Here is a 48579-nt window from a genome sequence, read left to right on the forward strand (position 1 = left end):
AAGACTGACTTAGCCAATTATTCTGGGACAGATTGGGAATATGAAGGCAAGACTTACTCAGGCTCTTACGGACAGGGGCCTAAAGGTGAATATCGGAAAGAAACAACTGATGTGGGTCGCTTTCCGGCTAATGCCTTTGGCCTCTATGACATGCATGGCAATGTGTGGGAATGGTGTTTAGACCATTGGCATAAGAATTATGTTGGAGCACCGGCTGATGGAAAAGCCTGGTTATCCTCTGATGACAATGATTTAAGACTGCTGCGGGGCGGTGCCTGGAACGCCGACCCTGGTTTCTGCCGTTCGGCTCTTCGTAACTGGCTCGCGCGCGGCAATAGGAACAGCTATATTGGTTTTCGAGTTGTCTGCGCTTCCTCGTGGACTTTGTAGCTCTTTTACCCTGAAGAAATAAAAACTGTTTTTTCTTGCACTTAGGGTAAGTGTAGGGTAGCTACGCTCAGGTGCAATTAGGATTTTGAAAGAAGTAGGGTGGGCTGCCCACCCTACCTATCTGCTTAAGGAGCCCCACCCATGTCTGACCAACCACAGCTTTATGTCATTGCTGAATTTGAAGAAACAGAAAAAATCACCTCTATTGAGGGTGAACGCAATGGCGATGATACCGGTGGTGGCTGGGGAGATGAGCCGACTCAAGGGCCGATGGAAGTGATCAGGCAACGCCTAAACCGTAAACGAGTGCCCCTGGATGCTCAGGCTTTGAAAACACAAATGCAGGGAATGCTGGCGGTAGTTAATGATTTATTTGACCAGGCGACGACGGAAACAGGATTGCAGTTAAATGAAGTGGAACTGTCGGTGGAAATCAATGCGGAAGGTCAGCTTAGTTTGGTTGGTAATGGTGGCAAGCTAGGGAACTCAGGCGGTATTACCCTGAAGTTTACACGTCCAGATGGAAAAAGCAATTAGGCTTGCAGCTCAAAGCTGTTTGAGTAATTTGAAATTCAGATATCGTATCTTTAACTGCCTTCTGACTGCTGGTTATGGCCAGAAACTGGGCAATTACTATCGGTATTAATGGTTATCGCTACCTGCAACGGCTGAACTATGCGAAGCGGGATGCGGACTCAGTGCGTCAGTTTTTTATCGATGAGCTTAAGTTTGAGCAGGTCTATCACTTCTCTAATGATGCAGCCCCGATTCCCCAGGACTATGGTCCGGATCTAGATGCGGTGCCCACCTGTGCTACACTGCGGCGATTTTTTCGGACACGTTTTGAAAAGCCATTTTTACGGGAGGGTGATAATCTGTGGTGCTTTTTTGCTGACCTGCAAAATTGACTTTCAATCCTTGTCAGGTCGATTAACGCGGATAAGTTTTCCTGCCAACGTATCTTCCTTCGAGATCGCTGCATCAACGCGATTAGCAAATCTCTCTCGGTTCAAATCTTCCGTACAAACAACAATACCAGCATGCTCTGAACTCTGCCGATGCAGGCGAATAAAGTCAGCCCGATTTATAGTTAACACAGCCCGGTTTTGATCTGTCGCATAGGCCAGCACCTGATCATCTGGAATACCCTGGTTAGCCTGACCAGCTTCCTGAACAGTTAAAACATCATGGTCCAACTGCTTTAGTTTTTCGCTTACCTTTTTAGGAAATCCTTCATCTGAATAAAGTCGAGCCATGGTTATGCTGCCGCTTGTCGCTGAATAGCAGCAGTAATCTCATCTATGTGAGCTGTGGCATAGAGCCAGGCATTAGCCAGATCAGTCGCTGTTAAGCCTGGATAATCTTCAAGCAAATAGGCTTCCGTCGCTCCCTGGTTACGTAAGCTCACCAGCAACCAAACCGGAATTCGTGTTTGACGAATACAGGCATCGCCCCCCATCACCCCTGTTGTTTTTTTAATGCCAGGCCAACTGTTAGTAAGACTGGCAACCAATAAATTGATCGCCTGGGCTTTTTCGTCTGGCGATAGGGCTAATAATTGAGGTTGAAGTTGCTGGAGCGTCATAAAGGTACTTTCTGGGCCAGGCTCAGGGGGCTTAACCCTATTCTAGTCAGTTAATTTTCAAAACCTGATTAGGTGGAGACGAGCGTCAGGAACTCAATGAGTATGAACGTATTGAACATCTACCAGGAGGGGATGAGGTATCGGATCATACATTGAATACTGCATTTAACCTGTCTGACTAGTTGCGTACATCGCAGCCAATCAAAAACTCAAAACCATCTAAATTCAATAACTTTAGAGGTACCTAAAGGAATATGGACTAAAAATGGACTAAATTTCGAGAGCTATTTTTAGGTCAAAACATCCTTTAAAGTCTGCCGCACCCCTAGGATACCCCTATCCAATCTATAGCTGGGAATTGCAGTATTTGCGATCGCAATCGACACAAATAACCTGTAGTTTATGGCAACACTCCCAAAAAAGTGACCTAAGTTTACTGCGTCTCTATCACCTTCAAGAGATAGATTCACAATCATAGGCATCTTTCGTGTCTTAAAATAAGACTCACTGACTTAATGTGAGTCTTGAGATTGCGATCTTGATCTTGCCTTGAGACAAAGCGTTTCTTGCAAATATGACCGCTGCAACAGCATTAAGCTATCCAACGTAAAAATAGGCTGCCTCAATGCAAGTACAGTCGAGTCAGGCACCTATGACTATTTCACTGAGGCTATTGTTGGTGAGTCAGAGGTGGTGGGGTATGTGCCATTGCCCAACGAGGTTTGCAACCTGGCTTTTGATCACTTTACTGATAAGCGCATCGGCACAGCTTTTGGTGGAGAAGCACCCACTAGTCTGACAATTGAGGCGTTAGTCAAAGTAGAACGAGAGCTTTAGGCAGCCTGAGTCGGCAGTTAAATCACACACTCTGTTGACATCCTGACACAACTCCAATGGGGTAGCTGGGAGCAGGAGAGGTGCGATCGCAAATTAAATCTCAAAACAAGACTATATAACTTCAAAACAAGACCAATGTAAAGACTCTGAATCTCAAATTAAGACTTTCATGTAGCCCCACCATCACATGTTGCAAAAAGCTAGGCAGTCAAGCCCATGAACACTAAGAACCACTCATTGTCTTAAAAATAGACCCTAAGTATTGACATGAGGCTCAATATGCGTAGAGTGTGTCTAGCCATAAAACAAAGATTGGTTTCCCCATGTCCGACATAACCAATGCATTAGACAGTGTCACTACAGCCATTAATACCCTCGAGCCCCACGTTTCCGTCGAAGCTGACACCCATAACCTCATGAGTGTGGAATCAGTGCAAAAGGTGCTAAACCGTTCCCGAGCATCGGTTTATCGCTATGCCAACACCGATGCTCTAATTCTTAATCCCCCATTTGACCATAAGCGTCTTAACCCTGAATCAAGACATCATAAAGAAGAGCCGCTGATGTTCCATCCCAACGAAGTAGCCCGCTTTGCTCAAGATGTTTTAGGGATTAAACAGGTCACCATTGAAATTAGCCAACCAGCAGAAACCATTACCCATCAACTTCTACGCCAGGTACTGGCTGAACTGAAGGTGATTCGAGAGCTGATAGAACAAAGCCATTAGACTGCCCCATAGTGTTGGACAAGCCATGAACTTGGATACGGCTTATACTTTATATTTTAAGCTGCGTCTAGATCCACAAACCAGTGCTAACCTTGGATCAAGTGAGCATTGTCAAGATTTGCATTTTGACATATACCGGCAGGAATTTAGCATGGCCCCGTTGATGTTTACCCTAGTGGATGTCGGCAGTTAGCACCCATCACAAACTACTCCTTTATGAACAGACCACCATAGGGTCACTTAACATCTTTAAATTCATACCCTCCAAGGCCTATACGTCAATGAGAGCAACGTATACCTTAGTTTTTTATCATTTTTTGCATATCCTCCAGCATGGAATCTGCCAGTCAGTTAGAGTCTAATTCTGAACCCCCTCATAGTCCACTTGTAGAACTACTAGGTACTTTTATTGCCTTAGCAACCCTGACATTGCCCCTATTTACGGTAACTTATTTTTCATCAATACCCATCGATACCCTGAATGGTTTACCTTACTCGGCAATACAAACAAACGAATAAGATCTAACCACTCCGTGGGTGCTGTCTCCCTTTTCTCCTAAAATGCTATCGGGATAGACGGTTTACGTTTATCCCGACTGCTCATTAATAGTTGGAGAAGTATCGTGGATTTATCTCGTATTCCTGCTCAGCCTAAGCCAGGTCTGATCAACGTATTGATCGAGATTACAGGCGGCAGCAAGAATAAGTATGAGTTTGATAAGGATATCAATGCATTTGCCCTAGATCGCGTCCTTTTCTCGTCTGTTCAGTATCCCTATGACTACGGTTTTGTACCCAACACATTAGCTGATGATGGCGATCCCCTAGATGGCATGGTCATCATGGATGAACCCACATTCCCTGGATGTGTGATCGCAGCTAGACCTATCGGTATGCTCGAAATGATCGACGGTGGCGATCGTGACGAGAAAATTTTATGTGTTCCTGACAAAGATCCTCGTTATGCAGGTGTTAAAACTCTAGATGACATTGCATCTCATCGTTTAGATGAAATTGCAGAATTCTTTAAAACCTACAAAAACTTGGAGAAGAAAGTAACCGAAATCTTGGGTTGGAAAGGCCTGGATGAGGTGCAACCTCTTGTAGAAAAGTGTATTGCTGCTGCTAAGTAGTCCGGTATGGAGCTAGTAATCTCCGAATAGTGGATTAAGCATTATAGGGATACATCACCGTATAAAATGTGTCCCTATAATGCCTACTAGTATCCTTGAGGTTACAGGGGACAACCAACCTTACATGAGCATGCGTACAGTTTGGGGATACACGCCGTGAGTGTATCTGCCTATATGTCAGGCACAGAAAGCACACTACAATTTCAATCGGGCCTCTTGATTAAATTTTGGGGGGTGCGTGGCAGCGTACCAACACCAGGTGCAGCCACAGCCTTCTACGGAGGCAATACATCCTGTATTGAGGTTTTGGCCGATCAACAGCGTTTTATTTTTGATGGTGGCACCGGTCTTAGGGTGCTAGGTGAAACCTTATATCAAACGTCAGTGCCTGTGGAAGGCCATCTGTTTTTTACCCACACCCAATGGGATCGCATTCAAGGATTTCCATTTTTTTTACCAGCCTTTGAAGCGGGCAATCACTTTCATATCTATGGTGGAATAGCTGCTAATGGGGCTTCCATCAAACAGTGTTTAACAACACAGATGCTTAAACCAGGGTTTTCGCTTCCCCTACACACCATGCGGGCTAATCTCACATTCCATGACATTACCCCTGGTGAAACCCTGCAAATTGGCAATGTTCAAATTGAGCCCATCGGCTTAAATGTTGACAATAATGCCCTTGGATACCGACTGAATTATCAGGACAAGTCGGTGGTATATGCCACAGATACTGATTATGAGCATCTTGACGAAAATCTACTATTTCTAGCCCATCACGCAGATTTACTCATCTACGATGGCCTATATATAGATATGTGCGATCAGATCCAAATTCCGTCTTCCCAGAAACCATGGCAAGCGGCCATTAACCTGGCCCAGGCAGCCCAGGTCAAACGACTTGCCATGGTTCATTATGGTCCTCGCCAAACTGATGCCATGTTAAAGGCCTTCGCACATCAGCTTAAAGATGTTGAGCCTCAAGTTTTGCTGGCCCATGAAGGGATGGTGATCAGTTTGGCGAAAAACTAAACATTAAAGAGGGTTACGGGAAAAGTTACTGTTGCGGCTGGGGCGGCGGCTGTCATCACCTTTGGGTTTAGCCTTATTCACCCGTAGCTCACGTCCAAGCCACTCGGCACCATCTAATTCGGCAATGGCCAAATCTTCTTCCTCATCTTTGACCATGTTGATAAAGGCAAAGCCACGACGTTTACCAGTTTCACGGTCAACAGGCAGTGTAATGCGGGCCACTTCACCGTACTCGACAAATACATCCCTAATATCATCTTCTGTGGCTTGGAATGACAGATTTCCAACGTAAATAGTCACGATTACTCTCCGATGCTTACGTGCTCAGCTGCTCTCAAATGCTTGGTAGTAAACAGCCTACTCGGGTGATATCATACCGCACAGCTTTTCGTTCAGAGTGCGCAAACGGTGTTTTTTCATCTTCAAATTATTAATTTCTCACGTTCTCATAGCTGGGCTCAGGCTTCATGTTTCTAAAACTAGTTGTGTCGAACTACCAAGATTCATCAATTATTTTCGGCTAACTCATCAGTGATCCTAGATTGACACAACATACTTGGGTATTCGCCGATATTGCTACCCGGCGGATAAGGAGAGCCCATCATGCACACATTTGAAGTGTTCGTCGATATTAAAGAATGTGCTGGGAAAAATCATGCCAGCAATCGTATTATGGCGACTCGCTATGAAATAGATGCCAGTGGTCGCACAGATGCCCACGACACTGCACTATTTAAAGCAGGGCAAGAATATCCTAAAGCAACTGAATATGACATTCGGATCACTCGTCTTCTTAAGTAAACGGTAAAACTCAAGGTTTCAGCCGGTGCTTAGGTCGATCATGCCCCAAGCATCTTTATCCATATATGGTCTATAGTCTGCTGTGTCCCAGTCTGGTCGTAGAACTAGACTGGGATTATTTGTTTTGGGGCTTGCCGAGCTATAGTGAACACCCTGACTTCCCCGACGATAACTGTCCTGGACATCACTATTACATCTAGAAGAAAGGGATATCTACCACGGCCAAGAGCCCCAACGGCATGCCAGAAAGTCTAGTTATTAATCTAGTTGCGGAATCAACTATCCCGTTCCAATATCTTCGAGGGTATCATCTACACCGATTGTTTTTAGCCCTCATTAGTGCCGTTGATGTAGACCTGAGTCAAACGCTACAAGCATATAGTTATCGAGCGTTTGCTTTGAGTCCGTTACAGATGGCGTCTCAACCTCAAACCACGTCAGCCCGCAACCTTAAATTTTTACTCCCGCGTCAGCAGTTAGAAACCACTACATTTCAATATGCGAATAGTTCAATGCCCGCCGGATCTCACTGCTGGTGGCGGATTGCTCTACTAGATGATGGGCTGTTTAAGCACATCAGCTCACGATTGGAACAGGTAGCTGCCCGTAAACCTTGGTATCTGGGACCTGCGCGATTACACATCACAAATTTTGCACCGGCCAATATTCCAGAATGGACCAGCCATATTAGTTATCAACAACTGTATAAGCAAGCGTCTGACAGTAACCGTCACTTGACGTTTCAGCTCATTACACCTGCGGTTTTTCGCCAGGGAGAACAAGAGTCTCCACTACCCACACGCGATGCTGTTTTTCACGGTTTGCGCAAGTGCTGGAATCGCTACAGTGGACTGGTATTCGCCCCTGACACCATTACCCCCATTGTTGCAAAAACCTTTGATTTGCGTACGGTCACAGTGTCCATTGGTGGTAATAAAACAATTATTGGCTGCCTCGGTGATTTAACATTTCAAATTTCAGGTACAGCGGATCCGTTGATTATTAAGCGTATCAACGCGCTGACGAACTTTAGCCGTTACTGTGGTATTGGCAATAAAACATTTCTCGGTCTGGGTATGGTACGAGCGATCACGGCGACCAAATAAACTGCTCAATGGTGTGGGCTAACCGTCGCAGGTCAAACTTATCCAACCGTTCCATAGAGTTACGAGAAACAATCCTGCGACCAATTTCAGCAATGGGTAATCCGTGGGGAACATCAATGAAAGACCAATCAACGGCAGTGCGTCGACCCAGATGATAGCGAACGGTCTTAGATAGCAGCTGAATGGGGCGGGCACCCGTTTGAATCAGCACCTGATCTGACCAGCCATTGACATGGATAATTGTATTGGCTGGGGACGACACTCGGATGATCATCACGTAGTTCAAACGCCATAACCCCACTCGCTGACGATACACTTGCACTTGCTCAATGTGGCTGAGGTGATAGTGATTAACCTGTCGCTGACGTTTTCGACCCCGAGGAATTTCGTGGACAATGGTGAACCGATTAAACGCTTTGTTGAATATACAGGTGGCTACCTCAGGATAGAGTGTTGGCACAAAGGGCTCTACCAAGATCAATAAAATGCCTGCTGCCATCAACACCACCCACAGCAATGGCGCTTGACAATAACCTAGCCAGACCACACTAACTAAGCTAAGTGACCCCAGTCGTGCCAGATTCGTAACGCTTCCGGCAATGTGATGACGCCCTAAATTTGAGAAGCGCAATACTAACTCACGCTTATTGTGTCGAAGCTGTCTCACGTGATTTGGTTGACATCCTTAGAATGCCAAATTACACCAATACATTCAGCCGAGCTCTATGCGACACTTTGTTATACCCGTCATAATAATTCATTTGTACTGAAAGACAACATCCGTTATACTGCCCCTGGTCCATATTTGAATAAGGTATCAAACTCTTAGTCCAACACTTACGCTGATCTGCGCTGAATTTAAAGTCTTTATATTTTGCATGGGGCCAAGCCAAGCGTTTTATCACAGTTACTAATGGCATCTCTTACGTTGTCTGACTCAGATCTTTTAGACCTTGAACTTGGTCGTAAAGCCCGTAACCAACTGAGCTCTAAGGATAGAGCTATACATAACTGGTATCGGTTTGTCTTGTCTTTTCCGCCTCACTTAGTGAGACATTATTTACATCGACTGCAAGCGACTGAACAAACTGTTGTTTTAGATCCGTTCTCTGGAACAGGAACCACTGTCGTTGAAGCGAAAAAACTGGGTCTACCTGCCGTTGGGCTAGAAGCAAATCCAATGGCGCATTTTGCATCCTCTGTAAAACTAGATTGGTCACCGCTACCGGAGCATTTGTCCCAAACCGCTGAGGTGATTGCGGCAGCCGTGCGGGACGAGTTAGATCTATTACCAAATCTTGCCCCAAGCTTATCTCCAGAAGCAGCTGGCTTATTGTTTAAAGATGCCATTAGTCCCCGTCCGCTCCAAAAAGTTCTGACGTTGTTAGGGCATATTGATCGAGACCGTTCTAGCGTCGCTTGGCGACATTACCGCCTTGCCTTAGCGAACTCAGCGGTATTTGCGAGCAATCTACGATTTGCTCCGGAGGTGAGTGTTTCCCGCAAACACAAGTCCGATGCTCAGGTGGTTGCTCATTGGTTACAACAGGTCAACATAATGGTCCAGGATTTGAGTGCTTTAGGGAATGCATTTTCACCAACCCAGTCTGCTGTTGTGCATTTGGGGGATGCTCGTCAGCCCCATCGTCATATTGCGCCCAACTCGGTTGATGTGGTGATTACATCACCTCCCTATCCCAATGAAAAAGACTATACCCGGACTACCCGTCTAGAGTCAGTACTCCTGGGATTTTTGGAAAATAAGGCTGGTTTGCAAGCAATTAAGCATGAACTGGTGCGGTCTAATAGCCGTTGTGTCTATCGTGATGACGATGATGATCGATGGATTCAAAACTATCCTCAGATTTTAGAGATTGCCGATACCATCAATCGACGACGGAAAGAACTGGGTAAAACGAGTGGGTTTTCTCGACTGTATGCACGGGCAACAACGCTTTATTTTGGTGGGATGGCCTGTCATCTGGCTAATTTGCGATCGCGACTCCGTCCCAATGCCCGATTAGCCTACGTTGTTGGGGACCAGGCATCCTACCTACAGGTGCATATCCCCACGGGCTCCCTGCTCGCCCACATTGCTCAAGATCTCGGTTATGAACTGATGGGTATCGACCTTTTCCGCACAAGACGTGCGTCTAAGACCGAAGTAGATCTTAGAGAAGAAGTTGTTTTGCTCCGTTGGCCCGGTTAAAACATCTCTTTGGGCGCATGTTATACGTAGCTGTTGCACAACATATTACCTGCCCAAAAGCTTGCTTTAATGGTGTTGTACAGCCTGATATAAACATTGTTGTTGGTCGCCGAAATCTTTTTAATTCAAGAGTTTAGTTGGATCTCTCTAAATTCAGACTTTACCCTGGTAGATTGTGCGCAACAGTCAAGCGATCCAGTAAAGTACAAACCTGTTCATCCGTGACCTGCTCAAAATTGTCATACCATAGCCCAATGGCAAACAGACGGTTGGGAATACACAAACACACCAGCCGATCTACCTGCTTTTTAAGTTGTTGGTATGCATTTTGAGAGGCAATGGGTACAGCTACAATCAATTGCCTTGGATATTGAGATCTCACCCCCATCACCGCCGCCCGCATAGTTGCCCCAGTGGCTAACCCATCGTCAACCAAAACAACAATGCGATCATAGACATTGACTTTAGGGCGATTACCGCGATACACCTGTTCTCGGCGTTGTAACTCTTGCTGCTCCTGGGCCGTAATCTCTTCAAGCTGCTGTTTAGTAATTCCCAACCAGCGGACAACGTCATAGTTAATCACCCGTGCACCATTTGCGGCAATGGCTCCGATGGCATGTTCCTTATTATCGGGATCTCCTAACTTGCGTACCAAACAAAGATCCAGGGTTAGGTTGAGGGTGCGGGCAATCTCGTAGGCCACGGGCACCCCACCCCGTGGCAGGGCTAACACTAAAACATCCGCACGATTGGCGTAGGCTTGGAGCTGTAGCGCTAGTTTCTGGCCTGCCTCGGTGCGATCGCGAAATCGAGTGTTCATGCTTTTTCCCATAGCCATTACCCCTACTCCACGATAGGTACACCCCCATTAAACCGAAGTAACCGTCTGGGGTTTCATGGTTTCAAGTACTTGCCAGGCGATGTCACATTCTTGTTGAATCTGAGCATCTTCATCATCAATGATTCGAGCATGCTGTAACGCTGATTGTACTCGTTGGGAGAGTTCATCCCGAGACAGGGCACCTGGGTGTCCTTTCATCAGCATGTCCGTCAATGAAATAATGCCCAGTAGCTGGTCATCCTCAATTACCGGAGCTCGATGCACACCTGTGGCTGAGAAAATTTGGGCCGCTTCCTGTAACGTGGCATTCATGGGCATGCGGATACAAGGACGTCGCATTACATTGCTAACCCGAGTAAAGTGTGGAGAGCTGCCCTTAGCGATCACCTTATAGATAATATCTCTCTCAGTTACAATCCCATAGGGACCCTGACCTTCAGCCTCTTCTACAATTAGCGATCGCACGCGCTTAGTCCGCATCAGCCAAATTGCATTTTCTACCGTTGCCGAACTGCGAATGACAATCACAGGCTTGGTCATAATGTCTTTCACAAATAGCATGTCGTCCTCCCTGAACAATGACTCCGCCGTCCATAGTTCCTCCCATACCTTTTGTAGGTAAAGAATCTGAGGAATTTATGAAGGGGGATCGTAGTGCATCACGTTCAAGATTTACAGACTACTAGATGTGCATCCGTTTTCAGGGTTGAGTTTTGAAGATTGAATGGCGACACTGACGTATACCCCACATTATTCCAAGGCATAGCTCAAGACTAGGGGCTCTAAATTGAGGGCTTCAGGGGGACAAAAATTAACTTCTAAAAAGGCCACAACATCTTTTTCCTGGGGATTTCCCCGATTTCGTCCCGTCACCCCTGCCGCAATCATAACGCCGCAGCAACCATGACTTTTGATTTGCTGTTGATGCCATTTATCTAGGGCAGTGCGATGTTGACCATCGCTCACGTCATATTCATGGAATAGGTGGAAACTATTATCACCAGCTTGCCAAATACCCAATTGAAATGTGAGCTGACTAAACGGATCATGACCAGGATTGAAACACATGGACTTAATCCCGCCGATTAACTCGATGTGCTCAACCAGGGCCATGGCTTTAGGGCGAGATGTTTGAACAATTACCACAGGCCAAGCGGCTTTTTTGGCGCTAGCTTTAACGCTAGCAACAGGCTGATAGTACATGTTTCCAGTGCGCAGTTGCTTGAGGCGGTCTGGAGGTAGCTTGGTCAGTAAAATCAGAGCGCCATCAGGGACAAGATCATCGTGCAAGATAGGACCACTGGCAAAATTCTCTCCTAGATCCAACATGTCCTCAGTTTCTGCCATCAAATTAGTCGAAACCTCTGGCAGTGACTTCACGTTTACCGTGCATTGTTTAGGATGGCTGCCTTCCATAGGGTTAGGCACTCGGAAGGTTTTTTCAATGGGCTCTAAAACATTAAGGGGATCGGGCGCTTTTTTAAAAAAGCGATGCAGGGCCTCTAATGCCACGATCAACGTAGCGGCCTCCGCCTCATCTAGTTCATGGCGCATCCCTTCAAGGGGGTGGATACTGCCAAATTCATAGTCATCAGGTTCTGGCTGGCGGGGGCGTTCGACAACGTAGTTTAGAAAAAAGCAGTCCTGCGTCAGAAAAATTTGCTGTAGATCCTGGGGAGACATAGACATGGGTAAATCGGCGCTGATGCTATCGCAATCCAGAACGCGCTCACGAAATTGCAATAGTGAATCCAAATTGCGATAAAACAGCAAACCATAGTCCACATCGGCCATGCCTAAAATAGACACATACAGCGTATCCACATCCCATTGATTTAACTCAATCGCCAGTAGTTCCTGCTCACTAAGTTGATACCAAGGCGCTTCATGCCACAACGCCAGCGCTTTTTGACGAAGACTCTCGCTGTAATTTGCCGGCAAAGAGGAGGACGGTACGGAGAAGTGGGACAACACATGATCAAAAATTTCGTCTACCCAAGGCAGCTTAGCCCCATAGACAACATCGATCTCTAAATCCTGAAGCACACCCCGCAAAAAAAACTGTAACTCTCGATCGTTGACAACAACTCTCTGGGGACGGCTTGGTTCAGCAGGTCCTTGAGGATGTTCTATCGCCTGCAGTAAACTCCGCGCTACGGCGTCATACCCACTATTGGCAGAGATCAGATCTACACTGCGTACATACCCCTGATTGCCATCAATCCACAAAATACAGTCACGCTCATCTTCCTGGGCTTCAGGCATAGAAAAACGTCCCCCCTCCCAAACACTATCCGTTTGGGGTAGCTTTTGAATACGACGGCGGGTAAACGGGCTCAGTGGAGGCATAAATATGGGTATATAAACAGCCTCTATTGTGGAGAAGAATCAAACCATTGGCTATGTCCCGATAGATTTGTTCAACTATTGAGGGTAATAAACGTGGCTGTATTCAATGATTGCCATTGAAGCTAGAAAAGCGCTCTATCAGTCCCTGAAGCTACACTATATAAGTATTAACGGCAGAATTTTAGTTAACCACACGACCCATGACCCAAGCTACTCAATCGCAACAGGGAATCATGATGACTGAGGCGGCTCTCTCCCACCTCCTCGCGTTAAAAGAGAAACAGGGAAATGACCTGTGTCTGCGAGTCGGGGTACGTCAGGGAGGCTGCTCTGGCATGTCTTATATGATGGACTTTGAAACCCTTGGCAATCTTGGCGAGCACGACGAAGTGTTTGACTATGAAGGCTTCAAGGTTATCTGTGATAAAAAGAGCATGCTCTATCTCTACGGACTGGTGCTCGACTATAGCGATGCCCTCATCGGTGGTGGCTTTCAATTTACGAATCCCAACGCTGACCAAACCTGTGGCTGTGGCAAGTCGTTTAGTGCCTAAGGCGGCTTAAAATGGGAAGGTTTTCGATAAAAACTTCCCATGAGCCAAACCATTGATGAACTGTTTGAAGAGGGGTTGAACCGCTACCAGGCAGGTGAAAGTGTCGATACTCTGATTCCTATGTTCAAGGAACTTAGCGCACAGGCACCCAAAAATAGTGCTATCTACACATGCCTGTCATGGCTCTATTTACTGGCGGAGAAACCTACTGCTGCCTATAAAGCTGCTCAGAAAGCCATTAAGATCACACCTCAAGACCCTCAAGCCCATATCAACATTGCGATCGCAATTCTTGATAGCGGTCGTAAAGGAGTACGGGAACATATCGAATTAGCAACTCAACTTGTGATGTCAGTTGAGGAGGTTCAAGACGATATACGGCAGAATTTTAAAGAAGGATTAACTAGAAAACCCGATTGGGCCAGTCTTAAAAAAGTAGAAAACTGGATTTTCAATAGCTGAAACCCCTGTTTGTAAAGGGCATGTGGCGTCAACGTACGATCCACTTGGGATACTTTAAGGGTTTACAGAAATTTATGAATTTTTGTTTTTTTGCCCTAAAAACATCAGGCGCTACCCCCCTTAACAAACGTCGGGTAGTGGGTGTTCGTTAGCTTTTTGTAAGGGTTGCGGGGCAATGATCCCCGCTTTTTTTTGCATTTTTTTGAGGTCAGATAACTTAACGCTCGGAATAAAAAGGAACTGATAAGCTTAAGAAAAGATTCCAATAAGATTTTCTTTTTGTTGGAACTCACCCCGTTGCAAGGAGTCTTAAAAAAATGGATAAGCATGCTGTAGAAGTTAAGCCTGAAACTAGAAACCACAAGGGGTTCTTTGTTCAGGATGGGCCCTATGAATTGATGGGAATCGAAAAGTCTGGTTGGGCTTTAATTTGTATCGATGATTCAGTTTGCCACTACGTTGATCCTGACAATTTAAAAGCTTCTCAAGGACTTGATGTTGATGCTGTGTAGGGCTTTACCCCTCATCCCTTCTGTTGTTCACCGTCGGTAAAACTCAGCTTCTACAGTATGGCTATCCTGATTGGATCAGCCATATTTTTTTGTCTTTTTGCGATGCCAATTTCAAGGTCAATGTGCATCTTAAATATGACTAATAAGAGGCTGGTACTTGACTGTTTCGGTGTTTGTTAGAGTGTTAAGAGTTTCCTTTTTAAGACATTAAACTTTACTGAAAAATGTCATCATATTTGCTATCTCCGGGCGATCTACTGATGACTTTGGGGCAAATATTCAGTCAAGTTTGCTCCGATTGTGCTCGATTAATTGCCCTTTAGGGTTGATAATCTGACCTATTAGACCGTAAGTCGCTTTTGTTGTCTGAATGAAAGATCGCTTAATCAACTGGTTAAATACAGCATTAACCATCAACCTTTTCTTTGTGCTGCTCAGTTTTGGGTGGTTTGTAGTGTCCTTAGCAGGCAAAGCTGCCCATATTAATTTGGGGTTCGACATCTGGTACAGCCTGTGGGACCCCCTATTTATGCCCTCCATTGGTATTTTGATGGCAGGGGCCATCGCCATCGGTGTGATTAACTGGGTATCAAATCGTTTTTTTGCTAAGGGATAATTATGTGGAGACGTTCCATGGAACGTCTCCACATAATTGTTTGACCTACATAATGATCAATAAACCCTGGCGTGCCAACGCATGAGCACCTTAGCCAGTCGTGGTGGGTCGTGGCGAATGGTGCCCTTTTCGGTTTCATGCATGACATTGGCGATGACAATGCGGCGACCTGAAGCGATGACGGCATCTCGATCAAACACCACTCGCTCTGCCCCCTCTTTGCGATAACGCTCTAGTGCCGCTGTCGAGGGTGAACGTTTTTGCACAAGGACAGCATCAAATAACCGGCGACCGCAGGCTCGGTCAATGGCACGAATATGCTCAGAAACACTGTAATCGTCGGTTTCACCGGGTTCGGTCATGATATTGCACACATATACACGGGGGACCTGGGCAGATGCGATCGCATCTGCAATATCGGGCAACAGTAGATTCGGCACAATGCTGGTATAAAGGCTACCTGGGCCAATGATGATATAGTCAGCTTCCTTAATTGCTTCGATGGCTTTAGGCAGAGCTGGTGGCGCAGATGGAGTACAGCCAATATTGACGATGCGGCCCCGCGCCTTCGTAATATTCGACTCTCCCTCAATCCGCCGACCATCGCTGAGTTCTGCCCACAGCTTGACATCGCTGAGGGTGGAAGGCAGCACTTTACCCCGTACCGCCAGTACCTGGGAACTGGCCTCAATGGCCTTTTCCCAGTCGCCAGTTATTTCGTTCATGGCGGCCAAAAACAGGTTGCCAAAACTGTGGCCGCTGAGACCGCTGCCGCTGCTAAAGCGATATTGAAAAAGTTCAGTGACCAGTTTTTCTTGATCGGCCAGGGCGGCCAGACAGTTGCGAATATCGCCAGGGGGCAGACCGCCCATTTCCCGCCGTAGTCGCCCTGATGAACCGCCGTCATCTGCCACGGTCACAATGGCAGTGATATTAGCGCTGTAACGTTTTAACCCGCGTAGCATGGTAGATAAGCCCGTTCCACCGCCAACAACCACAATGCGGGGACCGCGATTGAGTTTACGATGGGATGCGATCGCATCCCATAGGCTACTTTCCTGGCTGCCCGGTAGCAAAACTTCCGTAATTGACCCCAGGGTACGACTTTGCCCCCAAATAATTAGGGATAATCCAAAGATGATGGCCAGCGGTCCACTAATGTATCGGGGTATCAGCTGAGTGATCGTACGCAGTACCGTAGATACAAATCGAACGGTCAAAAAGACGGGGGTTAATCTTAACCAAATCATGGCCCCTAGACCCACCAGGAGCACCCCCACTGTGCTTAGAAACAGCCAGCGTTTGACTAAAAGACCCGGTAGAAGCCAGCGTACCCAGCGCTTGTTCACTGGGGTTAAATCCTTTGTTTCTTGCCAAACAAATCGGATATTACGCTTTAAAAACTTCCTAATTGAACCGATCCACAAGAGCATAGGCTTATCTCTCACGCCCTTTTTATAACCTTGGGTTATCTTGTCATAAGCTGTCCCCAGCTCGTTAGCGAGTTATAGCAACCACCGCCATGTCTGTCCCAGAACCTAACGCGATTGTTCCCCAGTCTCCCTGCGGAGGGGATACCCCAATTCTTGAACTCAAGGGTATTTCTAAACGATTTGGTAGCAATCAGGTACTTAACAATGTTGACCTAACTGTTGAGCCCGGTGAAGCCGTCGCCCTCATCGGCCCATCAGGTACGGGAAAATCGACTATTTTGCGTATCATTGCGGGGTTGCTCGCTGCTGACAATGGCGATGTTTTTGTGGCTGGCCAGCAGCGCCACGGGTTGATTGAAGATGCGACAAACGATCCGGTCAATATTGGCATGGTGTTTCAACAGGCAGCCCTGTTTGATTCATTGACAGTACAGGAAAATGTCGGGTTTTCCTTATATCAAAACTCTGATTTAGCAGAGCGTGAGATTAATGAACTGACTAAACATGCCCTGGAGATGGTGGGGCTACCGAACATTTGCGATCGCTACCCAGCCGAACTCTCAGGCGGTATGCGCAAGCGAGTAAGCTTTGCCCGCGCCGTCATCAATAATCCCCGTGAGGCCGAAGAAAAGCCAACGGTTTTGCTCTATGACGAACCAACTGCCGGATTAGATCCCATTGCTTCAACGGTGATTGAAGATTTAATTCGTGACATCCATGGCAACCGGGGCTGTAGCACTTATTTAATTGTCACTCACCAGGACAGCACAATTCGTCGCACCGCCGATCGTGTCGTTATGCTGCACAAAGGCTCCATTCAGTGGATGGGACCTGTTGAAGACATTGACTCTACCCCTAACCCCTATGTCCGACAGTTTTTTAGTGCCGCCATCGACGGCCCGATTCGAGTTACCAATTGATTCTGTTAAATGTAGCGAAATTGAAACCGCGCATTTCCCTGGATCAGAACAATATTTCTGAATATGGGACGACTTTCTAGATATAGACGAGGTTTAGACTCCCCTTTATAATTTTCCCCAGGGTGTACGACTGGCTGTACTATCTACCGTTAATCCCATAGGAAACTAATGCGTGCAAGAACCATTCGTGAAGGCTCTGTTGGCCTGCTAGTACTGGCAGGTGTGGCCCTCTTTGGCGGTCTGGTTATATGGCTAAGAGGTGTGAACTACGGTCAGCGTAGTTATCGCCTGTTGGTGGATTTTGAAAGCGCCAACGGTATCCTGGAAGGCTCCGCCGTTAGTTATCGTGGTGTGCAAGTCGGCCAAATTACTCGCATGACCCCAAGCTCGAATACAGTGGTAGTCGAGATTCAGATCAATAAATCAGACCTGCGTATTCCCGCCGAGTCAGTCATTAAAACAAGTCAGTCGGGACTCATTGGTGAAACGACGATTGCCATTCAACCGCCATCAGACGTCAGTGTGAACGACGATTCCTTACCTGAGCCCATTGCACGCGACTGTGATAGTAGCGTAATTCTCTGCAATGGCGACCGGGTGAATGGCTTGGTGGGGGTGAACTATGAGGATTTACTGGAATCCTCCCAGGAGATTTCTGAGGCCCTTGCCGACCCTGAGCTCTTGGCAGATGCTAGGGAAATTCTGGACAATACTCGCCAAATTTCGGGTAACGTCGTTGGCCTGACCGATGAAGTGACTTTGATGGCTCAAAGTCTACGCAATGAAATTCAACCCCTATCCGTATCAGCACGCCAGACCTTGGCGTCTGTATCGGAAGCAGCTAACCAGCTAGAAGCAACCACTGTGCGTACATCTGAGCAATTAGATGTCACATTGACCCAGGTCAATACGATGCTGGCCAGCAACCAAGATGATCTGGCCATTACCCTTGACAACATTAGTGCTAGCACGGGGCAGTTGCGTTTGGCTTTAGATACCCTCAGCCCCGTCATCCAGGATGGCACTCTGGTGAACAACATTGAGCTTTTAGCCACCAATGCTGCCGTTGCATCCCAGGATTTGCGGGATATTTCTTCGAGACTTAACACCAGCGAAAACTTAGTCCTGCTACAGCAAACCATCGAATCCGCCCGCGATGTGTTTCAGAGCGCCCAAAAAATCATGGCCGATGTGGACACCTTGACCGGCGATCCCACCCTACGCAGTAATGTGCGGGATTTACTCAACAGCCTCTCCAATCTGGTGTCCTACACAGGGGATTTAGAAGACCAAACTGAGGTGGCTGCCCAGCTTAACCATCAGGGGCAAATTGTCACAGATCTGGAACACAGTCTGGAAGAAGCATCCATCCTGGATGCTCCCGCTGACACAACTGAGCCTGAAATGGATGAAGCGGTTCCTGTCCTGCGATATAACGGTGAACGCTACGTCACAGACTTAGCCAATAGCGCGCCCCTTTCACCCGTTAATGACCCCACAAAAAATGACCCCACAAAGAGCGAGTAGGCAATGACTCTACTCGCTTTTTGCTAACTAGTTACAGCCTACAGCCTGACATTTTGCAACTCTTGTCGGGGGTTATAGCTGCGTACATTACGCAGTTGCTCGTACAGAGCACGCTCTTTATCAGTAACGCTTTTGGGCGCTTTAATCATCACCGTTACCAGCTGATCGGTGCGACTGCCCTTGGGTTTGGGCCATCCTTTACCTCGCAAACGCAGGGTTTGACCAGAGCGAATCCCGGCAGGAATATTGACAGTAACACTACCGTCAGGGGTAGGGACGTCAATTTTGGCCCCTAACACGGCCTCATCGGGAGAGATAGAGACTTCGCACACCAGGTTATTGTCGCCATCAAACTGGAAAAAAGAATGGGGTTGAATATCTACCGTCAGGTAGATGTCGCCCCGCTGCTGGGTGTAAGGATTCATTTGTCCCTTACCCCGCAGACGGATTTTGCTACCCGGTTTTACACCGGCTGGAATTTTGACTGTCAGTGCATCACCACCGATGCGAAACTTTTTCTGAGAACCATTAAACGCATCTGACATGGCCAGAGTGATGCTGGCTTCTTGGTCAAACTGGGCACTATTATTGGCCCCAGCGGTTTCAAACCCAAACCCTGGGCCGCCACCGGTGGACTGACGATAGGTCGTGCGGGCTCCACCGGGGAAGCCGCCGCCTAACCCTCCCAACAGTTCATTTAGTAGCTCATTAAAACTGCCGTAGTTGCTAAAGTCGAAGCCACCAAAATCGCCCGGGGCTGCGCCTGCACCTGCACGCCCCCCCTGTTGCCAATAACGGCCAAACTGGTCATATTTTCGACGTTTTTCCGGATCCGATAAGATCTCGTTTGCTTCGTTGATTTCTTTAAATTTGGCTTCAGCTACTTTGTCGCCAGGGTTAACGTCTGGATGGTATTTACGAGCGAGCTTGCGAAAAGCACGTTTAATGTCGTCCGTGCTAGCGGATTTACTGACCCCCAGAATTTGGTAATAATCTTTGAAGTCAGTTGCTGCCATAGCCAAGCTCCTCGTTGCGATCGCACAATGCCGTTACGGTATTTTCTTGATTAGCCTAGCAAAGCTTGTAAGGGAAAGAGGTTCGGTATTCCGCCGTTAAAACCTAATCCTTTTTAAAGACTAGAGCTTTGCCATTGCGCCCTGCGGTCCATGTCTGTTCTTTTGAACCAGTTACTTACTACTTCAAACCGTTCCTAAGTCATCCGGGGGCCAAAAGCGTACAGTAGCATGGCCGATTATATTTTCTATGGGTAAAAAACCCCAAATGTGACTATCATTACTGTCGTTACGATTGTCTCCCATGACAAAAACAGTATTGTCTGGCACCGCGACTGGGGTCATCTCATAGTTAGGAGCAGCCAGAATATAGGGTTCTGTTAGGGGCTGATCATTGCGATAGACCTGACCTTGACGGACAGCTAATGTGTCACCAGGCAAACCCATAACCCGTTTAATAAAGGCCTGCTCAGGCCGATAGCCAATGGCCTGGAGCTGTGGCGGTGGTTCAAACACCACAATATCGCCATGGTGCGGTGGATGGAAACGATAGGAGAGTTTTTCGATCAGCAACCGATCGCCAATATGTAAGGTTGGATCCATCGAGTTAGATGGAATAAATCGAGGTTCTGCAATAAATAGTCGAATGACCACGGCGATTGCCATAGCAATGGCCACCAATCTGGCATTGGACTTCACCATGGTTTGCAGTGATGTTCCCAACGTGGTTTCGGGAGAAGATTTTTCAGCGGTCATTCCAGGCCTAATAATGTGCCTAGCAATTTTACCTTCTCCATACCCTATGTAGGGGCGTTCCATGGAACGCCCCTACATAGGGTTATTCTCTATTCCCCGACACATAATCCGCCCGTGTGCCCCGTGCATCCATGGCTGCACCTAAGCTATTCAGGGCATGGATATAGGCCGCCGTGCGCACCGATGTTTTGTGGGTTTGGGCAATGTGCCAAATCGTATCGGCCGCCGCCACTATTTGTTTCTTCAGGCGTTGATTAACTTCGTCGAGGGTCCAATACAGACCGCTGCGATTTTGCACCCACTCAAAATAGCTCACGGTCACTCCCCCGGCATTGACCAAAATATCGGGAAAGACGGTAATGCCTTTGGCCTCTAAAATGTCGTCGGCGTCGGTACTGATGGGCCCGTTGGCCACTTCAAAGATATAGCGAGCTTGAATCGCATCGGCGTTGGCTGCGGTAATTTGGTTTTCCAATGCCGCTGGAATCAAGATATCCACATCTAAGCTGAGCAACGTATCGTTGGTAATCACTTCGTGCTCAACAAGATTGCACACACTGCCATCACAGTAGACGGCTTTAACAGAGCGGGTATCAGCCTTGAATTTTTGAATACTGGGAATATCTAGTCCATTAGGGGTATAAATGCCCCCACGCGAATCACTCACGGCAACAATGGTGTAACCTGCGTCAAATAGATGCCGAGCGACCACCGCACCAGCATTACCAAAACCTTGAACGGCAACAGTTTTTGGAGAGGATGGCTGTTTGCCTGATCGTTTGTTTGACAGATGCTCCATCATGGCTTCTAGCACGTAAAACGCACCAGTCCCCGTCGCTGTAGATCGACCTAAACTCCCCCCCAGGGCCACAGGTTTACCGGTAATCACTGCCGGGCTGCGCTGCTGGCGGATGATGCTGTACTGATCCATCATCCACCCCATGATCATGGGATTTGTGTAGACATCGGGGGCCGGAATATCTGTATCAGGACCAATAAAGTTTGCGATCGCATCAATATATCCTCGGCTTAACCGTTCCAACTCTGCTTTGGAAAGCTCTTTGGGGTTAAGGGTAACGCCTCCCTTGGCCCCACCAAACGGGATATTGAGCGCCGCACATTTAAACGTCATCCAAAACGCCAGGGACTGAACTTCATCCAACGTCACCTGGGGGTGGAAGCGAATCCCTCCCTTTGTGGGTCCACGAGTGTCATCAAAATGCACACGGTATCCTTCAAAAACCTTCAGGGATCCGTCATCCATACGCACCGGAATAGACACCTTAAGACTTGCTTTGGGGGCTTTTAACCGCTCCGCCGCATCCTCAGAAATCGTCACGTACTTGAGTGCCCGATCCAGGCGACGGCTGGCATCAGTCAGTAGAGATTTAGTCATAGTCCCTATGGTATGGGAGCCAACGCCGGATCCAAGGATATTGTTACGGAACGTGCCCAAAATCGCGGTCAGCTAAATCTAATGCAATAAATGTTAACCTACAGCTGTTCACTGATGGCTGTAAGCCTTGGTTCGGGAGCTCAGTAAGAGTGTTGCTAAACTCTCTTGGGAGTCTTGCATGTCCTGCGTAATTTCTTTATCAGCTTGATGAAGTTTTAAAATAGCCTGTATCTGGTGTCTTAATACCTCTCCGCTGTTTGCCTGATTCTCAGCGGGCATGGCTGCGTAAATTGTAGCGATCGCAATCGTCATTGCAACAGCTGTGATCCCACGATGAATTGCCTTACTGACCTTTGTTAGTCCCTGCATGGTCCCGACTCTATACTTATCTCAACCTACTCAATTCCACGGACAGACCCAGGATATTCCCGTAGAATTTGCAGACAACTCAAGTAAACTCCGCGTTTTACAAGATTGGTGTGAGTCTCATCACCATAACTTGATATACCTATCACCAAGTCAACTCAACCGTTTTCCGCACAGTACCCGACCGGATGAGAGATTTTCAGATTAAATAGATTTCCCTTCAGCCGTTTCTTATCGTCCCAATGTCTACATAGGCAAGGGATACAGCGTTCATTCACCTTAAAAACGCAAATAGTGCAATAACTCTGTTATCACCTCAGGAGGTAGCTGTAGTCGCCGTTTTAGATCTAACCAATCCCTGTAGGGACCATAGCGATGACGACCGTAAACCAACCGCTCAGCAAGTGCTAGATCAATACTCGGAATTGTTGTTAACTCCCTAGCACTTGCCTGATTAATCAGCAGCTGTCTGGGCATAACCTCACTATCGAGATCGTAATAATAAAACTGCACCACACCCTCAAATACCTGCAGTTGCTGTAAACCGATACCAGTGATGGCTGCAACATCGTCCCAACAGGTTAGCAGCATGCCCGAACGACTGAGTTCCACCAAAGACCTCGCCTGATGAATCGAAATACCTGGCAATCGTAACCAGTCATCGACAGTGGCGCGATTGGCGTCAATCCGCACTCCCAACTTTGCTCCCAATTGCACTTCATCAACTGAGCTAAAGCGATAGTAATTATCCTGAGCCAGCTTTTTTCTCAAGGGAGTAAGCCCAGCTTCTAGGGCATCCAAACCTCGCAGGGCCTGTTTAACCCAAAAACGTCGCCATGACTGTGGGGATTTCTGACGGGTCACTCAAGGCCTCCATTGCATCAGGGTATTTGCTCTAGCAAACTGCGTCGTTTTTGCTCAAACTCATACTCTGACAGCAGCCCTTCCTGCCGCAAATGCTCGATTTCTCGGAGGCTATTCGCCACACCTTCAACGGCTTCACCCAGGTTAGGGATGGGTGAAGCCCTCTGGTTATTATGCTGCCAAAGCCTTTGGAACAGAGGCTCAGTTAAATACCAAATGCTTTCAAGCAGGCAGGCAAACCGTGGTACCTGGGTTGCCCCCAAAAGCAAATAAGCCATCCCCCAGCCATACTGACCTAAATAAAACTTATGAATCCCAGCAAAAGGAACCGGAGTTGGCTGAATTGCCCCTATAAATGCGAGTAAGGCTGCAATTTTTCTATTTTTCTGATGATTAGTTTGATGATCATCCATAAACAGCCTTGGTTTTAACTTGAAGGTACGACATCGCGAATTTTAGTAATTGAGCACTATAGAGGGTGCCTAATTTTCCAATGAAACAGCTAGAATTTGATATGTGTTTATATAACATGATGCATCCATCATGCTTGACCCCAAGGGATATTTTGACTGGAGAATCTAGAATTTATAGAGGTATCCATACCTCATCCATCCAAAACGTTTGTGCTTATAGACTGTATGCTTTTTGCAAAGTTAGTTTGTGCATTCTCCTGAAAGTAATCCCTAAGGTCAGAAATCAAAACTTAAAACGCTAAAAATTCGGCTACTTTTATATCTAACGGACGGTTCAAATGTTAGTAGTCGCCGGAATTTAGCAATCTCGTGTTGTTTATGAATTGTACGTGAGCCAATTCTTAGCCTCCTGTTGCATGACCAACGCCAAGTCATTTCAAGATGAATGGATCACAGTTGCTGAGAAAGATCCCTACGCTGCCCTAGGCCTCTCTCTAAATGCTGAAGATCGTCGCATTCTTAAGCGCTATCGCCAGATAGCAAAACTTCTTCATCCCGATGTTCAAGCGACTAACCCCACTGCCATTAGTCAAATATCTGAGCAGCTGATTGCTAAGGTCATCAATCCTGGCTATCAACGGCTTAAGCAAGAGAAGAATCGCTCCGAAGTTTTGGCCAACATGCGGTTTCGCGCTAGGCAACTCGATCGTCAAGGCAAACTCGCGCCTTCTTTTGAAAGCGCTCAACAGCTTTTGCGTATTCCAGAAGCAGAAGTGGAAGTTTTTTATGAAAATACGGTTAATCAGCTAGTAACAACCCAGTTCAGCTCGACCGATGAGTTTGCCATGGTGCTGTCTGGTCTAAGTCAGCTCAACCTAGCATTTCTACACCGTAAGATCAGTAAGCCTATCCGACCTAAGCGTACTGGCTTAGTTGCCGTTGACCATAACCCTTCAGAAGAAGAAGAAAAGAAGGAAGATCCTAAACCGCCGGAACCCCCTGTTATCAACTACGCTGAAAAATATGGTATTCGAGCTCGGACATATCTGAACCAGCGTAATTACAATCTAGCCATTCAGGAGTTGAGAGAAGCGCTTAAGATCGCACCCAATGGGATTGAACTTCACTCAATGCTCGGCCAAGCCTATTTGATGAAGAAGTCTTACGGCATGGCCCGTGCCCATTTGAAGCGTGTTTTAGAATTAAACCCCAACCATTCCGTAGCGTTGAAATATAGTCAAGTTTTAGAAAAACGCATGGCTGAAAAGCGTAAGGCAGCTAGTCAGGTGGTTCCACCAGACCCTAAGCCTGAGTCAGGGCAACAATCTTGGCTTAAGAAATTACTGGGTCGCTAGGTGATCGCTAGTAGGTATTAGGTGGGGATATCTCACCTTTGCGTATATCGAAACGAGCTTTTACTCTGAAAGAGTAGTCAACGTTAACGCTTACAGATAGCGCGCAGCCAATGAAAGTAAGCCCCTGGGAGTAGATGTATGAGCTTTTTTGATTCAGAGATCGTGCAGCAGGAAGCCACGAAGCTCTTTCAGGATTATCAGGCCCTCATGCAGCTCGGTAGCAGCTACGGCAAATTTGATCGCGATGGCAAGAAGCTATACATCGAGCAGATGGAAAGCATCATGGATCGATATCGCGTCTTTATGAAACGATTTGAGCTGTCCGAAGATTTCACAGCTCAACTTACGATGGAACAGCTGAAAACCCATCTGGGTCAATTTGGGATGACACCACAAAAGATGTTTGACCAGATGCAGATGACCCTAGACCGCATGAAGTCTGAAATCAAAGAGACATAACCTGTTCGAAAGTGGGCATTGGATATCCTGCTGCGGTATGCCTGAGCAGTTTCTATTGCCCACCCTACGGGCTGCTTGAAAGGGATACCTTATGCCGACATTTAACCGTCGCCGTTTTTTACAGTTTGCCGGGACCACATTGGCAGCTTACGGGCTAAGTGAGCGGCAACTTGTTTCCCACGGTCTACGCTACGGTCAGGCATTAGCCCAACCGACGACTCGAAAATTGGCGTTGCTAGTCGGTGTCAATCAATATCCTTCTGGTAACAGTCGCTTTACAAATTTACGAGGCTGTACAACGGATGTAGAGCTACAACGCGAGCTACTGATACATCGCTTTGGATTTCAGGCCAGCGATATTCTGGTCCTTAGTGATGATGCGGCACATAAGCCTACCCGCAGCAATATTCTGGCAGCCTTTGAAGAGCATCTGATCCATCAGGCTCAGCCTGGGGATGTGGTGGTTTTTCATTTCTCGGGCCATGGTTCCCAGGTATTAGAGCCCAATTCCCCTGATGGTGATGGGCTTAACAGTACTTTTGTACCTGGTGACATTCAAGAAAATGGCACTGACGTTGATGACATCATGGGACGGACGTTGTTTTTGCTGACGTCGGCGTTATCAACGGACCAGGTCAGTGTTGTCTTGGACAGCTGCTACGCCGGCGGCGGTACCCGTGGGAATGTGCGGGTGCGCTCAGGTTTTGATGGCAATTCGTATCAGGCGAGTGCAGCGGAGTTAGCGTATCAAAGCCAGTGGTTGCGGACGTTAGGTGTAGATGTTCCGACTCTGCAAAATCGTCGCAATATTGGTGTGGCTAAAGGGGTGGTCATCGCTGCTGCCCAAAAAGATGAAGAAGCTGTTGATGTAGGCTTTGACGGGTTTTATGCGGGAGCCTTTACCTACCTGCTCACCCAGTATCTGTGGCAACAGACCGATAGCAGTCAAGGTACTGTGGTGCGCATTACCCGTGATATGAAGGATCTGTCTGGTCAGGTTCCTTTTCTGGATGCCCCATCGGAACAAGCCCAGTCAGATATCTACTTTGTTCCTGAGAAAAAACAAATTCCACCGGCTGAGGCCGTTGTTACTCAGGTGGATGGTGATCAGGCCACCGTATGGCTTGGGGGGATCGACCATGAAAGTATTACCACCTTTGGTCGGGGGGCTAAGTTTACCCCGGCAGGCTTTGAATCACTGGGTGAGGTGGAGCTATTGTCACGCCAGGGTATGCGGGGTGTTATCAAGCTCCCTTCGGCAGTGCCAGCAGGAACATTGCTACAGGAATTTTCTCGGGTGGTATCGCCTGAGTTGCAGCTACGGATTGGCATTGATCCGTCTTTGGGTCTTTATACCAGCCGGATTCAGCAGCAGTTAGGTGCCATTCCTCGGGTGGTTGGGGTCCCTCACCAGGGGGGCAATGTTCCCTACGAAAAAGAGGTGCACTACATCCTCAGTCGAATGACGGCTGGATATAAGCGACGGTTTAAAGATAAAGCGGTCCCCAATACGGACAGGATTGGCCTATTTTCCCAAAGTCTTGATGAGTGGATACCGGGCTCCTTTGGCCGTGATACTGCAGAGTCAGCTACGGATGCCGTGACACGCCTCACCCCCAAGCTTCAGTCCTTACTAGCCGCCCGATTAATCAAATCTCTACTCAAAGCTAATTCTGCCCGGTTGAAGGTAGACGCCTCCATTATTGGTGAAGTAGCTGAAGTAGCTGGTGAACAGGTTGAACTGATTGCCTCAGCCTTCACCCCCCGTGGTGAATCGGGTGAGGCACAGTCAGGGGGTACTCACCAAATTTTGCTAGATCAAGATTTTCGGTTTCGGGTAGTTAATCACGAGCCTGAGCCTCTGTATATCAGCATTGTGATATTTGTTACCGATGGGCGGATGTTTGTGGTTTTGCCGCGTCCTCAAAAGGGCCGTGAACAACAGATTGCTGAGAGTCGTCTGGAGGGCAATGGTACAGAGCTTTATGCCCCATCTTTGTCAGAAAAAGAAAAGCCGCTCTATGGTCAAGAACGGGGTCGGGCCGAGGCATTAATTATTGCAAGTCGAGAGCCGTTTGTGGAAGGGTTGGCCCAGCTGCAAACGCTAGCCACGCTGCAAGCCCTGGGTGAGCGTAGTGACAGTGAGTCGGCTGAGCTATCGTTGAGAGCGGTGAATACGCTGCTGGGTGAGATCAGTTCTTCCCGGAGTGCACCGTTGGATAATACAGCGATGACGGATGAGCTGCCCCAGATTCAAACCGCTGATATTGCAGCATTTTCGATTTCGGTTGAGGTGGTTTAGTGGCTACAGGGTATTGCCGATTAACGTCATCGGTGCCCAATAGTAGGGATGGGCAAACAGTGTTGAGCCATTACCTTCCGTTTCGCGTTGGCCAATAATGCGATCGCCACTGGTTGTTATTGAGTCTGTACTCTGGATAAAGGCAATTTGGGCCGTTTGTAATGCCTCAGCTTTAGTGACGGGGTTAGCTGTGGTGCTTTGGGCCAAATTGGTGTAAAAATTTTGCATCAACACGTTAGTACTTGAGTCATTGACGTTCCAAAGAGAAGCCATTACCGCATCAACCTGACTTTTTAGAAACCAGTAGCTCAGACCCACCACTTCTATTTCATCTTTGTCATCCCCACCCAATGCAGTTTGACAGGCGGACAGGACAACTAAATGCACATCTTCCAAATAGCTGCTTAGATCATCAATTTTTGGGGTAGGTAGCCGTTGTCCGTCGCCCATAAGCAAGTAAGGATCGTCCTCAGACGCTACCCATTCACCATGGGTGGCCATATGGAGAATTTGTTGACCACCAAGGGAATCTCGCAATGTCTCAAATGTAAAATCATCATCAAGTAACTGTTGCCCAGGGTAAATACCTTTGGTGTCGTTGGGATTGTCTTCTTCACGGATAATGGCATCTAGCTCAATGGGCACATTAGGGAGAGCGTTAAAGTTTCCAATTTGTTGTGACACACCCACACCCAATACCGAAACACCATCGGTCCCTACCGGAGAGCGATCAGTCACATCCGTAAGCGCAGCCGATAAAATTGTGCCAACAGTATATTTTTCAATTAAATATTGTTCACCATCGTAAAGGGCCGCCAGGGGTAAATAACGGATTACCCGATCTGGAGAGAAAACCAGGTGTTTTATGTCCTGGTTACTGGCAAGCTCTGTTTCAAAGGGGGCAATTAACCAGTCATAAAGCTGTTGTCCCAGGCGCTGAATTTCTTCGATGTCAGAATTGCGATTTTCCACCAAGGTTCTAAACTGAACCACGGTCTGGCCAACCTCCTGACGGCTCACAGGCAGTTCTCGTCGACCAATGACACGACCATCGGCAGCCCACAGCAACCACAGTTTGTCTTTAAGCACCAATGGATAAATAACAACGGTGCCAGGTTGCTGATCAATAATATCTTTGGCCGTTGTCGCAAAGTTCTCAGGATCTAACAAAAGGTTAGATTTGTCGCCCTCTGCCAGGCGATCGCCAATAAAGGTTTTGAGGCTGTTGACGGCTTCTCGATATTGACGAAACTGATCGTCCCGTTGAGATCTCAAATCTCCTAATTTCTCACATTTAGTCGCTTCACAGTCCTGCAGCTGTTTACCAAATTCCACCAATGAGGAGTACTGCTCTACCATTTCCTTTTCCTTTGGTAGCAGCGTCACTTTCGCATCGCTATCGCCAGCCCGTTCGTCCGTATACTCTGTTAACTCCTCAACCTTCAGCAATTCCAATACCTCCTGGGCTTCGAGAACCCTCCCTTGCTCCAGCAGCAGGCCAGCTAACGTACGATAGCTATCCGCCACCGTATCTGTGTAGGACTGTAGCAAAGCCTGATCTGCGATATCCTGACGAATATTTTCCCGTACCGTGACCGCCTCCTTAAAAAAGGCAATGGCTAATTCCGGTTGGTCATCTGCCTGAAACGCATAACCCAGGTTGCTTAGGGCCAGTCCGGCTTCGTGGCGATCGCCACTTTCACCACTGATGGCCAGAGTTTGACCAAAATACTCAATCGCCTTTTGAGATTGCCCCAAACGGCCATAGACATGGCCTAGATTTCCTAGGGCTCTGCTTTCTCCAGGCAGATCTCCTAGCTCACGGGCAATCACTAGCTGCTGTTCTAAAAAGTCGATGGCCTGATGCCACCGACCTAAACGACTGTAACCATAGCCTAAATTACCTAAGGAGCGACCTTCATCAACGCGATTACCTAGTTCGCGTGCGATCGCAAGGGTTTGCCCATAAAAACCAATCGCCACCTCAATTTGATTCAACCGGGAATAGGCATTGCCCAAGTTACCTAAGGTCCGTCGTTCCCCAGGGCGATCGCCAAGTTCTCGGGTAATGGCCAGTTGTTGTTCCAATAGGTCAATGGCCTGCTGGTACTGCCCCAGGTCGATATAGACATTCCCTAAATTTCCCAGGCTACGGCTTTCACCTGCTCTGTAGCCAAGTTCTTGGGTGATGGCCAGTTGTTGTTCTAATAAGCTGAGGGACCGTTGATACTGGCCCAGGTTGTCGTAGGCAATGCCTAAATTACCCAAAACCGAGCTTTCGCCTAGACGATTATCGCTTGCACGCACCAAAGGCAGTACTTGTTCGTAGTATTCAATGGCCCGTTGATATTGGCCTAGATTCATATAAGTACTACCCAGATTACCCAGAGCAAAGATATGTGCCTGGGGCTCAAGGTTAAGTGCCAGAGCTTGTTCATAATGGTCAATGGCTTGTGGGTATTGACCGAGCATGTCATATACCTGGCCCAGGCCAGTTAGGGCTCTACTTTCTGCGGGGATATTATGAAACTCTCGGGCAATGTCGAGGGATTGTTGGTGATGGTCAAGCGCTGGTTCGGCCTGGCCCAAGGTACGAAATAGAATTCCTAAACTATTGAGGGTATTGACCTGGTTCTCACGGTTACCGGAGGCTTGAAAAAGTTCAAGGGCCATTTGCCAGGAGACGTATGCCTCTTGATATTGACCGCGATTAAATTGCTCTAAGCCTTGATTATGCAGCTGTATGGCTCTGCTTTCGTCGGTTATAGGTTCAATGGTTTCTTGGGCGACTGCCTGCGGCATTGGCAGGGCTACAGGTGATATGAGGGCACCTATGACAATCAAGGTTGAGAGAAAACGTTGCATAGGTGCAGCTCAGGGAAGGGTTGTTTGTATTTACAATTCCCGTTTGGGTGTTTCGGAGCATAATCGTGCCCTTCGACTCCGCTCAGGGCACGCTGGCTGAGATTGTTGGCTTCGACTCCGCTCAGCCAACGGTATCGGTAGAAATCTCCTAATCAGCAAGACCTACAGACCATTACCAATCAAAATAAACGGAGCCCAATAATACGGATGCGACAATAACGTACTCCCCTGTTCTGCAGTCATTCGCTGACCAATAATACGCGCCGTATCCGCCGCCAATTCCTCCCCAGACCCAATCCACATTAACTGAGCCTGTTGCAACGCCTCAGTTTTAGACAACTCACCCGTCGCCAAATTCCGATAAAACTGCTGCATCAGCAAACTCGTACTCACATCACTCACCCGCCACAGCGACACCAGCACCGACTCCACCCCATGGTCCAAAAAGAAATAACTCATCCCCTGAATTTCCAAACCATCCGCCTTGGCACCCCCTAAACCCGTCTCACAGGCCGACAGCACCGCCAAATGCACATCCTCCAGATAATCCCCCAAAATCCGAATCTCCGGAATCGGCAGCCGCTCACCATCTCCCAACAGCAAATAAGACTCATCCGAACGGCCCGGCACAAACTCACCATGGGTGGCAATGTGCAAAATGTTCTGCCCAGTTAACCCATCCCGCAAACTATTAAACGTAAACGCCTCATCCAACAAACTGGTGCCGTCATAAATCCCGTTCGTATCCTCACCGTCCTCTCGCACAATGCCATCTAACTCCACCGGCACATAGGGCAACGGATTAAACTCCGCTGTACCCGCTGAAACCCCAGCCGCTAAAACGCTTATGTCAGCAGGAAAGCGATCGCGCCAGTCCGTCAGCTCCTCTGACAAAATGTGACTGATGCCATATTTCTCAACCAGATATTGCTCCCCATCATGCAGAACCGCCATGGGCACATAGCGCAGGTTACGGTCCAGGGCAAACACCAGATTTGTAATGCTCCCCGCCTCTAATTCTTCTTCAATGGGTTGAACTAACCACTGATAAAGTTGTTGCCCCGTCGCTTGTAGGGTCTCAATATCCGACCTGGGGTTATCCAACAGTTGACGCATTTGCACCACCGCATTGGCCACCTCAGAACGACTGACTGCAATCTCCCGACGACTGACCACTCGGCCTTCCGTAGCCCACAGCAACCACAGCTTATCCTCCAGCACTAACGGATAAATAACCACCGTACCAGGCTGTTGTTTAAGGATTTCCCTGGCCTGACCGCCTAAATCTTCTGGGTCTAATAAGGCCTGATCAGCCGCCAACTGCTCACGAATAAAGCTAGACAGTTTATCCACATTATCTTGATAGGCCCGCGCCAGATCATCGCGCTGATTGCGAAGCTTGCTGAGCTGGTCACAGCGGCTCTGTTCACATTGAGAAACGGCTTTACCAAATTCCACCAGGCTGCCGTGGCTGATTAACAGCGATTCTTCCTGGGGCAGTAGGGTAACACCGCTAGCACTATTAACAGCCCGCTGGTCATCAATATAGTTACGAATTTCTTGGACCTTTAACAGTTCTAAGACTTGCTGCGCTTCCAGAATGCGTCCCTGCTGCAATAACAAGTCTGCTAGAAACCGATAGGTGGCTTCCACACTTTGCACATAGGATGCTTGCCGGGCCAGGGGAAGTGTTTCCAATTCGTCCCGTAGGGCTTCGCTAACAGTCACCGCTTCTTTGTAAAATGCGATCGCAATTTCCGGTTGATTTCGCTGGAAATAAACATAGGCAAGATCTCGCAAGGTCACCCGTGCCTGAAAGCGATCGCCTGTTTGACGATGCAGGGCCAGGGAGTTCTGAAATGCCAGAGTGGCTGCTTCTAGCTGGCCCAAACCCTCATAGCTGAGACCAACCATACCCCACGAACTGGCCACCGCTGGGATATCCCCCACCTCTTGATGGATAGCAATCGCCTGATGAAAGGCCACAAGGGCATTCTCATAATCATTGTTATGGTAAGCTTCTAGCCCAATAGACGTATAGGCGTAGCCCTCCTGTTGCTGACTGCCCAACTCCTGGGCGGCGGCCAATTGTTCCTCGGGTGACAGATTAGCCAAGTCATCTTCTGGTGCCTCAAACAACCCGATACGATACTCTCGCCGCTGAGATCGCACCTCCTCCGCTTCAGCTGATAATGTCTCTTGTTGAGCAGACTCGCCTAGCTCCAGAGAAATATTAGCCAGACCATCCAGGGCCATGCTCTCGGTAAACGGTTCATAAAAGTCTCGACCGATGGCCAGAGCTTTCTCTAGAGATGCGATCGCATCTCCATAGCGCGCCAGTTTCTCATAGGTACGCCCCAAATCTAGATGGGCATAGCCCAGGGAACGCTTTTCTTCTAGGGTGGCTAACGGTACTTGAGACAGCGGTGCATAAATTTCCTCAGCCCGGCGATAGTCTTCTAATGCGGTGGTATAGTCTCCCCGCTGATAAAAGACATCTCCCCTGAGTAGTAACGCCTGTCCCACTTGATAAGGGGCCCCTAAAATCTCTCCATAGGGTGTTTCCAAAAGGGCTTCATAGGTGGCCAAGGCCTGGGTCTCCAACTCAAAGGCCCTATCATAGTCACCCACAAAAAAATAATTTTCCCCCAGGCTCAGCTGATATTCTGCCACCTTCCAGGCATCACCAACTGCTGCCATGGCGGCAATGGCCTGTTCTTGAAACCGACGCGATTGTTGCTGAGCCTCCGCCTCGGTCTGCAACCCGACATCGTTTGGTTCAGCAAAATAGTAAATTGAGCCAATACTCTGTAACATCTGACCTGTCCAGTGGCCATAGTTCAAAGATTGAAAAGTGGCCAGGGCCTCCTGACAGTACCCTAAGGCAGGTTGAGACGCGCCCACAAAGCTATAGGTTTCACACAGATAATGTTGTGTGGTGGCGATGCCGGTTGTGTTCCCTAACCGTTGATACTCAGCATAAATGGTTTCCAGACCCTCAATCACCTCGGTCAGGATCGTAATAGCAGAGTCAAAGTCATTGTTAACAAAATCCACCAGACCCACATTTCGAGTTTGTAAAACAACCTGCAATTGGTCTTGCAGAATAGCCTCGACAGGACTGTCTGGATCAGGATTATCGACCAGTTGCTGATAGTTTGCGATCGCGATTTTAGCCAGAGCCCTGGCAGCAGCATACTGTTCCAGTCGAAATTGAATAATTGCCTCGGTACGGCTGATATCTGCCTTTAGGCTTTGTTTAGAGCTGCTAGAGCCATCTGACAGAGTCTGGAATAGCCGTTTTGCCTGCTCTAACGTTTCAGAGGCCAGTGTCTCGCGTTCAAACAATAGATAGACATAGGCCAGTTCAGTCAGAGTGTCAGCCTCTCCCAGGGGATTATCTGCCGCTTGATACTGGGTTTGGGCTTGTTCTAAATAGGGAATTGCATTGACAAATTGCCGTAGTTGGCGATGGAGGCGGCCTGTTTGGTAAGCAGCCTGGGCTTGTTGTAAGGTCGTACTCTCTGAATTTGAGAGAATAGTTTTGTAGGTTGCGATCGCGTCTAGCCAGTGACCCTGACGTTGCTGAGTCTGGGCTTGGGCAATAGCATCGCCGATAACAAAGGCAACAGATGTGGTTTGGGAGCTATTCGCCGATTTGGCCCACCCTCCTACGGACTGAGCAGAGAAACCACCCGTAATTAAAACCGTAGCCAGTAATCCAGTTACTATTCCTGCCATCTTGGTTTGCCCCCAGCAAGATCGTCGACTTCCTTAAAGAATTTAACTGTATTGAGCAAACGTGACTGTATTAGGGAGAGGTCTAAATAACTAGCGTCAACAACCGCAGACCCATCCAGCAATTCCAAATTCCAATGTACGGACAGGAGTGGTATGTAAGAGAGACTCCTGTTGAGGATGTCAGTCACGATGAGAATCAAGAGGTATTTCGAAAGGGACCCGTCGGCTTGGTATCATCGAGCATGAACTCAATCAATGCGTTCCAACTCTCAAACCAGAGGTACTTGGTCAAGGCGACAATATCTTGAAAAAAGCCTTTTCGGGTACCTCGAATCTGTCGAATTCGTTGATAGCGCTCGTCTACATATCCCAAGATGGTATGAAACAGGAATGCTAACAGATTTAGGGTCAATAAGAACGAGGCTAGATGCTGTTGCCCATGGCCAAAATTGTGCTCTAAATGATAGCCCTTCGTTTTGAGGACATTGTGGTTTTCGTTTTCAGTTTTCCAACGACTGCGAGCCGCCTCAACTACAGCAATGACCTGCTGCGGGGTATTGAGCTCTAGTGGAGTGATCCAACTGTTGTGATAGAGTCGCTTGCCGTCTCGTTGTCGAGTGACGGTGACCTCACACCAATTCAGTACCCGGTCCGACGGGGTGCCACCTAATGGAACATCGGTTAAATATCGGTACCGATAGTGGACGTTCTCCTTACCCTGAGTTCGCGTTTTCTCGATGGTTTTGACCTGACCCTTGGCTGCATTGAACTCAATCCAATCGTAGAGCACTGGATGCGACTCCGGTAAACACACGAAGATGAAACTCATTCCCTGAGCTAGGACTGTTTCACACATCGGTAGACGACTGTATAGATCATCGCCGAGCAAAATCACATCTCGCTGAGCGAACATCCGTCCATGAGTCGCTATCCAACGCTTAGCTGCAGCCTGCTCACAATCTTGCTTCTCATGACCATCTTGAGGATAAATAAATTCAGGGGACAACGAAATCACCGATGATTGGCTCGGCGACACCACCACTGGCAAGATAGCTTTATGACTGTAGGTGACCTGGCCATTGCGATGCGTCTGGATTGAACAACACGGACAACTTACCTCATGCGAACTGTAGTATTGGGTTCCATCTAGGGTGACCAATAGATGCTTGCCAAGTACCTCAAACCCACGCAGATATCCCTGTTTCTCTAAATCCTGATAATTCAAGATGAACACACCCGATAGCCCCCTCGCAGGAAGCGGGTCGAGAATATTACGAATTTGTTCGACACTCGGAATGTTGGTCAAGCCAAATAGACTCTGGGCATTGTCTTGACCATGACGGCTTTGCAACTGTCGTTGGTACTCTAAGAATGACGGGCTTTGCATGAAAAACGCACTAAATGCTCCCAAGACCGCATCTTGAAGGCTATAACGAGTCGCGTTACTAGGCTGACGTCCATCCTTCATCATTCCTATGCATGAGGTCAGACTTCCGAGCACACTGTCGAATCCGAGCACACTTGAGACCATGACGACTATCTTGCCAAGGGCAAGACCCATTCGAATGAATTGACTCTATCGGATAGGGGCACGCTGTGCACAACTCGATTGCTAGCTCCAGGACACAGACACCTGTTCTTAAGTCGGAATTTGGAATTGCTGCTCTCCCTGGGAGAATCGCCACACCGGTTTCCATTGATGAGATCGCTCAAACTCAGACTAGTCAAGCTCAGACTGCCCAGTCCACTACCCCAGAAACAATCCCAACAGAGACAGGAGCTGCTGCGCTTCGTCTGCAACCCTTCTTCAATGTCAACTACAACGAAGGTGCTGGCTTCAAGGGCTTTAGTAGCTTTGGTGGTTTTCTCCCGCTGTTTCAAACACCGGGGCAAAATGTTACCTTTATTGATGGTCGTGTGAGCGTAGATAATACCGGCGACTTTGGCGGTGGCTTGCAAGCTGGCTACCGAGCCCTGCTAAACGACAGTACAATATGGGGGGTCTATGCTGGGCTAGATGCTCGCAGTACGGGCGAGCGTACCTTTACCCAGGTGGGCATTGGCACTGAGCTACTAGGAGAGAACTGGGACTTAACGTTCAATGCCAACCTTCCGGATAATGCCCGTCAGGTCATTGCCACCGAAACCCAGGTCATAAACCCTCAGTTTGTCGGTAATCAATTGTTGTTTGATGAGCAGCGAGTTGACCAGGTGCAAGCTGCTGTGACCACCGTGTCACTCGACAGTGGCCTTGAGCTGTTTGACTTTGGTGAAAGGAGTAGCTTGTGGGGGCGAGGCGGTGTGTATTATTTGGGTGGAGAAGCCTCTCAAACTAGTTTAGGTATTCGGGCCTCGCTAGACTACCGCATTCAAAACAACTTGCGTGTTGGTCTAGGCGTTCAGAATGACGGTGTATTTGGCACGAACGCGGTCTTTTCAGTGAGTGCGTTGTTAGGAGCCCCAACAAAACGTCCATCTGATACGGAAGAAAATTCACAAGCGCGGCTGTGGGCCAGAGCAGGAGAACCCATTGCGCGGACCAACACTGTTTTGGTAGAGGAACGAACGGATGTCTCGATTCTCGAAGCTGCCTTTGTTGCTATAAACCCAGATACGAACCAGGCGTTTGTTTTCCATCATGTCGACCCGACTACAGGGGCAGCCACAGCGACGGGTACCTTTGAAGCGCCGCTTGATACCATTGCCAATGCCACTACTATTGCCACAGCTAACGCCGACAACATTATTTATGTGCAGGCGGGTGATGCAGGCGGTGCCTTTACACTGCCAGATGGGGTAGACGTGCACTCAGTCGGGCCTACACAATTGTTAAATACTCAGTTTGGGGAAGTGATATTGCCAGGCTCTGGCAGCGGCAACTTACCGACCGTTAGCGGCACTGCAACAATCGGCAACAACACATTAGTTTCGGGTCTGGCGATTGATCCGGCTGGGGCAGATGGCATTGTGGCTAATGGTGAGGGTATTGCGATTGAAGATAATATAATTACCAATGCCAATGTCGGCATTAACCTGCCTGATATTGATGGCACCGTGGCGATTGTTCGCAATCAAATCTCGACTACAACTGACGATGGCATCTTCTTTGGTGGCATTAACGGAACAGATAATGCAACGGTTACCGTCGCCAATAATACCTTGAACACAATTGGTGCAGCGGGCATTGAATTTGGCCTCATTGAGGGAGACGCCACCGCCAATATCACGGTGGAAAACAATCAAATTACGGATGCTCAACTCGACAATATTTTCTTTGATGACATTGAGGTCAATGCGGTTGCCACGATTACAGTCTCAGACAATGTGATTGATGCAGAAAATGTGGATCCGCTGATCGCAGGGGGGGATGGTATAGAAGTTGATAACATTGAAAATAATGCCAATGCCACCATTACCATCGCCAATAACCAAATTAGCAATGTAGCGTTTGAGGGTATTGAGTTTGGTGACATTGAAAATGATGCGATCGCAAATATCACCGTTGAAAACAATCAAATTCTTAGTGATGAAACAGGGATTGAGTTTGACAGTATTGAAAACCGGGCTAACGCGACCATTACTGTAACCGGCAATACGATTACGGTGGCGAATGAAGAAGGCATTATCTTTGATGACATTGAAAACGATACCGTATCTAATATCACCATTGCAGAGAACATTATTCTCGGCGCGGCGACAGAAGGCATAGAATTTGACATTATCGAAGATAATGCCAATGCTACTGTTAATGTCCTCAACAATCAAATCTCGGACGTAGGGGAAGAGGGCATTTTCTTTAATGATATTCAAGAAAATGCCACAGCAGCGATTACAGTGACTGGTAATACCATCACCAATGCAGGTGATGACGGGATTGAACTCACCTTAATTGAAGACAATGCCAACGTCACTGCGACTGTGACCGACAATACGATTACCAATCCTGGCGCTAATGGCGTGCGAATCGAGCACACGGCTGATACAGACTTCTGCCTGGCACTCGATAACAACAGTGTTACTAATCCTGGCGGCGATGGCTTTGAATTGGTGAGCAATGGGGCCGGTCAGTTTCAAGTGCTTGACCAGGCAAATGTTACCGCAAGGAATGTTGGCACCTTTAACCCCAACGATATTGACACCAATGCGGCCTTTGCAGAGGGTACGGCGGGAGTCGCTCCTTGCCCCTAACGGTTGTTTTCGTGAGGCCTGGTTACACAAGATACACCGCGTCCAGATCCACAGTTTTTCCTTAAGCTAAAAATCCGGGTTTCAAATTGGACGTGGTTTAGCCACAAATCAGCTTTTTCTACTCTTTTTGAATGCCGCCTTTCGCTCTATTTAATGGAAAAATATAGCTTCTCGAAGTGCTTCAATAATGTTTTGCTGTTGTATTTGCTCTAAATACTCAATAGCCTTTATTACAATCTGAAAATCGCTATATCTTCATCCGAAGTGTTCGTAACAAATACAAAGTTCTCATTCACTTAGGAGAGCTTTGGCGATCGATTCAATCTGATTCACCACCACTGAGATATGTCCTTCATTTGGATACATTACTAGCTTAGTCGTCGGGAGAGTCGCAGCAATCTGCTTTACCAGATCAAGTGGAACGTTCCTATCCTCTTCACCATAGAACAATGTTAGCGGCATCCGAATTTCATCTAAACTAAAGTCCCACTTCCTGAAGTAAAGCTGAAGATCCCAGGCAGTTCCTCGTGTTCCTGAACGAAGTCCCTCATTCAAAATTTCACAGCTTTGCTTTATTTGACCTGGCGATTTTATCACCGCATAATCTGCTGCTGGAAGTCTTTTTTTTAAGGTTTTTAATAGTTTGTCTGGAGGGGCATTAAGCGATCGCTGTGTTAATCTCATTGAGACTTGATAGAGCCAGGGAAAATACTTGATTAAAAACAAATCCCAACGCTTGTATTTCAGCAAATCCGCAGCGGTAAATTCCCATGCGCCTGAGACGATAACGGCTGAATATAATCGATGAGGAATCTTTGCAGCACAGGCAGCAGTATAACCTCCTCCCGACGAAACACCCAACACTGAAAATTTATCTAGCCCCAAAGTATCGGCAAGAAATATAACGTCCTTAGTCCAATCAGAAAATCCGCGATTCGGTTGAAAGTTTGATTGCCCTATGCCCGGTCGGTCTGGCGCAATCAGTCGTAGGCCTAATCGAATAAATACTTCATCGCCTAACAACAACGGCTCTAAACGAGAAGCTCCGCCACCATGAAAGTAAAGAACGGGATGCCCGTTAGGGTTGCCGTACTCTGCATAGGCTAATCGCCGGTTGTCAGGTAGAGTTAGCAAATTTGTTGTCTTCATCGTGACTTTTTTCAATTGGGTGCTAAGTTTAGTATCTTATCGTTTTGGAGTTCACGTCCTTCAACTTTGCAGGCTAACATTTGAGTTAGCTAGGTTGAGCAGACACCATTATGCAGCTAGCAAACGACTCATCTGTTCTTTCAGTAATGGAGATACTGTCAAAGGCTTGTAAGTTTCACCTTCGTAGGGCTGCCAAACATAGCCTGAACTAAACGCTCTAAATACAGATGGTGAACTAAGTGCCTGCCAAATACTCTCGGATAAAACCAACCCTGGCATACTCAGGGTAGATGACTCATCTAGTAATTCATCAAACGTTCTGAATTCATCAACTTCAAGTCCGACTAGCGCGTAACGAAAGGTTGGAGCAGACTGCAAATGTTGATAAAGCAAAATACCTAGCTCTGTCATTAAGTAAGCTGAGTCCGGTGCCTCAATACCTACTTCGCTTATGCCATCAGGACATATTCGGCACCACCAGTTTCCATTAATGTCTTGAAAAACAGTGGGACAGCACTGGGATTGAGAACCATTTGATAGAGACCATGAAACAGTCTCAAAATGCTGAGCGAATTGCTCTGCCGTGTTCTGATTTGAGCCACATTCCGCCGATAGACTAAATACCCACGCCATCATCAATCACCTTTTGCCAATAGTTCTGAGTTTTTGCTAATGCTTCCTCATACCGTTCTAATAGCATTGTAACCCTTGGCATAATGCTGACATGGGTAGCGCTGTCTTGGATGGCTTCTAAATCTCCATTAATGTGCTTGCTGTCAATTTGCCATAATGGATCTCTACCTGTTCCTCCGAAAGCCTTCGGTTTCCGAAAAGGCGGTAGTCCTTCAATAGATAGCGATGTGGACATGCCTTTTGTATGTCGGATGGCGACTTCCACTTCTACACCTGAATCATTTCGTTCCGCCTCAAGATACAAATAACCTTGAGCATCTAGCCAACCTTGCAGCATATGAGACACATCAATATCCAATCCAGGTCTCACGCCTAGAAGACGAGCGCTACGACCTATTTTTGGTTTGCCATTCGTCGCTGCCATACCTCGATAGTAAAGCCGTGCCATCGGGTTACCAGAAATTGACTTCAGAGGTTATGTTAAATCATTTATGGAATACCCAAGGAATATTAAGGTTCGTACATCGAGGCTGGAAGCTAACGGCGACATTCACCCTCTTGCTTTAAGGAATTTATGAGCTTTTCGCTGAGATCCAGCTAAATCCTTATATATTAGGATCCCATGCAAATCTCATCGATGTTTCCGCTATCGTCGAACTGAACACTGAGAATGTAGTTTGAAACGTCTCCAGGCAGAGTAAAGTCAAGCTGTTCGAATTCGCCTTCCTCTTCACCGGAGGGAGAGAGCAGTATCAGAAGTCCCAAGATCTGTTTTGAATCTGGCTTAGCAGTTCCCAGTCTTTCCAACCAATAGGCGGCGTCCATTTCGTCTAAGTGATGTGAGACAAACAGATCAGCACCGAATTCACCTTCCTCAGTTCCAACAGAACCTTGAATAACTTCAAGAGCCACCTGTATTCGTCGGGCTAGCTCGTTTGGAATTGCGGTCATTTTCAAGATGCGCGGCTAACAGGGAGCTGAGCGGCGGTCAGTATTTCTGATTTTAGTCGATAGCTTTGAGCCCGTCAGCACCAACGCAGTGTTAGCTGAGTAGAGTTCTACCTGTGTGCTATCTCTTTGTAATATCTATCTATAAAAGGTTCAACTATGTTATTTTCCCAAATCTGAAACTCGATATACTTTTCAAAATCTCCTTCCCAATAGCGTTCATAATTATGGTAGTCATCATCACATGGCATTCCATACTCGCTAATCAAACTATTGAGTTCGTGGAGCAGGAAAACCTTCCCATGGTAAGGCTTTTTATTGTCAGATAAAGCGACATAACTATCTGGAAAAGTAAAAGACGTCGTTTCTGGATTCAAATCACAAATTGGTATGCTTACTTCAAGGTGCTCTTTAGCCAGATGCTTAAGCCAGGTTGATGCACCGAGAACAAAGTAGAAAGGATAGTTTCTAATCGGTTTTCCACCACGTTCTATAAAAAGACGGCGCAAGTCATTCTTAATCTTTCGCCTAGTGTTAATGTAATTAGTCCCATATCTTCTCTGATAACCAGCATCATATTTGTGTCGATTTCTTAGCTCTTGAAAGATAGGACTATCACTACCATTTTCTAGATCAGATAAAGTCAGGAATGGTTGGCGATCTGCTAAATGATAATGAGTGATGAAGCTTGGTACTTTCATACAATTATGGAAAAATCTAGAACTAGCTACTCGCTCATGTTCTGATTTGATGCAACCTCTGACGGCAAAGTCAGCTAACGTTGCTGTTCAGCGGTTGAAATGATATCGAAACTCCACCATGAATTCTTGGCAATTTACTGTAACAGAATTATTATGCAACATCAACAATCTTGGTCTAAAGTAGCTAATCGGTCATGGATTACGCTTGAGTGTCCAAAATGACGGTGCGTCGGGTGCGAACCTTTGCTCGTGAGCGATTTCGAACCCATTTTTCTGGTAAAAACGTACTGCTTGTCCTGTAAACGTTACGACATAACAGGGTAAGCCCTCATCACTCGCTCGTCGCAAAATGGGCTGTAGTAAGCGACTACCAATCCCTTGTCCTTGTTGTGCTGGATGTACCACCATCAGCCCCAAATACCAAAAGGGGGCACTGCCCATGTCTTGTTGATGGGCTATTTCAGTTGTGTACAAGACATTCAGCCATCGTCCTAATCGATTCCAACCCACTTTCATCGGCAACCGATATAACTGAAGTTGCCATAAAATCTTTAATTGCTGGTGCAGGTTGCTAGAGAATTCTCCAGGTGGTAACCAGGCCGCAATGCCTTGCAAGGCTGATGTCGTGTAGATATGTTCATACTGTTTGCAGTAGGCCATGACCCTATTAGTCAACCAAGTTAAAGCTTGAAATCGTAGGTCTGGATCGTCTGGTGTCAGATAGCTAAAAACCGGATCAGATTCAAATGCATTTGCGGCAATTTCACTTGCAGCCGGAATTTGTGACTGTTGTAACTGGACCACATCAAAGCAATGCATGATTTACTGACCTGAACATGAGGTTGAAGTTTATCGGGCGATGAATTTCCAGATACATCGCCCAAACGTGTTATCGGTCTCTTAATTTCAACAATGACTAAGCATCGGGTATAAGTCCCAATTGCTGCATCACAGATAGCAAGTTAGTTTCGTACCACCACTCGCTGATCTTGCCATCTTTAATTTTGAGCATTGTAAAATCATTTACTCTCACCGTTTTATTGGTTGCAGGCATCCCTAAAAAGGGGCCGGACTGCTTACCTTCTAGGGTCGATCGATAAATAACTACGTCATCTTCAGCCACAACATTTTCGATGGTGTTCTTGAGTTTGGGAAATCCAACAAACAGATCTTGATTGAACTGTTTATTAGCTTCCAAGCCAACAACTTTATCCGGCAAACTATTGAAGTGATAGATGATATCGGGAGCCATTAACTCATCCCAAACTTGTTGCCAATTTGGTTGTGTACCCCAACCTTCTTTCGCAAACCGAAGAGCCATCTTCTTATTCACTTGGCTTAAGTCCTGAGTGATAGGTGATGAATTTATAGGTTGAGCCATTGATGGAGCCTCCAAACTAAACATTAATAGCGAAAAACAAATAGCTAAACCTGAGACGAACTTGACTGTCCAGCTAAGAAGCTGGATCGTTCGACTTTGCAATGAAGCGTGCATAAACTATCCATACGTTACCGTATGTTTTAATTTAAGCTATGATTTTGAAGGTGTCAATACGGTAGCGTATGGTTGAAAAACAAAGAAAGAAAAGCCACGATTTGAAGCTTGCCAGGCAAGACTGGATTAATGCAGGGTTAATGGTTCTAGCAGAAGGTGGTATAGAAGCGGTCCGAATAGAGCCATTGGCGAAGCGGATAAAGATGACAAAAGGCAGCTTCTATTGGCACTTTAAAAATCGCAATGATTTACTGGATGCAATTTTGGCTGAATGGGTAGAGCTGGATACCAACGGCATTATTGAACAGGTCAACCAACTTGATGCTGATCCGAAGACGAAGTTACTGTACCTATTGGAACTGGCATACGCAGATAACGATTTTATGCCTGGTTTGGCCGATGGCGGAATTGAGAATGCCATTCGTGCTTGGGCAAAGAGTAATCAGAAAGTGGCTGAACTCATTGCTCATGTTGATCAACAAAGGCTCAACTACACCAAAGCATTATTTCTCAAAATTGGATTTTCTGAGGCTGAGGCAATGGTTCGCGCCCGCCTAGCTTACTATGCCTTGGTGGGTGAGTTAACGATTGGGATAGACCCCCATCAAGTGAATCGTCAAGCCGCAATCCGAATGCAATACGATATTTTGACTTGCAACATCAATGGATAAATCTAACAGCGTACCTAGACCTATAACTCATGCCGCATAACGTTTGCCTTCAACCGCCGCCTGGAGCGTAGCGGAAGGCGGTCAGTTGCAAGGCATTGTTATGCACCTCATGCTCCAAGAGCCAACGTTTTCGTTCCAGGCCACCACCGTAGCCCAATAAATCGCCATTTTTACCAATGACACGGTGACAAGGAACAATAATTGAGACTCTGTTGCTCCCATTGGCTGAAGCTACGGCCCTGATTGCACTGGCTTTATCCATCGACAATGCCTGTTGTTGATACGTACTGGTTGTTCCATACGGGATATGTTGCAAGCTTTTCCAAACCGTTCTCTGGAAGTTCGTACCTGGCGTGTCCAAGGCAACGCTAAAAGTTTTCCTACTGCCGCTGAAATATTCTGCAAGCTCCTGCCTTGCTTGAGCAATGTGGCTGTTTTCTCCTGCAATAATTTTTGCCTTGAGTAAACGTTGTAAATCCTTGAATTCTGTTTCCAACATTTTTCGGTCAACAAATTCCAGCAGACAAACACCAATATCTGAAGCACACACAAACATGGGGCCAATAGGTGTTGTTAATCTGTCAATCAGGATGACTTTGTCTGTATTGATAGGGGAGACACCAAGCAGCTTTTTATAGGTGTAACCAAACCCACTGAGTGAGTCATAACCGCCATCAAGCGCGCTGTCTGTCACTCGTTTGCCACTTTTGAGTTCATGCACTGCATTGTTAATCCGGTACATTCTCTGAAATTGATGGAAGGTAATGCCGTAGTGTTTGTTAAACCAGCGACGCACTGACTTAGAGCTAATACCATTCTGTTTAAGGACATAATCCGTTATTTTTTCTTTGGGATTATCACGCACCAGACTAATCGCATGCTCGACCTGAGATGGAGCCTGATGGGCATTCTCCGTTGGTTTACATATCTTGCAAGGCCTGTAACCAAACTCTAAAGCCTCTTTATAGCTAGTATAAAATTCGACATTCTCAAACTTGGGTTTTCTGGCTCGGCAGGTTGCAATGCAAAATACTGAGGTTGTTTTCACGCAGACATAGAAAATACCAATGTAGGCAGGGTCTTTATTGAGTAATGCTTGATAGTATTTTTCCGCTTGGCTTGTCTCAGTGATTTTCACCGTTAAAAACCTCTGAAAAAGAACCTTTGGCATAAATGCTACTTAACGTATTCTCAAGCTGTTGGTGGATATAGTTAAATAAAAAGTTGCCCATGCTGATTCTTTTCACACCCAGGGCCTGGAGTACTTGAAAATTGGGCAATTCTGGCATACACATTACATTGAGCGGAAGCGTACAAAATTGCATGACTGCTTCGATGTCTTTAGGAGTCTGAATGCACGGCAAGAATATACCGTTTACACCTAAACTTTCGTAATGGGGAATTCTTGATTTTGCTTCAGCCACCGGGTCATCATAGCCTAAAAGAAAGACATCACTGCGTATATTGAGAAACATGGCAATATTATCCTGTTGCAGCTTGTTAAGCATACGCGCAATACAGTCAGTAAAAACGACTGTATCAACAAGGCTGCGTTCACCATCAACAACAATACTGTCTTCAATATTGACGCCTTCAACACCCAAAGCAGCAAGCTTTTGAATATTTTCGGCGATTTCAATGGGGTCGCGACTATAACCAGACTCAATATCAACCGTTAATGGTAGTGTTGAATGCTTTTGAATAGTTTTGACGACCTGATACAGCTCTGAAAATGCTATTTCTTCACCATCTGCATACCCTAGCGTTGCTGCAATCGCAGCACTGGACGTGCCCATAGCTTGAAAGCCCAGCTTTTCAGCCAACTTGGCGCTGGAGGCATCCCAAACATTGCAAAGTAATAAAGGGTGTTCCTGGTTGTGTAGGGCTTTGAATGACATTGGTACATTCCTTTTATGTGAAAAGGTAAGTATACTGACGCGTGATTTTACCTACAACCGAAAACTGGACAAGTATTTTGGCGCATAACGTTGCCTATCACCCGCCGAAGATAACCTCTGCATCCTACAGATCTACTTTCGGCGGTCGGTGTGCATGGGCGTTGTTATGCTGAGATCGCTTGCTCCGACGAATTCATAAACATGGTACGTTCCCAGGAATTTATCGGCAGAGTGATTAAGGGGTTTAGTAGGGAACGCACTCTACAGCAGGGGCGACTATGTGGTTTGTCGCTTAATCCAATACTGCATTTCTGTATTATGGAGCGTGACGGCTCCACTGTAATCGGCAACTACGAGCTCATCAAACCTCACCTCAGTTGCCAACACCTCACTTTCGACTGTAGCACGGTGTGCCTTTAAGGAGTCTAAAACGAGTCCCGACGTTTGCAACCCTAGCTGAATCCGATCAGAGATGGCCAGCCCTGCATTTTTTCGGGCCTCCTGTAAGTGTCGGATAGCTTGACGCATCAGTCCTTCCTGTATTAGCTCGTTAGTGAGGTGAGTATTCAGAGCAGCAAGATAGCCCTGATCTTCGATAGCTGCGTACCCGTCTGGACTTTTAGCCTTGATTAAAAAGGCTTCTGGTTCGAGATGAACAAGGACTCCCTCTAGGTCGATGACGGTGTCAACATGATTGCGGATATTATGGACAATCTCGCGGCTATCGAGCGTGGTCAGCGTTTGGATCAATATCGGTAACTGTTTACCCAATCGCTTGCCCAGTAGCGGTAAGTTGGGTTTTACGATGTAATCAACAAAGTCAGTAGCTAACTCTAAATAAGTCACCTGTTTGACGTTGATTTCTGCTTTGAGTTGAGCTTCAAATCTTTTGAGACCAGCCATCTCAGCTGCTGTTCGAACTCGTACTAAAAGCTCTCCTAATGGCTGCCGCAGCTTTACCCCAGCCGTCGATCGCGCGGCTCGTCCCAACTCAACTAGGCGGATCAAGATGTCCATATCTTGCAGTAATACAGCATCGATAGCCTCTTCTTCCCAAGGGCTCCACTCCGCCAAATGTACCGATTCAGGCTCATTTGGAAAAACACTCAGGACCAGATTCTGATAGAGGTGTTCGCTGATAAACGGAGCCATCGGTGCCATCAGCTTAGTCACTGTTACCAGCGCTTCGTATAAGGTCTTATACGCTGATGCTTTGTCGCGATCATTTTCAGATTTCCAAAAGCGGCGACGATTGCGACGGATATACCAATTAGACAGATCGTTAACCACAAAATCGCGGATCAAACGGCTGGCCTGGGTAGGGTTATAGTCATCTAGCTGATCGGTAACGGCTCTGGTCAGCGCATGTACTTTGGCCACTAGCCAGCGGTCAAAATCAGGACGATCAGGCACCACTTGGATCAGATCGGGGGCATCAAGATTGGCATACAGCACAAAGAACCCATAGGTATTCCACAGGGTCATGAGAAAATCTTGGACGGTATCGTCCACTAGAGATTGGGAAAAGCGTTTAGTGGTCTCCGGTGGACTAGCGCTAAAGAGATACCATCGCAAGGCATCTGCCCCCTGAGCGTTGAGGACTGTCCAAGGGTCCACTGTGTTACCTTTGGACTTCGACATTTTCTCGCCGTTCTCATCGACGATATGCCCCAACACGATTACATTTTTGAAGGCAGGCGAATTTTCCACCAGGTGGGTCAAAGCACCCCTCGATCGCTGCTCGTCTCCAGGATCTGTCAGCAGCGTGGCCAGGGCATGTAAACTGTAGAACCAGCCACGGGTCTGATCGATCGCCTCACAAATGTAGTCGGCTGGAAAGCTCTGGGCCAGAACATCTTGATTTTCAAACGGGTAGTGCCACTGGGCATAGGGCATCGCCCCTGACTCAAACCATACATCGACGGTGTAAGGCACACGCTTAAACAACTTGCTGTTTCGTTCAAAGGTAATGTCGTCGATGTAGGGGCGATGCAAATCCAGCTCAGACAAATCCTGTCCGGTTAGGGTTTCCAGCTCTTTGACGCTGCCGACACAGATTTGCTCGCTCTCATCTTCGCTTACCCAAATTGGTAAGGGGGCTCCCCAATATCGTTCACGCGACAAGGCCCAGTCAACATTGTTTCTCAACCAGTCGCCAAAACGACCTGCCCGGATATAGTCTGGGTGCCAGTTGATTTTGTTATTGTTGTCCAGCAGCTGTTGTTTAACTGCCGTAGTCCCCAGATACCAGCTCTTTTTCGCGTAGTTGATCAGGGGCGTATTGTCCCGATAGTTAAACGGGTAGGTATGGGTCAGCGTCGCTGCCCT

General features: G+C 47.2%; 49 protein-coding genes. 22 read left to right on the top strand and 27 right to left on the bottom strand.

Annotation, left to right across the window (positions count from 1 at the left end):
* The 3 genes from DXZ20_RS26830 to DXZ20_RS26840 form a co-directional block, all read left to right on the top strand.
* Positions 1-390: formylglycine-generating enzyme family protein (locus tag DXZ20_RS26830; RefSeq protein WP_163703628.1), on the top strand; the 390-nt coding region annotated here is incomplete at its 5' end.
* 141 nt (positions 391-531) lie between these two features.
* The gene (locus DXZ20_RS26835; RefSeq protein ID WP_163702162.1) at positions 532-927 is read left to right on the top strand and encodes a Pepco domain-containing protein; all 396 of its coding nucleotides are present in this window, start codon (positions 532-534) and stop codon (positions 925-927) included.
* A gap of 74 nt (positions 928-1001) precedes the next feature.
* Complete coding sequence (locus tag DXZ20_RS26840) at positions 1002-1298, top strand: caspase family protein (protein ID WP_163702164.1); 297 nt, start codon at positions 1002-1004, stop codon at positions 1296-1298.
* A gap of 3 nt (positions 1299-1301) precedes the next feature.
* Here DXZ20_RS26840 and DXZ20_RS26845 read toward each other — a convergent pair whose 3' ends face one another.
* Both DXZ20_RS26845 and DXZ20_RS26850 read right to left on the bottom strand, forming a co-directional pair.
* Positions 1302-1646: a DUF5615 family PIN-like protein gene (locus tag DXZ20_RS26845; RefSeq protein WP_163702166.1), complete on the bottom strand. Its 345-nt coding sequence runs from the start codon at positions 1644-1646 to the stop codon at positions 1302-1304.
* Positions 1647-1648: 2 nt separating this feature from the next.
* Entirely contained in the window at positions 1649-1975 is a 327-nt protein-coding gene (locus DXZ20_RS26850; RefSeq protein WP_006514026.1) for a DUF433 domain-containing protein, read from the bottom strand.
* A 549-nt stretch (positions 1976-2524) separates the two neighbouring features.
* Between DXZ20_RS26850 and DXZ20_RS37845 the strand changes: the two genes are divergently transcribed.
* The 5 genes from DXZ20_RS37845 (at position 2525) to DXZ20_RS26875 (ending at position 5705) form a co-directional block, all read left to right on the top strand.
* Positions 2525-2812 (top strand): hypothetical protein, encoded by a 288-nt coding sequence (locus DXZ20_RS37845; protein WP_250565940.1) that lies wholly within the window; start codon positions 2525-2527, stop codon positions 2810-2812.
* 323 nt (positions 2813-3135) lie between these two features.
* Positions 3136-3540, top strand: coding sequence for a resolvase (locus DXZ20_RS26860; protein WP_163664092.1), 405 nt, complete (start codon positions 3136-3138; stop codon positions 3538-3540).
* Positions 3541-3873: 333 nt separating this feature from the next.
* Entirely contained in the window at positions 3874-4059 is a 186-nt protein-coding gene (locus DXZ20_RS38865) for a TLTLP motif-containing protein (RefSeq protein ID WP_006514021.1), read from the top strand.
* Between the two features lie 104 nt (positions 4060-4163).
* The gene (locus tag DXZ20_RS26870) at positions 4164-4673 is read left to right on the top strand and encodes an inorganic diphosphatase (protein WP_163664090.1); all 510 of its coding nucleotides are present in this window, start codon (positions 4164-4166) and stop codon (positions 4671-4673) included.
* A 156-nt stretch (positions 4674-4829) separates the two neighbouring features.
* Positions 4830-5705 carry an MBL fold metallo-hydrolase gene (locus DXZ20_RS26875; RefSeq protein WP_348917943.1) on the top strand — a complete coding sequence of 292 codons (876 nt, stop codon included), beginning with the start codon at positions 4830-4832 and terminating at the stop codon, positions 5703-5705.
* A gap of 3 nt (positions 5706-5708) precedes the next feature.
* Here the strand turns inward: DXZ20_RS26875 and rbp are convergent, their stop codons facing one another.
* On the bottom strand, positions 5709-6005 hold the full coding sequence (gene rbp / locus DXZ20_RS26880; RefSeq protein ID WP_006514018.1) for an RNA-binding regulator: 297 nt from the start codon (positions 6003-6005) through the stop codon (positions 5709-5711).
* A 303-nt stretch (positions 6006-6308) separates the two neighbouring features.
* Here rbp and DXZ20_RS26885 point away from each other — a divergent pair, with 303 nt between their 5' ends.
* Together DXZ20_RS26885 and cas6 are read left to right on the top strand one after the other, a co-directional pair.
* Positions 6309-6506 carry a hypothetical protein gene (locus tag DXZ20_RS26885; RefSeq protein WP_006514017.1) on the top strand — a complete coding sequence of 66 codons (198 nt, stop codon included), beginning with the start codon at positions 6309-6311 and terminating at the stop codon, positions 6504-6506.
* Between the two features lie 239 nt (positions 6507-6745).
* Positions 6746-7612 carry a CRISPR-associated endoribonuclease Cas6 gene (gene cas6, locus DXZ20_RS26890; protein ID WP_163702168.1) on the top strand — a complete coding sequence of 289 codons (867 nt, stop codon included), beginning with the start codon at positions 6746-6748 and terminating at the stop codon, positions 7610-7612.
* Here cas6 and DXZ20_RS26895 read toward each other — a convergent pair.
* The gene (locus tag DXZ20_RS26895; protein ID WP_163702170.1) at positions 7596-8279 is read right to left on the bottom strand and encodes a hypothetical protein; all 684 of its coding nucleotides are present in this window, start codon (positions 8277-8279) and stop codon (positions 7596-7598) included. The genes cas6 and DXZ20_RS26895 overlap by 17 nt on opposite strands.
* Before the next feature lie 246 nt (positions 8280-8525).
* Between DXZ20_RS26895 and DXZ20_RS26900 the strand changes: the two genes are divergently transcribed.
* Positions 8526-9821 (top strand): DNA methyltransferase, encoded by a 1296-nt coding sequence (locus DXZ20_RS26900; RefSeq protein ID WP_250565941.1) that lies wholly within the window; start codon positions 8526-8528, stop codon positions 9819-9821.
* A 160-nt stretch (positions 9822-9981) separates the two neighbouring features.
* Here DXZ20_RS26900 and DXZ20_RS26905 read toward each other — a convergent pair whose 3' ends face one another.
* The 3 genes from DXZ20_RS26905 to DXZ20_RS26915 form a co-directional block, all read right to left on the bottom strand.
* Positions 9982-10644 (bottom strand): phosphoribosyltransferase, encoded by a 663-nt coding sequence (locus tag DXZ20_RS26905; protein ID WP_163702171.1) that lies wholly within the window; start codon positions 10642-10644, stop codon positions 9982-9984.
* A gap of 48 nt (positions 10645-10692) precedes the next feature.
* Positions 10693-11226 (bottom strand): CBS domain-containing protein, encoded by a 534-nt coding sequence (locus DXZ20_RS26910; RefSeq protein WP_163702173.1) that lies wholly within the window; start codon positions 11224-11226, stop codon positions 10693-10695.
* Positions 11227-11415: 189 nt separating this feature from the next.
* Positions 11416-13014: a DUF6930 domain-containing protein gene (locus tag DXZ20_RS26915; RefSeq protein WP_163664075.1), complete on the bottom strand. Its 1599-nt coding sequence runs from the start codon at positions 13012-13014 to the stop codon at positions 11416-11418.
* Between the two features lie 200 nt (positions 13015-13214).
* Here DXZ20_RS26915 and DXZ20_RS26920 point away from each other — a divergent pair, with 200 nt between their 5' ends.
* The 4 genes from DXZ20_RS26920 to DXZ20_RS26935 all read left to right on the top strand — a co-directional run bounded on the left by DXZ20_RS26920 (position 13215) and on the right by DXZ20_RS26935 (position 15158).
* Positions 13215-13568: a HesB/IscA family protein gene (locus DXZ20_RS26920; RefSeq protein WP_006514010.1), complete on the top strand. Its 354-nt coding sequence runs from the start codon at positions 13215-13217 to the stop codon at positions 13566-13568.
* 39 nt (positions 13569-13607) lie between these two features.
* Positions 13608-14030: a tetratricopeptide repeat protein gene (locus tag DXZ20_RS26925; RefSeq protein WP_163664073.1), complete on the top strand. Its 423-nt coding sequence runs from the start codon at positions 13608-13610 to the stop codon at positions 14028-14030.
* 317 nt (positions 14031-14347) lie between these two features.
* Positions 14348-14542, top strand: coding sequence for a hypothetical protein (locus DXZ20_RS26930; RefSeq protein WP_006514008.1), 195 nt, complete (start codon positions 14348-14350; stop codon positions 14540-14542).
* Between the two features lie 370 nt (positions 14543-14912).
* Complete coding sequence (locus tag DXZ20_RS26935) at positions 14913-15158, top strand: DUF8620 family protein (RefSeq protein ID WP_163664070.1); 246 nt, start codon at positions 14913-14915, stop codon at positions 15156-15158.
* Between the two features lie 56 nt (positions 15159-15214).
* Here DXZ20_RS26935 and DXZ20_RS26940 read toward each other — a convergent pair whose 3' ends face one another.
* Entirely contained in the window at positions 15215-16591 is a 1377-nt protein-coding gene (locus tag DXZ20_RS26940; protein WP_163664068.1) for a gluconeogenesis factor YvcK family protein, read from the bottom strand.
* 89 nt (positions 16592-16680) lie between these two features.
* Between DXZ20_RS26940 and DXZ20_RS26945 the strand changes: the two genes are divergently transcribed.
* Complete coding sequence (locus DXZ20_RS26945) at positions 16681-17511, top strand: ABC transporter ATP-binding protein (RefSeq protein ID WP_163702176.1); 831 nt, start codon at positions 16681-16683, stop codon at positions 17509-17511.
* Between the two features lie 168 nt (positions 17512-17679).
* Positions 17680-19038 carry an MlaD family protein gene (locus tag DXZ20_RS26950; protein ID WP_163702178.1) on the top strand — a complete coding sequence of 453 codons (1359 nt, stop codon included), beginning with the start codon at positions 17680-17682 and terminating at the stop codon, positions 19036-19038.
* 38 nt (positions 19039-19076) lie between these two features.
* Here the strand turns inward: DXZ20_RS26950 and DXZ20_RS26955 are convergent, their stop codons facing one another.
* The 6 genes from DXZ20_RS26955 to DXZ20_RS26980 form a co-directional block, all read right to left on the bottom strand.
* Positions 19077-20054, bottom strand: coding sequence for a DnaJ C-terminal domain-containing protein (locus DXZ20_RS26955; RefSeq protein ID WP_163664062.1), 978 nt, complete (start codon positions 20052-20054; stop codon positions 19077-19079).
* A gap of 183 nt (positions 20055-20237) precedes the next feature.
* The gene (gene lepB / locus DXZ20_RS26960; RefSeq protein ID WP_250566207.1) at positions 20238-20753 is read right to left on the bottom strand and encodes a signal peptidase I; all 516 of its coding nucleotides are present in this window, start codon (positions 20751-20753) and stop codon (positions 20238-20240) included.
* Between the two features lie 136 nt (positions 20754-20889).
* Positions 20890-22203 (bottom strand): Glu/Leu/Phe/Val family dehydrogenase, encoded by a 1314-nt coding sequence (locus DXZ20_RS26965; protein ID WP_163664060.1) that lies wholly within the window; start codon positions 22201-22203, stop codon positions 20890-20892.
* Between the two features lie 108 nt (positions 22204-22311).
* Entirely contained in the window at positions 22312-22572 is a 261-nt protein-coding gene (locus tag DXZ20_RS26970) for a hypothetical protein (protein ID WP_163664058.1), read from the bottom strand.
* Positions 22573-22848: 276 nt separating this feature from the next.
* Complete coding sequence (locus DXZ20_RS26975) at positions 22849-23433, bottom strand: ComEA family DNA-binding protein (RefSeq protein ID WP_348918730.1); 585 nt, start codon at positions 23431-23433, stop codon at positions 22849-22851.
* A 17-nt stretch (positions 23434-23450) separates the two neighbouring features.
* Complete coding sequence (locus DXZ20_RS26980; protein WP_163702180.1) at positions 23451-23846, bottom strand: hypothetical protein; 396 nt, start codon at positions 23844-23846, stop codon at positions 23451-23453.
* Positions 23847-24262: 416 nt separating this feature from the next.
* Between DXZ20_RS26980 and DXZ20_RS26985 the strand changes: the two genes are divergently transcribed.
* The 3 genes from DXZ20_RS26985 (at position 24263) to DXZ20_RS26995 (ending at position 27962) form a co-directional block, all read left to right on the top strand.
* The gene (locus DXZ20_RS26985) at positions 24263-25201 is read left to right on the top strand and encodes a J domain-containing protein (protein WP_163702181.1); all 939 of its coding nucleotides are present in this window, start codon (positions 24263-24265) and stop codon (positions 25199-25201) included.
* 138 nt (positions 25202-25339) lie between these two features.
* Positions 25340-25660, top strand: coding sequence for a DUF1825 family protein (locus tag DXZ20_RS26990; RefSeq protein WP_163664053.1), 321 nt, complete (start codon positions 25340-25342; stop codon positions 25658-25660).
* Between the two features lie 91 nt (positions 25661-25751).
* Positions 25752-27962, top strand: a complete 2211-nt coding sequence (locus tag DXZ20_RS26995; RefSeq protein ID WP_163702183.1) for a caspase family protein — start codon at positions 25752-25754, stop codon at positions 27960-27962.
* Positions 27963-27965: 3 nt separating this feature from the next.
* Here the strand turns inward: DXZ20_RS26995 and DXZ20_RS27000 are convergent, their stop codons facing one another.
* The 3 genes from DXZ20_RS27000 to DXZ20_RS27010 all read right to left on the bottom strand — a co-directional run bounded on the left by DXZ20_RS27000 (position 27966) and on the right by DXZ20_RS27010 (position 36039).
* The gene (locus DXZ20_RS27000; RefSeq protein ID WP_163664049.1) at positions 27966-30827 is read right to left on the bottom strand and encodes a CHAT domain-containing protein; all 2862 of its coding nucleotides are present in this window, start codon (positions 30825-30827) and stop codon (positions 27966-27968) included.
* A gap of 162 nt (positions 30828-30989) precedes the next feature.
* On the bottom strand, positions 30990-34568 hold the full coding sequence (locus DXZ20_RS27005) for a CHAT domain-containing protein (RefSeq protein ID WP_163702185.1): 3579 nt from the start codon (positions 34566-34568) through the stop codon (positions 30990-30992).
* Between the two features lie 196 nt (positions 34569-34764).
* Positions 34765-36039 carry an ISNCY family transposase gene (locus tag DXZ20_RS27010; RefSeq protein WP_250565829.1) on the bottom strand — a complete coding sequence of 425 codons (1275 nt, stop codon included), beginning with the start codon at positions 36037-36039 and terminating at the stop codon, positions 34765-34767.
* 125 nt (positions 36040-36164) lie between these two features.
* On the opposite strand from DXZ20_RS27010, the gene DXZ20_RS38600 reads away from it, so the two are divergent.
* Complete coding sequence (locus DXZ20_RS38600) at positions 36165-38756, top strand: right-handed parallel beta-helix repeat-containing protein (RefSeq protein ID WP_163702187.1); 2592 nt, start codon at positions 36165-36167, stop codon at positions 38754-38756.
* Positions 38757-39044: 288 nt separating this feature from the next.
* Here DXZ20_RS38600 and DXZ20_RS27020 read toward each other — a convergent pair whose 3' ends face one another.
* The 7 genes from DXZ20_RS27020 to DXZ20_RS27050 all read right to left on the bottom strand — a co-directional run bounded on the left by DXZ20_RS27020 (position 39045) and on the right by DXZ20_RS27050 (position 43568).
* Positions 39045-39905 carry an alpha/beta fold hydrolase gene (locus DXZ20_RS27020; protein WP_163702189.1) on the bottom strand — a complete coding sequence of 287 codons (861 nt, stop codon included), beginning with the start codon at positions 39903-39905 and terminating at the stop codon, positions 39045-39047.
* 108 nt (positions 39906-40013) lie between these two features.
* Complete coding sequence (locus DXZ20_RS27025; protein ID WP_163671773.1) at positions 40014-40538, bottom strand: hypothetical protein; 525 nt, start codon at positions 40536-40538, stop codon at positions 40014-40016.
* The gene (locus DXZ20_RS27030; RefSeq protein ID WP_163702192.1) at positions 40522-40986 is read right to left on the bottom strand and encodes a Tse2 family ADP-ribosyltransferase toxin; all 465 of its coding nucleotides are present in this window, start codon (positions 40984-40986) and stop codon (positions 40522-40524) included. The genes DXZ20_RS27025 and DXZ20_RS27030 overlap by 17 nt, the downstream gene beginning before the upstream one ends.
* 164 nt (positions 40987-41150) lie before the next feature.
* The gene (locus DXZ20_RS27035; protein ID WP_163702194.1) at positions 41151-41489 is read right to left on the bottom strand and encodes a DUF2004 domain-containing protein; all 339 of its coding nucleotides are present in this window, start codon (positions 41487-41489) and stop codon (positions 41151-41153) included.
* 107 nt (positions 41490-41596) lie between these two features.
* Positions 41597-42187 carry a hypothetical protein gene (locus DXZ20_RS27040; RefSeq protein ID WP_163668290.1) on the bottom strand — a complete coding sequence of 197 codons (591 nt, stop codon included), beginning with the start codon at positions 42185-42187 and terminating at the stop codon, positions 41597-41599.
* 192 nt (positions 42188-42379) lie between these two features.
* On the bottom strand, positions 42380-43006 hold the full coding sequence (locus DXZ20_RS27045) for a GNAT family N-acetyltransferase (RefSeq protein ID WP_163668292.1): 627 nt from the start codon (positions 43004-43006) through the stop codon (positions 42380-42382).
* Positions 43007-43103: 97 nt separating this feature from the next.
* Entirely contained in the window at positions 43104-43568 is a 465-nt protein-coding gene (locus DXZ20_RS27050) for an ester cyclase (RefSeq protein WP_163668294.1), read from the bottom strand.
* Between the two features lie 182 nt (positions 43569-43750).
* Between DXZ20_RS27050 and DXZ20_RS27055 the strand changes: the two genes are divergently transcribed.
* The gene (locus DXZ20_RS27055) at positions 43751-44353 is read left to right on the top strand and encodes a TetR/AcrR family transcriptional regulator (RefSeq protein ID WP_163668296.1); all 603 of its coding nucleotides are present in this window, start codon (positions 43751-43753) and stop codon (positions 44351-44353) included.
* Between the two features lie 49 nt (positions 44354-44402).
* On the opposite strand, the gene DXZ20_RS27060 is transcribed toward DXZ20_RS27055, so the two are convergent.
* From DXZ20_RS27060 to DXZ20_RS27070, 3 genes are all read right to left on the bottom strand, one after another.
* Positions 44403-45524 (bottom strand): bifunctional transcriptional activator/DNA repair enzyme AdaA, encoded by a 1122-nt coding sequence (locus DXZ20_RS27060; RefSeq protein WP_163668298.1) that lies wholly within the window; start codon positions 45522-45524, stop codon positions 44403-44405.
* Positions 45478-46251 (bottom strand): isocitrate lyase/PEP mutase family protein, encoded by a 774-nt coding sequence (locus tag DXZ20_RS27065; RefSeq protein WP_163702195.1) that lies wholly within the window; start codon positions 46249-46251, stop codon positions 45478-45480. The genes DXZ20_RS27060 and DXZ20_RS27065 overlap by 47 nt, the downstream gene beginning before the upstream one ends.
* Before the next feature lie 276 nt (positions 46252-46527).
* Positions 46528-48579, bottom strand: a 2052-nt coding sequence (locus DXZ20_RS27070) for a class I tRNA ligase family protein (RefSeq protein ID WP_163703632.1), incomplete at its 5' end; no start/stop codon positions are given.

Origin of the sequence: Adonisia turfae CCMR0081 (assembly GCF_011009555.1) — a bacterium.
GTDB lineage: Bacteria > Cyanobacteriota > Cyanobacteriia > Phormidesmidales > Phormidesmidaceae > Leptothoe > Leptothoe turfae.

What these genes read in the sequence shown, in the direction of transcription:
- DXZ20_RS26835 (WP_163702162.1), top strand. Translation starts at nt 532, where the DNA reads ATGTCTGACCAACCACAGCTTTATGTCATTGCTGAATTTGAAGAAACA.
- DXZ20_RS26840 (WP_163702164.1), top strand. Translation starts at nt 1,002, where the DNA reads ATGGCCAGAAACTGGGCAATTACTATCGGTATTAATGGTTATCGCTAC.
- DXZ20_RS26845 (WP_163702166.1), bottom strand. Translation starts at nt 1,646, where the DNA reads ATGGCTCGACTTTATTCAGATGAAGGATTTCCTAAAAAGGTAAGCGAA.
- DXZ20_RS26850 (WP_006514026.1), bottom strand. Translation starts at nt 1,975, where the DNA reads ATGACGCTCCAGCAACTTCAACCTCAATTATTAGCCCTATCGCCAGAC.
- DXZ20_RS26860 (WP_163664092.1), top strand. Translation starts at nt 3,136, where the DNA reads ATGTCCGACATAACCAATGCATTAGACAGTGTCACTACAGCCATTAAT.
- DXZ20_RS38865 (WP_006514021.1), top strand. Translation starts at nt 3,874, where the DNA reads ATGGAATCTGCCAGTCAGTTAGAGTCTAATTCTGAACCCCCTCATAGT.
- DXZ20_RS26885 (WP_006514017.1), top strand. Translation starts at nt 6,309, where the DNA reads ATGCACACATTTGAAGTGTTCGTCGATATTAAAGAATGTGCTGGGAAA.
- cas6 (WP_163702168.1), top strand. Translation starts at nt 6,746, where the DNA reads ATGCCAGAAAGTCTAGTTATTAATCTAGTTGCGGAATCAACTATCCCG.
- DXZ20_RS26900 (WP_250565941.1), top strand. Translation starts at nt 8,526, where the DNA reads ATGGCATCTCTTACGTTGTCTGACTCAGATCTTTTAGACCTTGAACTT.
- DXZ20_RS26905 (WP_163702171.1), bottom strand. Translation starts at nt 10,644, where the DNA reads ATGAACACTCGATTTCGCGATCGCACCGAGGCAGGCCAGAAACTAGCG.
- DXZ20_RS26910 (WP_163702173.1), bottom strand. Translation starts at nt 11,226, where the DNA reads ATGCTATTTGTGAAAGACATTATGACCAAGCCTGTGATTGTCATTCGC.
- DXZ20_RS26915 (WP_163664075.1), bottom strand. Translation starts at nt 13,014, where the DNA reads ATGCCTCCACTGAGCCCGTTTACCCGCCGTCGTATTCAAAAGCTACCC.
- DXZ20_RS26920 (WP_006514010.1), top strand. Translation starts at nt 13,215, where the DNA reads ATGACCCAAGCTACTCAATCGCAACAGGGAATCATGATGACTGAGGCG.
- DXZ20_RS26925 (WP_163664073.1), top strand. Translation starts at nt 13,608, where the DNA reads ATGAGCCAAACCATTGATGAACTGTTTGAAGAGGGGTTGAACCGCTAC.
- DXZ20_RS26930 (WP_006514008.1), top strand. Translation starts at nt 14,348, where the DNA reads ATGGATAAGCATGCTGTAGAAGTTAAGCCTGAAACTAGAAACCACAAG.
- DXZ20_RS26935 (WP_163664070.1), top strand. Translation starts at nt 14,913, where the DNA reads ATGAAAGATCGCTTAATCAACTGGTTAAATACAGCATTAACCATCAAC.
- DXZ20_RS26940 (WP_163664068.1), bottom strand. Translation starts at nt 16,591, where the DNA reads ATGCTCTTGTGGATCGGTTCAATTAGGAAGTTTTTAAAGCGTAATATC.
- DXZ20_RS26945 (WP_163702176.1), top strand. Translation starts at nt 16,681, where the DNA reads ATGTCTGTCCCAGAACCTAACGCGATTGTTCCCCAGTCTCCCTGCGGA.
- DXZ20_RS26950 (WP_163702178.1), top strand. Translation starts at nt 17,680, where the DNA reads ATGCGTGCAAGAACCATTCGTGAAGGCTCTGTTGGCCTGCTAGTACTG.
- DXZ20_RS26955 (WP_163664062.1), bottom strand. Translation starts at nt 20,054, where the DNA reads ATGGCAGCAACTGACTTCAAAGATTATTACCAAATTCTGGGGGTCAGT.
- lepB (WP_250566207.1), bottom strand. Translation starts at nt 20,753, where the DNA reads ATGGTGAAGTCCAATGCCAGATTGGTGGCCATTGCTATGGCAATCGCC.
- DXZ20_RS26965 (WP_163664060.1), bottom strand. Translation starts at nt 22,203, where the DNA reads ATGACTAAATCTCTACTGACTGATGCCAGCCGTCGCCTGGATCGGGCA.
- DXZ20_RS26970 (WP_163664058.1), bottom strand. Translation starts at nt 22,572, where the DNA reads ATGCAGGGACTAACAAAGGTCAGTAAGGCAATTCATCGTGGGATCACA.
- DXZ20_RS26980 (WP_163702180.1), bottom strand. Translation starts at nt 23,846, where the DNA reads ATGGATGATCATCAAACTAATCATCAGAAAAATAGAAAAATTGCAGCC.
- DXZ20_RS26985 (WP_163702181.1), top strand. Translation starts at nt 24,263, where the DNA reads ATGACCAACGCCAAGTCATTTCAAGATGAATGGATCACAGTTGCTGAG.
- DXZ20_RS26990 (WP_163664053.1), top strand. Translation starts at nt 25,340, where the DNA reads ATGAGCTTTTTTGATTCAGAGATCGTGCAGCAGGAAGCCACGAAGCTC.
- DXZ20_RS26995 (WP_163702183.1), top strand. Translation starts at nt 25,752, where the DNA reads ATGCCGACATTTAACCGTCGCCGTTTTTTACAGTTTGCCGGGACCACA.
- DXZ20_RS27000 (WP_163664049.1), bottom strand. Translation starts at nt 30,827, where the DNA reads ATGCAACGTTTTCTCTCAACCTTGATTGTCATAGGTGCCCTCATATCA.
- DXZ20_RS27005 (WP_163702185.1), bottom strand. Translation starts at nt 34,568, where the DNA reads ATGGCAGGAATAGTAACTGGATTACTGGCTACGGTTTTAATTACGGGT.
- DXZ20_RS27010 (WP_250565829.1), bottom strand. Translation starts at nt 36,039, where the DNA reads ATGATGAAGGATGGACGTCAGCCTAGTAACGCGACTCGTTATAGCCTT.
- DXZ20_RS27020 (WP_163702189.1), bottom strand. Translation starts at nt 39,905, where the DNA reads ATGAAGACAACAAATTTGCTAACTCTACCTGACAACCGGCGATTAGCC.
- DXZ20_RS27025 (WP_163671773.1), bottom strand. Translation starts at nt 40,538, where the DNA reads ATGGCGTGGGTATTTAGTCTATCGGCGGAATGTGGCTCAAATCAGAAC.
- DXZ20_RS27030 (WP_163702192.1), bottom strand. Translation starts at nt 40,986, where the DNA reads ATGGCACGGCTTTACTATCGAGGTATGGCAGCGACGAATGGCAAACCA.
- DXZ20_RS27035 (WP_163702194.1), bottom strand. Translation starts at nt 41,489, where the DNA reads ATGACCGCAATTCCAAACGAGCTAGCCCGACGAATACAGGTGGCTCTT.
- DXZ20_RS27040 (WP_163668290.1), bottom strand. Translation starts at nt 42,187, where the DNA reads ATGAAAGTACCAAGCTTCATCACTCATTATCATTTAGCAGATCGCCAA.
- DXZ20_RS27045 (WP_163668292.1), bottom strand. Translation starts at nt 43,006, where the DNA reads ATGCATTGCTTTGATGTGGTCCAGTTACAACAGTCACAAATTCCGGCT.
- DXZ20_RS27050 (WP_163668294.1), bottom strand. Translation starts at nt 43,568, where the DNA reads ATGGCTCAACCTATAAATTCATCACCTATCACTCAGGACTTAAGCCAA.
- DXZ20_RS27055 (WP_163668296.1), top strand. Translation starts at nt 43,751, where the DNA reads ATGGTTGAAAAACAAAGAAAGAAAAGCCACGATTTGAAGCTTGCCAGG.
- DXZ20_RS27060 (WP_163668298.1), bottom strand. Translation starts at nt 45,524, where the DNA reads ATGCCAAAGGTTCTTTTTCAGAGGTTTTTAACGGTGAAAATCACTGAG.
- DXZ20_RS27065 (WP_163702195.1), bottom strand. Translation starts at nt 46,251, where the DNA reads ATGTCATTCAAAGCCCTACACAACCAGGAACACCCTTTATTACTTTGC.